Origin of the sequence: Roseicella frigidaeris (assembly GCF_003258945.1) — a bacterium.
Classification (GTDB): Bacteria; Pseudomonadota; Alphaproteobacteria; order Acetobacterales; family Acetobacteraceae; genus Paracraurococcus; species Paracraurococcus frigidaeris.
On record NZ_QLIX01000022.1, the window covers coordinates 1 to 55,338 of the forward strand.

Genomic DNA, 55,338 nt, shown 5'->3' on the forward strand with positions numbered 1-55,338 from the left:
GCAGGGGGTGGCCGACTTCAGATCGGAATGGCCGACTTCATCCCGGAATCACCGGCCGACTTCAAATCGGAATCAGTGGCCGACATGCTCCGGAATCCGCACCACAGCAGGACGGTGCCTCAGCTGTTAACCCGTCACAGGTGTCGGCTCTTGAACGTGTTGTCAAAGCACTAACATCGGAGGATGTGCTCCGGAGCCACGGCCTAGTCTACGACGGCAGGCGCTTGCACCGGGCCAAGCCTCCATACACCCCTCTGCTCGAATCGGGTCTCCTGTCAGGCCTGATCGCCCTGCACGAAGGCCTGATGGCAGCTTCTGGGAAACCCGCACTGCCGTCGCCCGGTGCGGCGCCGAGACTGCAGGAATGATGCCTCCGGCTGGAGCGGCCTGCAGTGGCCCGGCGAAAACCCAGGGTTTCGCCGCCACGGCGTGTCGTGAGGCCCAGCACCGACGCGACCTCCCGTCCAACGTGCTCGGAAGGACTCCACCCAGGAGGAGTTCCAATGCCTAAACGCGACGTTGAGGCCGATATTGCCGGCCGGCTGGAAGCCTTCCTCCACGACGGGAGGCGGCTTCCAGCTACAAAGGACGGCAAGGTCAACGTGCTCGCTTTATGTCATACACTTGGCCTCCCCGTCGCCGATGCGCAGCACTTCTACAAGAAGGATTCGCTCAAGGCTGCTGTGAATGCCATCGCGCGAGAACACCGGTTGCTTCCCATCGGTGCTCGCGTCGAGGCCGCTGTAGCTGACAAGATCGTTGAGGATCGGATCGCGGCCACGGCCCGCAGGGCTGCCGAAGACGGTCGAGCGGCAACCGAAGCAACGGTAGCCAACGAAGCGCTCATGGAGAACCTGCGGGAGGCCCGTGCAGAAATTGCCCGGCTCCGGCTGGAGAATACTGCCCTTCAGGAGCGCCTGCGGCTGCTTGCGGAGCAAGGATCGACGTGGGATCTGACGTGATCGAGGTCGCCGTCGAGCGCGTGCTGTCACGGCGCGACTTCGGTGCGCTGTTCTCAGGCCCCGCCGCTGATGGCCACCGCGTGATTGTCTCTACGGGGGAGCCGATCTTTCCGGTTGTAGGTGAAGTCTACGCGGTCGAGGGCGAGGTGCATCGCTGGCGTGATGAGCGAGGGTTTGACCACCGCCGCATTGCAGCCACCCGCTTGTCACGGGTTCGTCCCTCGGGCCGTCTCCTGATGCCTTGGCTCAAGAGCCTGCCTGGTGTGGGCGAGCAGCGCGCCAGACGTCTCCTCGATCGCTGGGGCTTCGACCTCATCGAGGCCCTGAGCGACCCGTCACAGCAGGACGAGATCTCACGTGTGCTGGATCCGTCACGACCGCTCTTGGCGATGAAGCTCGCCGCGCTCGTACAGGCCTCCCACATTGAGAGGCAGGCTGAGGAGGGTGTTGGCATTGCGGAAGCCGAGTTTCTAGCGCAGCTCGAACAGCATGGCATTGAGAACGCCGCTGCTGCCCGACGTCTCTGGCGACTGATCGGCAATATTGATGCATGGGTCCGGCTTTGCGAGCGTCCTTATGCTGTCGCCGCCGTCCTTCCCTGGAAGTTCGCCGATCACCTGGGGCAACGCCTCCTGGCTCCTACCGTAGGAGCTCACACGAGCTTGCACCATCCCGACCGGCTGGTCGGAGCCTGCGACAGCGTCATCCGAGATCTCCTGGCGGAAGGTCACACGGCTGCCACGCCTGAGGAGGTCAAGCGGCGTTTGACAAGGAAGGGTGTCGCGTCGGCACAAGCACTTGCGGCTGGGATAGCACGAGGCAAGCTGCTGCCCCTTGGTAGCCTTCTGCGCGCACCGGGCGCAGCCCGTATTGAAACCGCGCTCCAGCAGCATTTGCAACGGCTGCGGACGGCTAACGGACCCTACGATGTCATGGCCGATCTGCGTGCCCTCGATCTGGTGCACCAAGCCGAAGCTGCCACCAGACTCACGCTCACGGACGAGCAGCGCCTCGCCGTCAGTGTCCTGCTGCGTGAACATGTCGCTCTGCTCCAGGGCGGTGCAGGTGTTGGGAAGACCACGGCCGTAAAGGTTTTGGTCACCGCATGGCGCGGTGCCGGCGGGAGGGTCGAGATGGCGGCCCTGAGCGGTAAGGCGGCACTGCGTCTCTCAATGGCGGTCGGTGAAGGAGCGATGACGATAGCGCGCCTCGTTGCCGGGCTTGACCGTCGCACTGAGCTGGTCGCAGCGGGCAAGTTGGTTGAAACCTCCGAAGGCGACCGCTGGGCCAAGGATCTGACGCACACATCTGCCAGGGGGCCGAGCGAGGATGAAATCGGGTGCGGAGATTTCCCTCCGAAGCTCGACGCGAGTACCATGCTCATCCTTGACGAGGCCAGCATGATCGACCTGGGGTCACTGTATGACCTTGTGCGACGCATGCCGGACGGTTCGCGCCTAGTGCAAATAGGCGACCGATTCCAGCTTCCGCCGATCGGACTTGGGCAATGCTTCCACGATTTGGTTGAGGCTGGGAAAGGTGTGGCTGAGCTGACACGTGTCCTGCGCCAAGCGGATGATAATCCGCTTCTCAATGTTGCTTCGGCAATCCGGGAGGGACGCGAGCCGGAACTGCCGCCCTTCGCCGGACCCGCGACAGGGGCGCACCTAGCGGAATGCGCCCTACCGGCCGTAGAAGAGCGCGTGAGGGCGATACGTGACAGGCTGCTTCAGGAAAGGCCGGGCGATGAGGTTTTGGTCGTGGCCGGCTTGCGCGCGACGGTGGCGGGCATCAATCGAGCAGAGATGGCGCGGCGTCAGAGTCAGGGAGCTGAGGGCATCAGGCTCGGCCCGCTATGTCCTTGGATCTCCGTGGGAGATCCGGTGATCATGTGCCGCAACCATTATAAGTTTGGCCTTATGAACGGTGAAACGGGCATCGTAGCCAGTCTCGAACCTGTCGAGATTGCGTGGGGCTCAGGAGGGCGTAGCACACCGGTCAAGGACGAGTACCGAGCTGACATTCAGCCGGCATGGGCGATCACTGCGCACCGGAGCCAAGGTTCCGAGGCGGCGAGGGTCGTGGTCGCGCTCGACAGTAAGGCCATGTTGACGCGCCAGTGGCTCTACACCGCTATTACGAGGGCCACGGAGCAATCCATCCTCGTCGGTCCTCGCGCTCTCCTCAGAACCGCAGTAAGCAGAGCCTCGCAGCGAGTCACCGGATTCTCGCTGATGACCGGTCGTACGTCGTGGGACAAGTGAGTCGGAACTTCCTCTCCGATCTCGCTATGAGGCGTGACGGGAGCATTGGAGGCGCGCCATGCCCCGAGGTCCCGCAGCTGTTGCAGCTACTGTGCCAGTGCAGGGTGGGCCAGGCGCTCGCGCAACGTATCCGGGTTGTGCTGGCCTGTCGAACCTGGCGCGACCTATCTCGGGGTCGCGGAGGCGCTGTGTGTTGGTCGGGCGGCGTGGGTGATTAGGCGCGGGCGCTTCGCCGAACCTCGGCTAGGTCTATGTCCGCCAATCGACCATGTCGCATGTGTTAGGCAACACGGAGAGCAAGCGCAGGCAGTATGCGCTAGCGGACCAGGCGCGTGCCGCCGGCTTTGCGTCCGTCATCGTAATCGATGAGGATCTCGGCCGCTCGGGATCGGGTGCTGCTGAGCGCCCGGGATTCCAGCGGCTCGTGACGGCGGTCTGCGCAGGGGAGGTCGACGCAGTGTTCTGCATCGAGGCCTCGCGCCTCGCCCGCAACGGGCGGGACTGGCACCACTTGGTTGATCTCTGCGCCCTTGCCGCGACGCTGGTGATCGACCCTGACGGAGTTTACGATCCTCGCCTCGTCAACGATCGGCTCCTGCTGGGGCTGAAAGGCACGATGAGCGCGTACGAACTCAGCCTGCTGCGGCAGCGTGGCATTGAGGCACGCGACGGCAAGGCCCGGCGCGGTGCGCTGCAGTTCACCCTGCCCCCTGGCTACTGCTGGAGCGAGGATGGGCGCATCGAGCTCGCCCCGGACGAGCGGGTCGCCGGCGCAATCCGGATGGTGTTTGCGAAGTACCGAGAGCTCGGCAGCGCGCGGCAGTTGTTCCTCTGGGCCCGCAACGCGGGCATCACGCTCCCCGTGGTGCAGCGCAATGTCGCGGTATGCTGGATCACCTGGCGGGCGCCGGCCTACCACACGGTCGTGCAGATCCTGCACAACCCTATTTACGCCGGTGCCTATGCCTTCGCGCGGCGCGGCAACCGCATCCGCGTGGAGAACGGTCGTGCCCGCAAGACCAGCGGCCACGATCGCCCGATGGCGGAATGGGGCGCCCTGATCCGCGACAACCATGAAGGCTACATCAGCTGGGCAGAGTTCGAGGAGAACCTGCGCATGTTCGGGGAGAACGCCCACATGCAGAAGCGTGCCTCACGCAAGGCCGCTCGCGGCGGGCGGGCGCTGCTGACCGGTCTCGTTCGCTGTGGCCGTTGCGGTCGGATGATGCGGGTATTCTACGGGGTTCAGTCCGGCCACGCGCATCGCTACCAGTGCCGTGGCGATGATGCGCATGTCGGGGCTGGCCTCTGCATCGGGATCGGTGGCGTACGGGTCGACCAGGCGCTCACGGTCCTCATGCTCGAAGCGGTGTCAGGACATGCCGTCGAGGCCGCGTTGCTGGCGGCGGAGAAGGCCTCGGCCACAGACGATGCGCTGGCCAAGGCGCTCGAGCGCGACCTGGAGGCGGCGCGCTACGAAGCCTCGCTCGCCGCCCGCAGGTACGAACTCGTGGATCCAGCCAAGCGGCACGTCGCGCGGGAGTTGGAGGCGCGGTGGAATACGGCGCTGGAGAAGGTGAGCGCGCTCGAACGGCGGATTGCCGCCGCACGTGCCGCGGCAGCATCACGGCCGCAGGTCGACCGTGATGCCCTGCTGCAGCTCGCTGAGGACCTTCCCGCGGCGTGGAACGCGCCAACGGCTGACAACCGCACCCGCCAGCGCCTCACCCACATCCTGGTCCGCGAAGTGGTCATCGACCTCGACGACGCGACGCATGAGGCCGTGCTGATCGTCCACTGGATGGGTGGACGGCACACCGAGGCCCGCATAGCGCGCGTCAGATGCAAGCCGCGTCAGGCCGAGCCGGCCCGCTCCCCGACCGAGGTGGTGCGCCGCCTAGCACAGGAATGGCCTGACCGCGAGATCGCCGTAACGCTAAACAGGATGCGCTGCAGGACCGCCGCCGGCGAGAACTGGACGTCGGTCAGCGTACGCGAGGTCAGGGAGCGCCTCGGGATCCCAGCGTTCGTGGCACAGGATACCGCCCCGCCGACGGTCGGCGTTCAGGAGGCAGCTCGGCGGTTCGGGATCTGCATCCCCTCGGTCCTGAGGCTTATCCGGGAAGGCACCCTGCCGGCCGAGCAGGCGATGCCGTACGCACCATGGAAAATCCTCACCGCGGCGCTGGCATCCGAACCCGTCATCGCCGGCCTACAGCGCGTGAAGGAGCGTCGGCCGAAGAATCTTCAGGGATATCAAAGAGATGTCGCCATGCGACTACCAAGTCTCTGAAGGAAAGGATGCAGAATGTCGCGCGATCGGCACGCCTGCCTCTGGAAAGGAACAGGTGGCCGGAGAACGGGTCGACCTTCAGCACCGTCTGCACCTGCGCCGCCAAGCCGTCAAACCCCTTGCGCATGTCCGTCGCGCCGAGCGCCAGATGGACGCGCATCCCGGCATGCAGCGCCAGCATCAGGCGTCCAGCGCCGCCGCCAGCCGCCCCAGCACCTCCGGCCGGATCGCCTCGGAAGCCCGCAACACCCGGCCGTTCGACAGCACCACCTCCACCATCGCCGCCGACTTGACCGATCGCTCGCCAGACCCGCGCGACGACGGTGGCGGGCGCGGTGCCTCCTTCGGCGGCGCGTCCTCCACGATGCGGACCGGCACCAGCGCCGGGGCCGTCTCGGTGCGCACCACGCCCGGCATCGTCCCCTCGCGCACCTGCCGCCGCCACTCGAACAGCAGGCTCCGGCTCAGGCCATGCCGGTCGGCCACCGCCGCAGCCGACGCGCCAGGCCGCGACACCTCCTCCACCAACGCCAGCTTCTGATCGAGCGTCCAGCGGCGACGACGCGCCACCACGCTGATCACCTCGCCCAACCGACCGTCCGGCACCGCCCTTACCCCTAGGCTTACAGGCGGCAACGGACCCCCGCACCACCCAGCAGCCAGGCAGGTCAGCCGATCAGCGCACCGCGTCGCAAGGCAGCCGAAGGAGGACGCTTACATATGGACTGAGGCCTCCAGAGTGAAGCACAACGATTCAGAACAGAAATTTCCGAGCCACTATACTCGAAAGCTAAACTTACATGCCCAGGGCACGCTTGTAGAGCTCAAGAAGAGTCTCTTGCTCTTCCACTTCGGAGGGCTCTTTCTTACGGAGTCGGATCAGTTGCTTGATAATACCCGGCTCGAAACCTGCCGATTTACTTTCAACGTAGATGTCTTTTATGTCATTGGCCAGAGCCTTCCGCTCTTCCTCCAGCCTTTCAATGCGTTCAATGATCGACCGAAGCCGATCCGCGGCAATACCGCCTACCTCGGGGTCCGGGTTGGCGGCCTGCCTAGCACGGCTAGCAGCAGCGTCGTCGACGGTGTCGAAGGGCACGTCAGACATGGGTCTCTCAATCTCGATGTGGGTGACGTTCAGCAGGGCGAAAGCGAGTGCATGCTTTGGCTCACAGGCCTGCTGCACCCGCCATTCTTGCAGTTGACCAGCGGTGGCGACCTCCAAGTCCCCGGTTCTCCAACGCGACGGATATGGCACACGTCGGCCGCGTACTTTGCCAGACGTCCTCCGACGGAAAGTACGCATTCCTAGGACATGTACTCGCCCTAACCCATTGGGTTTACATACACAGTACGAGCTTCAGGGGCGTTTAGAAGCCGGCACTCTTCGCCTCGGCGAAAATGTCCTTGATGTCGCCGGCGAGCGCCTTGCGCTCTTCCTCCAGCCGCTCGATGCGCTCGATGATGCTACGCAGCCGATCGGCCGCGATGCCGCCGACCTCGGGATCCGGATCGGCCGCCTGGCGGGCCCGGCTCTCGCGGGCTGCCTCTTCCACGTCACTCATGCCATGGCCCCCCAAAGCCAAGGGCCGCGGGTTTACCGGTCGGGGGACGGGTCAGCAAGGCAAACCGACCGCCCCCCTGGGCCGCCTGGCGCGGCGGCAGGCGCCGCCCTGCGCGGCCGGGCGCGACTCGGCGGCGGTGCCGCCGCCGTCATGGCCCGCTGGTCCGCGCGGCCCGCGGGCGACCCACGCACCTCGCGGGCCGGATGCTCAATGCCCGGGATTCGCCGCGGCGAAGCGCGCCTTCTGCTCGGCCGAGGCCTCCGTCTGGTGCTTCGCCTGCCACTCCTTGTAGGGCATGCCGTAGACGATCTCCCGCGCCTCCGGGTCGGCCAGCGGGATGCCGCGCGCCTCCGCCCCCTCGCGGTACCAGCGCGAGAGGCAGTTCCGGCAGAAGCCGGCGAGGTTCATCAGGTCGATGTTCTGCACGTCGGTGCGGGCGCGCAGATGCTCGACCAGCTTGCGGAAGGCGGCGGCCTCGAGCTCGGTGCGGGTCGCCTCGTCCATCGCGGGTACGGCCATGATCGGTCCTCCGGTGTCTCGTCCCATGTCAGCATCCCATCTGGGGTCGCCGGGCCGCACCCGACAAGCCTCCGCCGCGGCCCCATGGCACCGGGCCAGCCATGCCCATAGAAGTCTTGGGCCGGGGGCGCCTGGCGGGCCACGGTCCGCGGGGCGGAGCGGCAGCAGGCAGGGAGGGCGCCATGGCGGAGCGGAACGAGGGCTGGGACGACAACCGGGCGCGGGCCGCGCTGCGCCGGCTCTTCGAGGCCGGGGTGCGCGCCGCCGATCCGCTCGCCGGCCTCGCCGCGCATCTGCCCGAGCCGCCGCGGCAGGGCCGCGTCGTCGTGGTCGGCGTCGGCAAGGCGGCGGCGAAGATGGCGCTCGCGGTCGAGCGGGCCTGGCCGGAGGTGCCGCTCACCGGCCTCGTCATCACCACCCATGGCGCCGACCTGCCCGAGCCGCCGCCCGCCCGCCGCATCCCGGTGCGCTTCGCCAGCCATCCGGTGCCGGACGCGCAGGGCGCCGCCGCGGCGGCGGAGATCCTGGCGGCGGTGCGGGGCCTCGCCGCCGAGGATCTCGTGCTGTTCCTGGTCTCGGGCGGCGGCTCCTCGCTCTCCACCCTGCCCGCCCCCGGCCTCTCGCTCGAGGCGCTGGTCGCGGTGAACCGCGAGCTGCTGCGCTGCGGCGCGCCGATCGACGCCATGAACTGCATCCGCAAGCATCTCTCGGCCTTCTCCGGCGGCCGGGTGGCGGCGGCGGCGCATCCCGCCCGGGTGCTGACCCTCGCCATCTCCGACGTGCCGGGGGACGACCCGGCGGTCATCGCCTCCGGCCCGACCGTCGCCGACCCCACCACCTTCGCCGAGGCCCGGGCGCTGGCCGCGCAGTACCGCATGCGCCTGCCCGAGGCGGCGATGCGGCATCTGGAGGCGGCGCGGGAGGAGACGCCGAAGCCCGGCGATCCGCGCCTCGCCGGGACCGAGCTGCGGATGATCGCCACGCCGCTGATGGCGCTGCGGGCCATGGCCGAGGAGGCGCGGGCGCTCGGCCTCGCGCCGCTCATCCTCGGCGATGCGCTGGAGGGGGAGGCGCGCGCGGTCGGCCAGGTGCTGGGCGGCATCGCCCTCTCGGCCGCGACGCATGGCGAGCCGGTCGGGCGCGGCGCGGTGCTGCTCTCGGGCGGCGAGACCACGGTGACGATCGACGGCCCCGCCGGCGAGGGCGGGCGCGGCACCGAGACCCTGCTCGGCCTGGCCCTGGCGCTCGACGGCGCGCCCGGGGTCTGGGCGCTCTGCTGCGACACCGACGGGATCGACGGCAAGTCCGATGCCGCCGGGGCCATCGCCACGCCGGATACGCTCGCACGGGCGCGGGCGCTGGGGCGCGACCCGCGCGCGGCGCTCGCCGGGCATGACAGCACCGGCCTGTTCCGGGCGCTGGGCGACCTGGTGGTGACCGGGCCGACCCTGACCAATGTGAACGATGTGCGGATCGTGCTGATCGCCTGAACACGGCTGTGCGATAACTTAATATTAAGTCAAAACGTCTGAACTTAAGCCTGGAAGCTGGAGCTTAAGCTGCCTAGACTCGCCTGCATGAGAGACGCCATCCTCGACGACCTGCTGAACCGCCGCGGCACCGGCGCGAAGATCGCCACCGCCCTCGGCATCACCCCCGCCGCCGTGTCGCAATGGCAGCGGGTCCCGGCCGACCGGGTGCTGGAGCTGTCGCGGCTGCTCGACCTGCCGCCCTACCAGCTTCGCCCGGACCTCCATCCGCCGCCCGAAGGGAAGCTCCGCATGGCCCCGCGCATCCCGCTCCGCCGCCGCCGGCGGACCAAGATCGTCGCCACGCTGGGCCCGGCCAGCTCCTCCGCCGAGGTGATCGAGCGGCTCTACCGCGCCGGCGCCGATGTCTTCCGGCTGAACTTCTCCCACGGCACCCATGCCGACCATGCCGAGCGCATCGCCATCATCCGCGCCATCGAGGCCAAGGTCGGCCGCCCCATCGGCATCCTCGCCGATGTCCAGGGCCCGAAGCTGCGCGTCGGCCGCTTCCAGGGCGGGCGGGTGCAGCTGCAGACCGGCCAGCCCTTCCGCCTCGACCTGAACCCGACGCCCGGCAATGTCAGCCGCGTCGAGCTGCCGCATCCGGAGATCATCAAGGCGGCGCAGATCGGCACCACCCTGCTGCTCGACGACGGCAAGCTGCGCCTGCGCGTCACCCATGTGCGCGGCGACCACCTGGAGACCGAGGTGGTGGTGGGCGGCCCGCTCTCCGACCGCAAGGGCGTCAACGTCCCCGATGTCGCCCTGCCCATCCCGGCGCTGACCGCGAAGGACCGCGAGGACCTCGCCTTCATCCTCTCGCACGGCATCGAGTATATCGGCCTCTCCTTCGTGCAGCGGCCGGAGGACGTGGCCGAGGCCAGGCGCATCGCCGATGGCCGGGCGCTGATCATGGTGAAGATGGAGAAGCCGCAGGCGGTCGAGAATCTCGACGCCATCATGGCGCTGACCGATTGCGTCATGGTGGCGCGGGGCGATCTCGGCGTCGAATGCCCACCCGAGGAGGTGCCGCTGATCCAGAAGCGCATCGTCCGCGCCGCCAAGGCCGCCGGCAAGCCGGTGGTGGTGGCGACCCAGATGCTCGAGAGCATGATCGCCGCCCCCGCCCCGACCCGCGCCGAGGCCTCCGACGTGGCCACCGCGGTCTTCGACGGCGCCGATGCGGTGATGCTCTCGGCCGAGACCGCCGCCGGCCAGTACCCCTTCGAGGCGGTCAACATGATGGACCGCATCCTCGCCCGGGTGGAGCAGGATGCCGACTGGCGGCGGATGACGGATGCCGCGCGGCCCGAGCCCGAGCCGACCAGCGCCGGCGCCATCGCCGCCGCCGCCCGGCAGGTGGCGCACACCATCAAGGCGCAGGTGATCGCCACCTTCACCAGCACCGGCAGCACCACCTTCCGCGTGGCCCGGGAGCGGCCGGACTGCCCGATCCTCGGCCTCACCGCCAGCCTGGAGATCGCCCGCCGCCTCGCCGTGGTCTGGGGCGTGCATCCGGTGGTGACGCAGGAGCCGCATGCGATGAGCGACATGGTCGCCAAGGCGACCCGGGCGGCCCTGCAGGAGGGCTTCGCCGCCGCCGGCGAGGAGGTGGTGGTCACCGCCGGCGTGCCCTTCGGCACCGCCGGCACCACCAACGCGCTGCGGGTGGCGACCATCCGCTAGCGCCCTGCCCCAGCCGGCCCCCGGGACCGAAAGGCCGGAGCCATGCGCCCGGCGGGGCGGCGAAGGCCCCGGCATGATTTCGGCATTACAGAAGGGAAAGAAGTCCCTGCCCGCACGTTGTCGGGTTGCGCTGCCGCTGGCGCATCGCCAGTCCGGCCGGCACCAAACAGGGAATGGAACGATGACCAAGATTCCTCTGGCAGGACCCGCCGCGCTCGCCATGGGCCTGCTGGCGCTCACGGCCTGCCAGGACCGCCCGCCGCGGCCCGCCGCGATGGCGCCGCAGCCGGGGGCCAGCGCCGCCGCGCCGATCGTGCCCGGCACCGGCCGCATCATGGGCGGCATCAGCAACGCCGAGGTGCAACGCTTGCCGCAGGGCAGCGGCGCGCAGGCGCCGATCGTGCCCGGCACCGGCCGCATCATGGGCGGCATCAGCAATGCCGAGGTGCAGCGCGTGCCGGAAGGCACCGGCGTGCAGGCGCCGATCAAGCCCGGCACCGGCCGCATCATGGGCGGCATCAGCAATGCCGAGGTGCAGCGCTCCGGCGGCGGCGCCCCGCCTCCCTGACCCGTGGCGGCGCCGGGTGTGGGGCGCCGGGCGGCAAACAGGATCGTGATGGCCCCGGCCCCGCGCCGGCCCGCCTGGGTGATTGACCCATGGACCGCCAGCGGGCGCCATGCCGCCTCTGGGGGACAGGGGGAGAGCATCATGCAGTGGTCGTCGCGCCGGCCGGGACCGGCCCTGGTGGCCCTGGGGGCCGCCCTGCCCATGCTGGCCGGCTGCGGCCTGACGCTGGAGCGCTCGGCCCGGGTCGAGGGCCTGCAGCACGACCTCACCGCCTCGCAATCCGAGGGCGGCGCGCTGCGCCAGCGCCTGGCCGAGCTCGAGACGACGCTGGCGCAGGAGCGGCAGGCCGCCGGCGACCTCGCCGCCTTGCAGGCCAGGCTGCGTCAGGCCCAAGCCTCGCTCGTCGCGGCGCAGCGCGGCCGCAGCAGCGCCGAGGCGGATCTCCGGCGGCAACGCACCCAGCTCGATGCCGAGGAGCAGCGCCTCGCCGGGGTGCAGGCCGAGACCGGCCAGCTCGAGCAGACCCATACCGCGCGCAGCGGCGCGCTGGCCGAGACCGAGCGCCGCCTCGGGCTGCTGCAGGACCAGGCCGGCAGCGAGGATCGCCGCCTCGCCGGGCTGCGCGACCAGTCCGGCAGCACCGAGCGGCGCCTGGCCGAGCTGCGCGACCAGGTGGCGGCGCAGGATGCCCGCCTCGGCGCGCTCACCGAGCGGACCGGCGCCGAGGATCGTCGCCTGGCGGCCCTCCGCAGCGAGGCGGCCGCGACCGAGCAGCGGCTCGCCGGGCTGCGCGCGCAATCGGTGACCGAGGACCGCAACCTCGCCGGGCAGCGCGAGCGGGTCGCGCAGGAGGAGCAGCGGCTGCAGGCGCTGCGCAGCAGCGTCACCGAGGCCGAGCGCTCGCTCGCCGAGCGCCGCCAGGCGGGCGGCGAGGCCGAGACCCGCCTCGCCGCGCTGCGCGATCAGGTGGCCGGCACCGAGCGGGCGCTGGCCGAGGCGAATGCCCGGCTGGGCCGCAGCACCCAGGCGGCCGAGGAGGCCGATCGGCGGGTGAAGGGGCTGGAAGGCCGCACTGCTGAGCTCAGCCGCGGCACCGCCGAGACCGAGGCCCGCCTCGCCACGCTGCGCCAGGGGGTCACGGCGGCCGAGGCGACGCTCGCCGAGCGCCGCGGCGCCGTCACCCAGGCGGAAGCGGAGCTCGCCCGGCTCGGCACGGCGCGCGACCAGGCCGCCGCGGCGCTGCGCGGGCTCGAGCAGCGCAGCGCCGAGCTGCGGACCGAGATCGGCACGGCGGAGCGGCGGCTGGCGGAGCTGCGGACCGGCACGGCCGCCGAGGAGCGGCGGCTGCAGAGCGCCCGCGCCGAGGCCGCCGATGCCGAGAAGGCCCTGGCCGAGCGGCGCAACGCCCTCGCCGCCCTCGACCGCAACGCCCGTACCGAGGAGGAGCAGGCGCAGCTCCGCCGCGAGGTGGAGTCGCTGCGGACCGAGGTGGCCTCGCTGGAGCGGCGGCGCGATGGGCTGCAGGGCGAGATCGCCGCCGCGCAGCAGCGGCTGGAGGCGCAGCGGCGCGATCTGGCCGACATCATCGCCCGGGCCCGGCGGGAGGGTGGCCCGGCCATCCCCGCCTCGGCGCCCGAGGGCAGCGGCCCCGGCGAGAGCCGGTGACGCGGGAGCAGGTCCCATCCGGGCGGGCGACGTTCCCCTGACCTGACCATCGCTCGAGGCGCAGGACGGTGAAACCGTCCTGCGCTCGGGTATCAGCCCTTCGCCGCCCGTTCCTTCGCCAGCAGGGCGCGCTTGCGCGGCACGCCCCAGCGATAGCCGGTGAGGTCGCCATCCTTGCCGACCACCCGGTGGCAGGGCACGGCGAGGGAGACATGGTTCTGGGCACAGGCCCGGGCGACGGCGCGCACCGCCCGCGGCGCGCCGATGGCCACCGCCATCTCGCCATAGCTGCGGGTCTCGCCGAAGGGGATGGCCTGCAGCGCCTCCCAGACCCGCCGCTGGAAGGCGGTGCCGCGCAGGTCGAGCGGCAGGGCGAGCGCCGCCTTCGGCTCCTCGAGGAAGGCGACCACCTGCCGGATCGTCCCGGCCAGCGCCGCCGGCGCCGGCTCGATCCGCGCCTGCGGGAAGCGATGCCGCAGATCCCCCTCCAGCGCCGCGACATCCTCGGCGAAGCCGATGAAGCAGACGCCGCTCGCCGTCGCGCCCACCATCAGCGGGCCGAGCGGGCTCTCGGCCGTCGCGGTGCGGATGGTCTCGCCCGCGCCGCCCCGCCGCGCCGCGCCGGGGGTCATGCCGAGCACCCGGCCCGGCGCCTCGTAGACCCGGCTCTCGCTGCCATAGCCGGCGCCGGCCACCGCCTCGGCCACCCGGTCGCCGGCCTGGAGCGCCGCCTGCAGCCGGCGGGCCCGCACGGACTCCGCGAAGGATCGCGGGGTCACGCCGGTGATCTCCTTGAACAGCCGCAGGAAATGGTGCCGGGCATAGCCCGCGCGGTCGGCCAGCGCGGCGAGGCTCGGGATGGTCTCGCTCCGCTCGATCAGGTCGCAGGCGGCCTGGATCGCCGCGGCATGCAGCCCGGCGCGCTCTCCCTTCGGGTCGCAGCGCTTGCAGGCGCGGAAGCCGGCCGCCTCGGCGGCGGCGGCATCGGCGTAGAAGCGGGCATTGCGCCGCAGCGGCGGCCGGGCGGGACAGCCGGGCCGGCAAAAGACGCCCTGCGTCGTCACCGCATAGAGGAAGGGACCGCAGGCGGGCTGCGGGTCCCGCGCCAGCACCGCCTCCCAGCGCGCCGCATCCAGCGCGTCCAGGAGGACCGGGTGGTGGAGGTCGGGGATGGGGGCCATGTGCGTCATGCCGCCACTCTGCCGCCGCCCCCGCGGCGCCGCCATCCGCGCATTGCGCCGGCGTGGCGGCGATGCGGGCGGGGCCCGGATGCGCTGCCGCGCTAGGGCGCTTCCCCTGAACACCGGTTCAGGAGAAGCACCCCAGGCTTTTGTTTTCAGAGCATCGTCACCCGATCAGGTGAGTCCACCTGATCGGGATCTGCTCTAGGGCCCGCCTTGGGGCCCCGCCCCGACGTCCGGGCCGGCGCTCGGCCGGCCCGTCGGCGTCACTTGGCGGCCTGCACCGCGGCGGCGGCGGCCACCAGGCCGAACACCCAGGGAAGAACGGTCAGAAGGTCGGTCACGGACATCGTCCTGTCGCGGCGGCGCCCCATGGCGCCGCCTTCTCGTCGGGGAAGGTGGTCCCGTGCCGGGTCCGCCGCCAATCATCGCTGCGGATCACCGCCATGCGGCCGACGAATGACGTGCATCGGAGCTGCGAGCCAGCCGAATGGCCGGTGCCGGCCGCCTCCGCGCCTATGGGCGCACCACGGTCCGGCCCGCGGTCCGCAGGGCCGAGCGCCCGAACGGGCGCCGCGCCCAGTGGCGCGAAGGCCGGGGGCGCGAAGCCCAGGCGCGCGAAGCCCAGGGGCGCGAAGCCCAGGCAAACCGGAAGGCTGCCCCCGGCATCAGGTGGCGTCGCCCTCGGCCTTGCGGCGCTGCTCCTTCAGCCGTTCCTCGCCGCCGGCCATGCGGGGGTTGATGGCCAGCGCCGCTTCCAGCGACCGCAGCGCGCCCACCGGGTTCCCGCCGCCATCCTGCAGGGTCGAGAGGCTGAGCAGCGCCGGCCAGTGCCGCGGCTCGCAGCGCAGCGCCTCCTGCAGGTCGCGCGCCGCGGCGGCGTTGTCGCCGGCCTGCGCATAGGCCTGGGCGCGCAGGTACCAGGCCTCGGCGAAATCCGGCTGCAGGGTGATCGCGGCGTCGAAATCCTCGAGCGCCTCCTCGGGCAGCCGGGCCTCCAGGTTGCGGGCGCCGCGGCGCAGCAGCAGCGTCACCGAGGCGCTGGCCGATTGCGCCCAGAGGGTGCGGATCCGCGCCTCGACCAGGGCGGCGCCGGCCGCGTCGGGCGCGCTGCGCAGCGCCTCGAAGGCGCGGTCCAGCTCGGCCTTGCGGGCCTCCGCCGCCCGCGCCGCCGGCCGCTGCGGCGGGCCGGGCGCCTGGGCGAGGCCCGGCGCGGGCAGCAGGCCGAGCCCGGGGAGGAGGAGCAGCAGGGCGAGAGGCCGGCGCATGCCTGGGAAGGTCGGCGGTCGTCCTCCCGCTGACAAGGGCCGAAGCCCGGCGCCGCCCGCATCCGGCCCGGCCTGCCGGCCGCGCGCCGCGGGCGACCGAACCCGGCTCAGCGGCGGCCGAGCTCGAGGCCGGACTGCGCGACGATGCCGCGGAACTTGGCGAGCTCGGTGACCAGGAAGGCGCGCGCCTCGGCCGGCGAGCCGGGCGGCGCCGGGTCGACCCCGGCCTGGGCGAGGCGCTGCGCCGTGGCCTCCTCCGCCAGCACCTTGCGCACCCCGGCCGCCAGGATCGCGACGATCCCGGGCGGCAGCCCGGCCGGCGCCACCAGCATGTTCCAGGTCGTCACCTCGAAGCCCGGCAGGCCGGATTCGGCGAGCGTCGGGATGGCGGGGAAGAGCGGATGCCGTTGCAGGGCGCTGACGGCCAGGCCGCGCGAGAGCCCGTCGCGGATATGCGGCGCGGTCGAGGCCAGCACCTCCAGCGAGTAGTCGACCTCGCCCTTGGCCAGCGCCTCCATCACCGCCGAGCCGCCGCGATAGGGCACGTGCTCGGCCTTCAGGCCGCCGGCCTGGAGCTTCAGGTATTCCCCGGTCAGATGGCCGATGCCCCCTGCCCCGCTGGTCGCCCAGGTGTAGCGCCCGGGGGCGGCGCGGATGGCGGCCAGCAATTCCGGCACGCCGCCGAAGGGCGAGGCGGCCGGCACCACCAACACGATGGGCCCGCCGCCGATGAGCGCGATCTGGGTGAAGTCCCCGATCGGGTCGTAGGGCGTCTGCTGCGGCAGGGCCGCCGGGTTGGTGGCGAGCGCCGAGGCCGAGGCGAGCATCAGCGTCGCGCCGTCGGCGGGCCGGTGCCGCACCCACTCCGCGCCGACCGAGCCGCCGGCGCCCGAGCGGTTCTCGACCACGATCCGCGCCGGCCCGGCCTCGCCGCCGAGCACCGCGCCCAGCCGCTCGGCCAGGATCCGCGCCGCGATATCGGTGGAGCCGCCGGCGAGGAAGGGCACGACCAGGGTGACCACCCGGTCCGGCCAGGCCTCCGCCCGGGCGGTGCGCAGGGCCGGCGCGGCAAGGGCGGCGGCCAGCAGGAGGCGGCGCGGCAGGGGCATGGCAGGGCTTCCCGGACTGGCTCCGCCCCAGATGCCGCGAAATCCGCTCGCCGGCAAATCGTACCGCGGTGCCGGGCACCATTGCGGCTGGCGCGCGTTCGCTTGGCCGTTGCCCCTTGCGTTGCGGAGACGCCCCATGCCGGCCGAGCGCGCCCCGAGCCCCCTTCTCGCCACCCTCGTCGCCGCCGGTGGGCTGGTGCTGCTGCTGGCCGGCCGTGGCGGCCGGCTGGAGGACCCGGCCGGGCCGCAGGGCCTCGCCGCGCCGCCGGAGTCCCCGCCCCGGCCGGGCCGGGAGCCGGATGCCGCGCGCCGCGGCCGGCACGCCACGACGCCAAGCCAGATCCCGGCGCCGGGCTGGTGGGCCATCCTGAAGCGCACGGCCTCGGAGATCATGGAGGACCGGGTGATGACCGAGGCGGCCGGCATCACCTTCTACGTGCTGCTGGCGCTCTTTCCCGCCATCGCGGCGCTGATCTCGATCTATGGCCTCTTCGCCGAGCCGGCGACGATCAACGACCACCTCGCCTCGCTCGCCGGCGTCGTCCCGGGCGGCGGCATGGACATCATCACCGAGCAGGTGAAGCGCATCACCGAGAAGGGCCGCGGCACGCTCGGCCTCAGCGCGCTGATCGGCCTCGCCACCTCGCTCTGGTCGGCCAACCAGGCGATGAAGGCCTTCGTCGATTCGCTGAACATCGTCTATGGCGAGACGGAGAAGCGCGGCTACTTCGCGCGCCTCGCCCTTACCCTCGGCTTTACCCTGGGCGGCATCCTGCTCATCATCCTCGCCATGGTGGCGGTGGTGGCGATCCCGGTGGCGCTGCATTTCATCGGCCTCGACCAACAGCTCGAGATGCTGCTGCGGCTGGCGCGCTGGCCGATCATGCTGCTGGTGATCGGCCTCTTCCTCGCCTTCCTCTACCGTTACGGGCCGAGCCGGCGGCGCGCGCGCTGGCGCTGGGTGAGCTGGGGGAGCGCCTTCGCCGCGCTCTGCTGGCTCGGCGTCTCGCTCGGCTTCTCCTGGTACGTGACCAATTTCGGCAATTACAACGAGACCTATGGCTCGCTCGGCGCGGTGATCGGCTTCATGACCTGGATCTGGATCTCCTCGACGGTGGTGCTGGCCGGGGCGGAGCTGGATGCCGAGATGGAGCACCAGACGGCGCGCGACACCACCTCCGGGCCGGAACGCCCGCTCGGCGCCCGCGGCGCCCGCATGGCGGATACGGTGGCGGGGTAGAACGCCCCGCAAACCCGCTTCGCGGCCTTACGGGGGCCACAGGCCCCCCCTTCCGACCAGGACCCGTCACGGCCTGTCGCGGCGACGCCGCGTCAGGAGAGCGGACAGCGACCGGTTTGATGGTCGCCTCTTCGGTGGGGCGGGCGGCCGCTCAGGCCGCCGCCTTCCGCTGCCGCGCCGCGCCGACCGCCGGCGGCTCCGGCCCGCCGGCCATCCAGTCCAGCAGCTCGACGGTGTGCACCACCGGCAGGGCATCGCCGCCGAGCTGGGTGAGGCAGCCGATATTGCCGGCGGCGATCAGGTCGGCGCCGGTGCGGTTGATGTTGTGCAGCTTGCGCTCCCGCAGCCGCGTGGCGATCTCGGGCTGCAGCAGGTTGTAGGTGCCGGCGCTGCCGCAGCAGAGATGCGGCTCCGCCGGGTCCCGCACCGCGAAGCCGGCGCGGGCGAGGAGCTGCTTCGGCAGGGTGGTGATCTTCTGCCCGTGCTGCAGGCTGCAGGCGGAGTGGTAGGCGATGGTCAGGCCGGGCCTCTCCCGGCTCGGCGCATAGGCGAATTTCTGCAGCGCCTCGGAGACGTCCATGGCCAGGGCCGAGACCGCCGCCGCCTGTTCCGCCTCGGGCTCCTCGCGGAACATGAAGCCGTAATCCTTCACCGTGGTGCCGCAGCCCGAGGTGTTGACGACGATGCCGTCCAGCCCCTCGCCCGCGATCTCCCGGGTCCAGGCGCGGATATTGGCGCGGGCGAGGCGCATCGCCGGGTCGTGGTCGCCCATGTGGTGGTTCAGCGCGCCACAGCAGCCCTGCTCGCGGGTGATCACCACCTCGATCCCCATGCGGGTCAGCAGGCGGATCGTCGCCTCGTTGATCGAGGGGGCGAGGACCTGCTGGGCGCAGCCGGTCAGCAGCGCCACCCGGCCGCGGCGCGCGCCCTCGGCGCGATGCACCTGCGGCGCCTGCATCGGGCTCGGCGGCGGCAGGGCGGCGGGGGCGAGGCTCAGCATCGCCCGCAGCCGCTTGCCGAGCATGGCGCCGTCCGGGATCAAGCCCGCGAAGGGGCGGCCGAGCCGGGCGCCGGCCACCGCCGCGCGGAACCGCGCCGGATAGGGCAGGATGGCGGCGAGCAGGCGGCGCAGCGCCTTCTCGTGCCAGGGCCGGTCATAGGTCTCCTCGATGTATTTCCGGGCATGGTCGACCAGGTGCATGTAGTGCACGCCCGAGGGGCAGGTCGTCATGCAGGAGAGGCAGGAGAGGCAGCGATCGACATGCCGGACGACCTCCTGCGTCGCCGGGCGGCCGCTCTCCAGCATGTCCTTGATGAGGTAGATGCGCCCGCGCGGGCTGTCGAGCTCGTCGCCGAGCAGCACGAAGGTCGGGCAGGTCGCCGTGCAGAAGCCGCAATGGACGCAGGTGCGGAGGATCTGGTTGCTCGCCTGCGTGTCCGGATCCCGAAGCTGCTCGGGCGCGAAATTGGTCTGCATGCCGGCATGGTAGGCGCTCGCCCGGCGCCGCGATACTGACCGATCGGCAAGGCGCGGCATGGCGGACCGGCCGGCCCCGGGAGCGGAGCCCCCGCCGCCCGGCGCCTGCCCCGGAGCAGATCCCGATCGGGTGGAGACGCTCTAATTCGCGGCGCCCTCGCGCGCCTCCGCCAGCCCGTCGCGCAGCAGCGCGGCCATGGCCGCGGCGAGGCAGGCGTTCAGCCGGTCGGTCGCGGCGACCCGCTGCGGCTTCGGCGCCCGCTCGACATCCACCTGCTCGGTCTCGACCCAGTGGCGCATCAGCTCCCAGCGCTGCAGCAGCGGCACCTGATGCGCCGCGGCGACCAGGCGCAGCGCCTCCAGATAGGGGTCGATATTGGCGTTGGCGCGCAGGAAGCGGGAGAATTGCGGATCGATCAGCACGGCATCGGTATCCGCCGCCTTCAGCGCCTCGAGCCGCTCGTTCAGCGTCTCGACCATGTCGTTGACCTCGGCGCCGCGGACCGCGCTGAAGGTGCCGGTCGCCCAGAGCACGAGCTGGGTCGGCGTCCGCGCCAGTTCCGTCGCCAGCAGGGCGCTCGCCTCGGTGGTGTTGATCCCGCGCTCGCCGCGGACCGCGACCTCGATCGCCGCCTTCGGCCAGCGCTCCCGCAGCAGCGCCTGCAGCCGTGCCGGCCAGGGCGCCTCCGGGCCGCTGGTGCCGGCCCCGAGCACCGAGACGCCGCCGATGACGAGGATGCGCAACGTGCCGGCCCGCAGCGCCCGCAGCGTCGCCGGCAGGGGCGCCCCGGCCTCCAGCAGCTCCGCCGGCTCGGTGCAGGCGGGGGGGGCCGCGCCGGCTGCCAGGCTCGGTGGCAGGGCGACCAGCAGCGCCATGGAGAGCAGCCGCGCGCATATCATTCCGCAGGAGTCGTAGAAGAGGGCGCCGCGCTGGGCAAGCCCGATGCGCGCGGCGCGGCCGCGCGCGCCGGCTCCGCCTGGTCACGCTGGCGATACCAGGCGGCGACCGCCCCCACCGCGACCAGGGCCAGCAACCCGCCGCCATTGACCAGCGCCTGCATCGGGACCCGGTCTGACTGCTCCAGCGCCAGCCGGCCGAGGAAGGAGAGGAAGATGCCGGTGCAGAAGACCGGCAGCCCGTGCTGGCCCATCAGCAGGAAGGGCGCGGCCGGGCCGCTGCGCAGCCAGGCCGCCTCGCGCGGCACCGCATGGCCGAGCAGATAGGCCAGCGCCAGGATGGAGACCAGCCGCGCCGGGTGCAGCGCGCTCTTGTCGATGGTGGTGAGCGTGAGGCCCACGTTCTCCGGCAGCAGGGCCAGCCATTCCGGCGCGGCATGGACGAGCAGCATGGCGCCGGCGCCGATCAGCAGGATGGCGGCGGAGGCGGCGACGAGGTCGCGCCGGAAGGGGATGGCCGGCGCCGGGCCGCGCTGGCCGTTCGGCAGCCGCGGCGCATGGCCGATGGCGGCGCCGGTGACGAAGAGGAGCTGCCAGGCGAAGGGGTTGAAGAACCAGCCGCCGTCGATCCAGTTCGGCAGGTTGAGGTCGAGCAGCCGCGCCGCGGCATAGAGCAGGGTCGAGAGGCCGAGCAGCAGCGCCGGCCGCCGCAGCAGCGGCAGGGCGGGGGCCAGCAACGCCAGCAGCGCGATGTAGAGCGGCAGGATGTCGAGGAAGGCGGGCTGGTAGCGCAGCAGCAGGGCCTGCAGCAGGGCGAGGTAGGGCTGCTCGCGGAACGGGTCGAGATGCAGCTCGTCCAGATAGGCGGGGCTGTCGAGCAGGGACGCGGAGTAGCCGACCTGGGCGGCGAAGACGACGAAGAGGAAGATGTGCGCGACGTAGAGCGTGCCGGCGCGCCGCAGCAGCGCCGCCGCGCCGTAGAGCCAGCCGCGCCGGTCGAGGGCGGCGCCGTAGGCGAGCCCCGCCGCATAGCCCGCGAGCAGCACGAAGGCCTCGGTCGCATCGCAGAAGGCGATGTTGCGGAGGGTGAGCTCGCCCAACAGGTTCCCGGGAATGTGGTCGATGAAGATGAACCACAGGGCCAGGCCGCGGAAGACATCCACCCGCAGGTCCCGGCCGGCCCCGGCGGTCCCGCCTCCCCGGATCAGGCCGCGCATCGACACCTCCGCCACCGCCGCGAAAGTTGCGGCCGGGGCGGTGCTTTGCAAGTCACGTTGCAGGCCGATACGCGACTCGGCCGCTGGCGCTGACTGCTCAATTTTGGCACATTGGGGGGATGCGCCGTTTCCTTGCCCTGCTGCCCCTCCTGTGCCTGCCCGGGCTCGCCCCGGCGCAGCCGGCGCCGGCCGAGTCCTGCCCCCCGAGCCCGACCCAGGTGGTCAGCCTGCCGGCCACGCGGGCCGCCCTGGCCCGCGGTGCCCCCGTCACCATCCTCGCCTTCGGCTCCTCCTCGACCGAGGGCTCGGGCGCCAGCGGGCCGGAGCAGACCTATCCCGCCCAGCTCGAGCGGCGGCTGCGCGCCGCCCTCCCCGGCGCCGCGATCAGCGTGCTGAACCGCGGCAAGGGCGGGCAGGAGGTGCACGAGATGCTGGCGCGGCTGGAGAGCGACGTGCTCGCGGCGCGGCCGACGCTGGTCATCTGGCAGGCCGGGGCGAATGCGGTGCTGCAGGGCATGCCGGCCGAGGAATTCCACAACAGCCTCTCCGAGGGCATCGCCCGGGTGCAGGCGACCGGCGCCGACGTGCTGCTGATGGATGTGCAGCGGGCGCCGCGCATCCTGCACACGACCGGCTTCGAGCGCCTCGATGCCGCGATCGTCGCGCTGGCGGCCGAGACGCATGCGCCGCTCTTCTCCCGCGCCGCCCTGATGCGGAGCTGGGAGGCCGAGGGCACGCCCTATGACGCGATGATCTCGCCCGACGGCCTGCATCACAACGATCGCGGCTATACCTGCGTGGCCGAGGCGCTGGCCCGCAGCCTTCTCGGCGCGGCCGGCCCGGCGGTGGTGGCGCGGCGCTGAGCGGCGCGACCGCCGCGATGGCGCCGCCGGGTCGGGGTGCCGCCTGGCAAGCGGCCGCCCTATTCGGCCGCCAGCGTGTCGGGCGGGATGACCAGGGCATGGTTCGGCCGCGGCAGCAGCGCCAGCCGTGAATCGAGGCGGCCCTGCACCATGTCGCGGAACAGGCCGCGGTTGAGCGGCCCGGTCTCCGGCACCCGGTCGAGGAAGCGCCGGAACACCGCGCGGTAATGCGCCGCCTGGCGGACGAAGCGCTCGTCCACATCCAGCCGCGCCATCTCGGCCGCGCTGGCTGGCAGCAGCCGCAGGATCGCCAGGGCGAGTTCCGGCCCCGCCGGCAAGGCCAGCTCCGTCCCCGCCTCGCCGGCGCCCCCGAGGGCGCCCGCCCCCTCCCCCTCGGCGCGGCGCCAGCCGAAGGCGAGGCGCCACATCGCGGCCATGACGGCGGCGAGCTCGCGGGCCGTCATGTCCCATTCGGCGACCAGGCGCTCTAGACGGGTCTCGGCCATGAGCGCCTGCAGCGTCTCCGCCTGGCCCCGGCCGGTGGCGAGCTGGCCGAGCAGCAGCCGGGTCTGCTCCTGCAGGATGGCGGTCTGCTCCCGCGCCTCGGCGAGCAGCGCCTGCAACGCCAGGGCGCGGCTGTCCCCGGCCTCGCCCTGGCGTTGCAGGGCGTCGCGCATCACCGCCAGCTCGGCCCGCTGGGTGAGCCAGATGAGCGCCAGCAGGCCGAGGCCGCCCGGCAGCACGAGGCCGATGGCGAGCGCCACCCAGCCCGCCGGACCGAGCGCGATCAGCCCCTCCGGCCCGGCCTCCGCCCAGAGCAGCAGGGCCCCGGCGAGCGGCACCAGGAGGGCGAGGAGGAGGAGGAAGAGGCCGATGGCGCGTGCGAGCAGGCGCAAGGCAGTCAGCCTCCTTCGATATCACGCTGGAATGGTGCGGATGACCATCAGACTATCGGATCGAAGGTAGATACGCACCACTCGAATGCGCGCAGGAGGCGATGATCGGGGCAGTGTGGCCGCCGGGCCGCGGTGTGTCGCCTGCCCCGGCCCCAGCCCCGGCCCCTGCCCCGGTCCCGGCGGTCAGGCCCCGGCGCGCATCCGGCCCGGGTTGAGGATGCCCTTCGGGTCCAGCACCGCCTTCACCCGCCGCCCGATCGCGGCCAGCGCCGGCGGCTCCTCCGGCAGCACCGCGACGGCCGCGCGCAGCGGCTCGGGCGCCCGGAACAGGGTGAAGGTGCCGCCCGCCGCCGCGGCCGCGGCGACCACCCGGGCATGCTGGTCCGGCGTCGCCGGCCCGGCCAGCCAGACCAGCCCGCCGCCCCAGTCGAGCAGCGCCTTGTCGAGGCCGGCCGCCGCCGCCACCCCGGGCCCGGCGGAGGGCTTCACCGAGACCCGCCAGACCGCCTCCCCGGGCGCGGCGCCGAGCGGCTCCGCCTCCCGCACCGCCCGCCAGGCCGCCAGGCTCGCCTCCTCGGCCAGCAGCGCCACCGTGCCGAAGCCGGCCAGATCCTCGCGCAGCCGGCCCAGCCGGTAGGCGACGGACTCGGCGAAATCCTCGATCCGCAGCAGGGCCAGCGGCCCGGGCAGGCCGGCGAGCCCGCCCGCTGGCCCGGCCTGCGGCAGCAGCGCCGCGCCGGAGACGCCGAAGGGGCTGCCGAGCCCGGCCGAGAGGGCCCGCACCCCGGTGGCGAGGTCGGCCACCTGCACCGCCAGCGAGCCGGAGGAGGCCGGCGCCGGCAGCACCTTCAGCGTCACCTCGGTGAGGACGCCGAGCGTGCCATGCGCGCCGGTCAGCAGCTTGCAGAGATCGAGGCCGGTGACGTTCTTCAGCACCCGCCCGCCGCTGCGGAACACCGCGCCGGTGCCGGTGACGGCGCGGATGCCCATGACATGGTCGCGCATGGCGCCGCCGGCGATGCGGCGCGGGCCGGAGAGGTTGGTCGCCACCAGCCCGCCGATCGTCGGGGCGCGGTCGGTGCCGAAGAAGGCCGAGAGCGTCGGCGGCTCGGCGATCAGGTGCTGCCCCTTCTCCGCCAGCGCCGCCTCGATCTCGGCGAGCGGCGTGCCGGCGAGGGCCGAGACGATCAGCTCCTGCGGCCGGTAGAGGGTGATGCCGGAGAGGCCGCGGGTGCTGAGCGTGCGCGCCGCCTGCACCGGCCGCAGCAGGTCGCGCTTGCTGCCGTTCCCCTCGATGGCCAGCGGCTCGGCGGCGGCATGCGCCGCGGCGATGGCCGCGGCCAGCGCCGCCTCGTCCCGCGGCGCGAGAGACGCCTCGCTCATGCCGCGTGTTGCAGGGCGGGGTTGTCCTCCAGCGGGAAGACCTTGGCCGGGTTGAGCAGCCAGCCGGGATCGAAGGCACCCTTGACGGCGCGCTGCAGGGCGAGCTCGGCCGGGGTGAACTGCACCCCCATCAGGTCGCGCTTCTCGACGCCGACGCCATGCTCGCCGGTCAGGCAGCCGCCGACCTCGACGCAGAGCTTCAGGATGTCGGCGCCGAAGGCCTCGGCCTTGTGGAAGCTCGCCGGGTCGTTGGCGTCGAACATGATGAGCGGATGCAGGTTGCCGTCGCCGGCATGGAAGACGTTCGCCACCTGCAGCCCGTATGCCGCGCTCATCTCGCCGATGCGCTTCAGCACATGCGGCAGCTCGCCGGTCGGGATGGTGCCGTCCATGCAGAGATAGTCGGGGCTGATGCGGCCGACCGCGCCGAAGGCGCCCTTGCGGCCCTTCCAGATCGCCAGGCTCTCCTCGGCGCTCTGCGCCACCTTCAGGCTGATCGGGTCGAAGCGGCCGCAGATCTCCTTCAGTTGGCCGAGCAGCCTGTCCTGCTCCTCGGTGCTGCCCTCGACCTCGATGATCAGCATCGCCTCGGCCTCCAGCGGGTAGCCGGCATGCGCGAAGGCCTCGCAGGCATGGATGCAGGGCTTGTCCATGAACTCGAGCGCCACCGGGATGATGCCCGAGGCGATGATGGCATCGACCGCGGCGCCGGCGATCTCGGTGCCCTTGAAGGCGGCGAGCATGGCGCGCTGGCCCTCGGCGGCGCGCAGGATGCGCACCGTCACCTCGGTGACGATGGCGAGCTGCCCCTCGGAGCCGGTGAGCAGGCCGAGCCAGTCATAGCCGGCGGCATCGAGATGCTGGCCGCCGACCTCGAGGATCTCGCCCTCGATGGTGACGAGCCTGAGGCCGAGCAGGTTGTTGGCGGTGACGCCATATTTCAGGCAATGCGCGCCGCCCGAGTTCATGTTGACGTTGCCGCCGATCATGCAGGCGAGCTGGGAGGAGGGGTCGGGGGCGTAGAAGAAGCCGTCGCCGGCGACATGGTTGGTGATGCCGAGATTGGTGACGCCGGCCTCCACCACCGCCAGGCGGTTCTCGTAATCCACCTCCAGGATGCGGTTCATGCGCATCAGCCCGATCACCACCGCATCGGCGAGCGGCAGCGCCCCGCCGGAGAGGCTGGTGCCGGCGCCGCGCGGGACCACCCGGATGCCGTTCGCATGGCAGTAGCGCAGCACGGCGGCGACCTGCTCGGTGGTCTCCGGCAGCACCACCGCGAGCGGCGGCTGGCGATAGGCCGAGAGCCCGTCGGTCTCATAGGGCTTGAGGCGCAGCGCCTCGCCGATCACCCCCTCGCCGAGCGGGCCGCCCGGGACGAGGGCGCGGAGGGCGGCAACGATCTCGTCACGGCGGGCCAGCACCGCCGGCTTCGGGTCGGGCAGCCTGATCACGTCCGGCTCTCCTGCTCACGCATCCTGAGCCGCGGAAAATGGGCCCGGCGGCCGCGCCGGGCAAGCGGCACGCTTGCCGCTGCCGGGCGGCGCGGGCAGTTTCCCGGCCCAACGATCCTCTGGAGATGCGCGTGCCCCGTTTTCCCTCCTGGCTTCTCGTCGCCGCCCTGGCGCTCGGCCTCGGCCTCGCCGCGCCGGCCTCCGCCCAGATCCGCGAGGGCACCTATGCGGTCGAGGGCACCAACCCGGACGGCAGCACCTATGACGGGCAGCTCCTGCTGCGCGCCGGCCCGGCCGGGAGCTGGCTGGCCAATTGGCGGGTGGGGCGCGAGCAGATCATCGGCCTCGGCCTGATCAATGGCGGGGTGCTCGCCATCTCCTTCGTCATCGACGGGCGGCCGGGCGTCTCGGTCTTCGAGGTCGATGCGGATGGCAAGCTGCGCGGGCACTGGACCACGGGCGGCGGCCTCGGGACCGAGTTGCTGACGCCGCAATGATGCCGGGCGCGGGACGGCGCCCCCGTCCCGCCCCTCGCAGATCGGGCGCGTGGCCTCCCCTGCGGGCGCCACACGGCAGAAAACCCGCCGCGGCCGGGCCGCAGGCGGGTTGTTCAGGCAGCACCGCGAAGCGGCCCCATGCCGCCGGCCCTGCGGCCGGCCAGGACGGGGCGGCCCCTCAGCCCTGGCGGGCCTTGAGGCGCGGGTTCTTCTTGTTGAGCACGTAGAGGCGGCCACGGCGGCGCACCACCACGCAGTTCTTGTCGCGCGTCTTCGCGGATTTGAGGCTGTTGCGGATCTTCATCTCGGCGGACCTTTTCGAGCGGGCGCGTTTAGGGAAAGGGGGCCGGCCTGTCAACCGGGAGCGGCGGCCGGCGCCTGGGCAGGCCCCTGGGCAGGTCCCTGGGCATGCCCCTGGGCAGGCCCGGTCTCGCGGGCCTGCGGCAGCTTGCGGCCGAGGATGCCCTCCGCCACCTGGGTGCGCAGCACCTGCGCCGTGCCGCCGGCGATGGCGAACATGCGGGCGTCGCGGACATGCCGCTCCAGCGGGTTGTCGCGGCTATAGCCCTCGGCGCCCCAGATCTGCAGCGCCTGGTTGGTGACGGCGATGGCGGTGTCGGCGGCCAGCACCTTGGCCTGGGCGGCCGCCAGCCGGTCCGGGAAGCCCGGCACGCCGTCGCCAGGCCCGGCGCTGCGGGCGGCGCGCCAGACCAGGGCGCGCGCCGCCTCGAGCTGGATGGACATGTCGGCCAGCATCCAGCCGATGCCCTGGAACTCGCCGATCGCCCGGCCGAATTGCCGCCGCGTCCCGGCCCGGGCGAGCGCCGTCTCATAGGCCCCGGCGGCGATGCCGAGGGCGACCGCCGCGGCGCCGACGCGCTGGCCGTTATAGGCCTGCATCAGCCGGCCGAAGCCGCGGGCCAGGCCGCCCGGCGGGCGCAGCACCATGGCGTCCGGCACCTCGAGGCCGCGCAGGTGGATCTCCGCCTCCGGCATGCCGCGCAGCCCCATCGAGGGGATGCGGCGATGGATGACGAGGCCGGGCGGGTCCCCCTCCCCGTTCCGCACCGCGAGGAAGCCGGCGATGCCGCGCTCCTCCCCGGCCTCGAAGGCGCGGGCGAAGATCAGGTGCAGGCGGGAGACGCCGCCGCCGGTGATCCAGTGCTTGACGCCGTCGATCACCCAGACGTCGCCCTGCCGCACCGCCCGCGTCGTCATCTCGGTGGCGGCCGAGCCGGCCTCGGGCTCGGTGATGCAGATCGCCGGCTTGTCGCCGGCCAGCACCAGCCCGGCGGCGAGGCGCTTCTGCGCCTCGGTGCCATAGGCCATGACGGCGCCGATCGCGCCCATATTGGCCTCGACCGCGATGCGGCCGCAGACGGCGCAGGCCTTGGCGAATTCCTCGATGACCAGGACGGCCTCGAAGCAGGAGAGGCCCGGCCCGCCATGGGCGCGCGGGATGGTCATGCCGAGGAAGCCGGCCTCGGTCATGCGGCGCACCATCGGCCAGGGATAGGCCTCGGTCCGGTCGGTCGCCGCCGCCTGCGCCGCGGCCTCGCGCGCCAGCGCCCGCGCCCGGTCGCGCAGCGCCGCCTCAGCCGGTGTCAGACCGTCCATGGCCGCTCCCCCTTTCGCCCCGGGTTACCCGCCATGCACCGCCGCGGCAATGGCCTGGGCGAGATCGCGGAATTCGCCGGCCCGCGGGCTGCGCGGCCGCCAGGCGAGCGCCAGGCTGCGGCCGGGCGCCGGCGAGGCCGGGTCCTGGCCCAGCACCGGCCGCACCTCCACCGCCGCGCCGGCCAGCACCCCGCCCGCCACCGCCAGCCGCGGCACCAGCGTCACCCCGAGGCCGCTCGCCACCATCTGCACCAGCGTGTGCAGCGAGGTGGCGGCGAAGCCTTCCTCGGCGGGGATGGCGGCGCGCGGCAGGCCGCAGGCATCGAGCGCATGCTCGCGCAGGCAATGCCCATCCTCCAGCAGCAGCAGCCGCTCCGCCGCCAGCGCCGCGATCGGCACCGCGTCCAGCGCCGCCAGCCGGTGGCCGGCGGGCAGCGCCGCCAGGAAAGGATCGGGCGCGAAGGCCAGGGTCTCCGCCTCGCCGCAGGTGCAGGGCAATGCCAGCAGCAGCAGGTCGAGCCGCCCCACGGCGAGCTGCGCCAGCAACCGCTCGGTCTGGTCCTCGCGCAGCCAGAGCCGGAGCCGCGGAAAGGCCTGGCGCAGCGTCGGCATCAGCCGCGGCAGCAGGAAGGGGCCGATGGTCGGGATGACGCCGAGGCGAAGCGAGCCGGAGAGCGGGTCGCGCGCCGCGGTCGCGGTTTCCGCCACGGCCTCCAGCGCCGCCATGGCCTGGCGCGCCCGCTCGACCACCTCGAGGCCGAGCGGGGTGAAGATCGGCCGCTTGGTGGCGCCGCGCTCGAGCAGCGTCGCGTCGAGCTGCCGCTCGAGCGCGATGATGCCGGCGGACAGGGTGGACTGGGTCACCGCGCAGGCGGCGGCGGCACGGCCGAAATGACCATGGTCGGCGAGCGCCAGCAGGTAGCGGAGCTGCTGTGGTGTCGGCAGCGATATCATCGGCTCGCCCGATCGCGACCGCAGCCGGGAGGCGGGCAGGAATGGCCGGACGGCGCGGCCGGGGGGCAGCCGCCTCGCCGGTCGTGCCGCAGGCGAATCCATGGAGCGGGATGGCCATCGCGCGCCGCCACGCCGCGGGCGGCCGATGGAGTCGCGGCCCGGCCGGGCCCTGCCCGGCGCGGGCGGGGCGGCGAGGCGGCAGGCCCGGCGGGCGGGCGACATGGCGGGCGAATGGGCAAGGCATCCATGGTTCAAAGGCGTCCAGCCAGGCGGCGCGGGGCGGAGGGGCCGCTGCGCATCATCGATCCAGTCGATCGGTTTTCGCAAAACTATTCATTGGCCTGAAACGGCACCGGCGCCAATATTTGGTGCAGCGCAGCATGGCAGCAACCATGCAGGGCGCCGAATTCAACCGCTAGGGATGTCCGCATGCTGACCGTTGGCGACAAGTTCCCCTCCTTCGCCCTCGACGCCGTGAAGGGAGGCCCCGAGGGGCTGGGCGGCCCCGGCAAGTCCTTCACCCGCGTCACCTCCGAGACCGATGCCGGCAAGTGGAAGGTCGTCTTCTTCTGGCCGAAGGACTTCACCTTCATCTGCCCGACCGAGATCGCCGCCTTCGGCAAGCTCGCCGGCGAGTTCGCCGACCGTGACGCGGTGGTCTACGGCGTCTCGACCGACAGCGAGTTCGTGCACCTGAACTGGCGCGTCCACAACGACGACATCCGCGACCTGCCGATCCCGATGCTGGCCGACATCAAGCGCGAGCTGTCCGCGGCGCTGGGCATCCTCGACAAGGAGGCCGGCGTCGCGCTGCGCGCCACCTTCATCGTCGATCCGGACGGCACCATCCAGTGGGCGGCGGTGAACGGCCTCAATGTCGGCCGCAACCCGCAGGAGGTGCTGCGGGTGCTCGACGCGCTGCAGACCGACGAGCTCTGCCCCTGCAACTGGGAGAAGGGCAAGGAGGTCCTCAAGCCGCAGGACCTGTTCGAGAAGGCGGCCTGACGCCGCCCATCGCGTGACGGGGGGACGGAGGCGTCCCCCCGCCCTCTCCTCCCGGCCCCGGGCCGGGAGGAGGGTGGGCCGAGCGGATGGGCCGCCCCCCGGGGCGCCGCGTCCGCTCCGCCCACCCACAATCAGAGCCCGTCGAGGAGCCCGCCATGTCGCTGGAAGCCCTGCGCAACGCCCTGCCCGACTATGCCAAGGACCAGAAGCTGAATCTCGGCAGCCTGGCCACCGAGCCGGTGCTGACCGAGCAGCAGCGCGCCGGCACCTTCATCGCCTCCGCCCTTGCCTCCCGCAACCCGACCGTGATCAGGGAGATCGTGGACGAGTTCGGCCCGAAGCTCAGCCCGGAGGCGCTGACCGCCGCCAAGGCCGCGGCCAGCATCATGGGCATGAACAACGTCTATTACCGTTTCACCCATCTGGTGCAGGGCGACTACGCCCAGATGCCGGCCAAGCTGCGGATGAACGTCATGGCCCGCCCCGGCGTCGACAAGACGGATTTCGAGCTCTGGTCGCTCGCCGTCTCGGCCATCAACGGCTGCGGCATGTGCATGGAGAGCCATGAGAAGGTCGTGCTGCAGCATGGGCTGAGCAAGGAGCAGGTGCAGGCCGCGGTGCGCATCGCCTCGGTGGTGCATGCGACGGCCGCGACCCTCGACGGCGAGGCGGCGCTCGCCGCCTGAGCGGGCCGCCGCCGGCCTGTCTTCATCGCTCCTTCACCCGGCCCCGCCATGATCGCCGTCCATCGGGTCGATCAGGCAGTGGGCGAATGGATCAGCAACCGAAATCGCGGCAGGTGACGGACCGCGACCGCTTCCTGACCTTCGCCCTGGCCGCGGCCGAGATCCTGGTGGAGACGACGCCGGACGGCCGCATCCTCTTCGCGGCCGGCGCCCTCAACAGCCGCCTCGGCCGGCCGGCCGAGGACTGGCTGGGCCGCCAAGCGCGGGACCTGCTCGCCCTGCCGGACCGGCCGGGCTTCGACCTCGCCTTCGCCCGCCTCCTCGCCCGCGACCGCCTGCCGCCCACCCGCTTCCGCCTGGCCAACGGCGCGGGCACGCCGGTCTCCTGCGCCGGGCTGCGGCTGCTCGGCCGGGATGCCAGCCGGCTCTGCCTCACCCTCGGCGCCATGCCGGCCGAGCGCCCCGCCGACCTCCCCGCCCCCGCGGGCCCCGCCGGCCTCTGGCAGGCCGCCGAGCAGACCGCGCGGGACGGCGGCGACGGGTGCATGCTCGGCCTGATCGAGCTGCGCGAGGCCGACCGGCCGCTCATCCCCTCGCCCGACGCCGCCGCCCGCATCCGCGAGACCATCGCCGGCACGCTCGGCTCCGAGGATCTGGCGAGCGAGCTCACGCCCGGGCGCTACGGCCTGATCGCCCGGGGCGGCTCGGATATCGGGGCGCTCGGCGAGGCCATCGCCGCCGCCGCCGGCAACGGCGCCACCGCCGCCACCCGCGGCCTGGCGCTGGAGGCGGAGGGGCTGACGCCGCTGCAGCGCTCCCGCGCCCTCCGCCACGCCCTCGCCTGCTTCTCCCGCGAGGGGCTGGAGCGGCTGGATGGGGAGGGCTTCGCGGAGGGGCTGTCCGGCTTCGTGGCGCAGGTCTATGCGCGGGCGGCCCGGCTGCGCCAGGCCATCGCCGATCGTCGCTTCCAGCTCGCCTTCCAGCCGATCGTCGCCCTGGCCGATCGCCAGCCGCATCACTGGGAGGCGCTGCTGCGGCCGGACCCGGAAACCCGCGCCGCCATCGGCGGGGTGCAGGATTTCGTCACCTTCGCCGAGACGGCGGGCCTGTCGGAGGAGCTGGACTGGGCCGTGCTCGCCGCGGTCTGCGCCGCCGCCCGCCGCGTCCGCGGTGCCCGCATCGCCGCCAACCTCTCCGGCCTGACCTTGCAGAGCCCGGGCTTCCGCGACCGGCTGCTGACCCTGCTCGATGCCGAGCCGCTGCTGTCGCACCGCCTGCTCATCGAGATCACCGAAACCGCCGAGATCGAGAACGAGGCCGAGGCGGTGCGCACGGTCGAGGCGCTGCGGCAGCGCGGCCTGCTGCTCTGCATCGACGATCTCGGCGCCGGCGCCGCCGCCTTCCGCTACCTGCGCGCCTTCCGGGTCGATTACGTGAAGATCGACGGGCTCTACGTCACCGCCGCCACGCATAGCGAGCAGGACCGCAGCGTCATCGCCGGCATGGCGGAGCTGGCCCGGTCGCTCGGGGCGCGGGTGGTGGCGGAGCGGATCGAGACTGAGGAGGAGGCCTCGCTCATGCGCGCGCTCGGCGTGGAGTATGGCCAGGGCTGGCTGTTCGGGCGGCCCGGCCCCCTGCCTGGCCCCCTGCCCGGCGGCGGCCAGGCTGCCGCCCCCGTCGGGCCGAACGCCCTGGCGTCGTAGCGCCGGCCCCCAGCTGGGATTTGGCGCCCTGGCCGGGATTTGACGCCCTGGCCGGGCGCAACGATCATGCTCGGCGCGCGGCGCCGCCGCCAGGGAGGACCGGCATGCGCGAGCGGAGTTGCCAGCCCCCGGACCCCGCGCCGCGCCGGCCGCGCTTCCGCCCGCCGCCCGGCGCCTGCGACGCGCATTGCCACGTCTTCGGCCCGGCCGACCGCTACCCCTATGCGCCGGACCGCGCCTATACCCCGCCCGATGCGCCGGTCGAGGCGCTGCGCCGGCTGCACGCCATCCTCGGCCTCGAGCGCGCGGTGATCGTGCAGGCGAGCTGCCACGGCACCGACAACACGGCGATGCTGGAGGCGATCGCCGGCTCCGGCGGCGCCTATCGCGGCGTCGCCATCCTCGATGCCGGCGTCACCGAGGCCGAGCTCGACCGGCTGCAGGCCGGGGGCATCCGCGGCGTGCGCTTCAACTTCGTGCGCCATCTCGGCGGCGCCCCCGACCTCGCCGTCTTCGACGCGGTGCTGGAGCGGATCGAGCGCCTCGGCTGGCATGTGGTGCTGCATCTCGATGCCGAGGACATCCTGGACCATGCCGGCCGCATCGCCCGGCTGCGCGTGCCCTTCGTCATCGACCATATGGGCCGGGTGAAGGCGCGCGGCGGGCTCGGCCAGGCGCCCTTCCGCGCCCTGCTCGAGCTGCTGCGCAACCCGCTCGCCTGGGTGAAGGTCTGCGGCGCCGAGCGCGTCTCCTCCGCCGGCCGGCCCTTCGCCGATGCCGTGCCCTTCGCCGCGGCGCTGATCGAGGCGGCGCCCGAGCGGGTGCTCTGGGGCACCGATTGGCCGCATCCGAACATCGCCGGCGACATGCCGAACGACGGCGACCTCGTCGATCTCTTCGCGCAATTCACCGCCGATGCCGGGCTGCGGCGGCAGGTGCTGGTGGAGAACCCGGCCCGGCTCTACTGGCGCTGAGGTGCCGCCTCAGCTCCATTCCGCGCGCAGGAAGCGGTAGCCCTCGCCCGCCCGCGCGACATGGCCGGTCGCCGGGAAGGGGAAATGGTAGCCGATGACGCGGATGCGGTCGGTCGCCGCCATGTCGAGCACCCGCCGGCGCGTCGCCTCCGCCGCCGCGGCGTCGAATTCGAAGGTCGAATGCAGGCCGGGGCGGCGCAGGAACAGCTCCGGCCGGTGGCTGGTATCGGCCAGCAGCAGCAGTTGCTCGCCGCCATCGGCGATGCGGAAGATGCAATGCCCGGGCGTGTGGCCGAAGGCGGCGATGGACTCGATGCCCGGCGCCACCGCCTCGCCGGGGGCGAATTGCCGCAGCCGCGCCCGGTAGGGCGCGAAGCGGCGGGCGACATTGGCGAAGTTCACCCGCTGCCCCTCCGGGCTGCGGGTCTCGTTCGCCGGGTCGCTCCACCAGGCCCATTCCGGCTCGGCGACCGCCACCTCGGCATTGGGGAAGGTGGCGGTGCCGTCGCGCGCGGTCAGGCCATGGATGTGGTCCTGGTGGCAATGGGTGACGACGACGAGCCCGACCTTCTCCGGCTCGAGCCCCGCCGCCGCCATGTTGCGCGCCAGCAGCCCGGCGGTCGGCGCCATCTGGCCGCCGGTGCCGGCATCGAAGGCGACCAGCATCCGGCCGGTCTCGACGAAGGTGACGGTATAGGGGCCGTCATAGGTCGCGGTCGGCAGGAAGCTCTCGGCCAGCACCGCCTGCACCTCGGGCAGCGGGGCGTTGCGCACCAGCCCCTCCGTGCTGCGGCGGGCGAAGCCATCGAACACCGTGGTCACGGTGAAGCCGCCGAGCCGGAAGCGGTACCAGCCCGGCGCCTGGGCCAGCGCGGCGGGCGTCGCCGCAGCCGCCCGCCTTGCCAGGGGCGGCAGGGCGAGGCCCGGCGCCGCCAGCGGAATGAAGGACAGGGAGCGGCGTCCGGTCGGCAAGGCGGCCTCCGTGGATCGGTCTGCCGGGGAAGATGCGCCGCCGCCGCGGGTCACGCCACCCGGTGCGGCGGGGCGGCTCCCTTCAGCAGCACGGCATCGAGATTCTCCAACGCGCGATTCCCCATCGCGTCGCGCGTCTCGATCGTCGCGCTGCCGAGATGCGGCAGCAGCACAACGTTCTGCAAGGGCAGGTAGCCCGGGTTCACCTTCGGCTCGCCATCGTACACGTCGAGGCCGGCGGCGCGGATATGGCCGGACTTCAGGGCCGCGATCAGCGCCGCGTCGTCGAGCGAGCCGCCGCGGCCGGTGTTGATGACGATCGCCCCTTTCTTCATCTTCGCCAGCCGCTCGGCATTCAGCCAGTGCCGCGTCCCCGCGCCGCCTGGGACGTGCATCGAGATCATGTCGATGGTCGAGAGGAAGCTGTCCTCGTTGTCGTGGTAGATGGCGCCCTGCTCGAGCTCCGGCGGCAGGCGCTGCATGTCGCGGTAGTGGATCTCCATGCGGAAGCCGCGCGCCATGTTGGCCAGCTCCCGCCCGATCCGGCCGAAGCCGAGGATGCCGAGCTTCTTGTGCTCGAGCGTCACGCCCATGAGCTGCGTCGGCGCCCAGCCCTGCCACTGGCCGCTGCGCACCAGCGCCTCGCCCTCCACCGCGCGGCGGGCGGCCATCAGCAGCAGGGTGAAGGCGCATTCGGCGGTGGCGAAGGAGAGCACCTCGGGCGTGTTCACCACCACGATGCCGCGCGCCTTGGCCGCCTCGATATCGATATGGTCGAAGCCGACGCTGAAGGTGGCGATGACCTTCACGCTGTCCGGCAGCGCCTTGATGCAGGCGGCGTTGAACTGGTCGCCGGCGGCGCCGAGGATGCCGTCGGCCTTCGCCGCGGTCGCGCGCCGGGCGATCTCGGCGCCGTCGGTGGACCAGGGCTCGTCCTGCGGGTTGAGGCGGGCGTCGTAGTCGCGCGAGGCGCGCGCCTCGATGGCGTCCGGCAGCTTGCGGGTGACGAGCAGGATCGGCTTGGGCATGGCGGGCATCTCCTCGGGTCTCGCGGTTTACCAGCGGCGGCGCGTCTTGCCATCCCGGCGCGGCCGGCCCGGCGGGCGGCCCGCTTGCCAGGGGCCGGCCCCGGGGGCACCGTCCCGGCCGGAATCGAAGGGGAGCGAGGCGCATGGATCTCGGGTTGCAGGGCCGGCGCGCCCTGGTCATGGGCGGCACCAAGGGTCTTGGTCGGTCGATCGCCGATGCGCTGGCCGGCGAGGGCGCGGCGCTCGTCATCAGCGGCCGCGACCAGGGGCGGCTGGACCAGGCGGCGGCCGAGCTGAAGGCGGCCGGCGCCGCCTCCGCCGCTGGCGTCGTCGCCGATGTCGCGCGCAGCGCCGACATGGACAAGCTGGCCGATGCGGCGCTGGCCGCCCTGGGCGGGGTCGATATCCTGGTGCTGAACCATGGCGGGCCGCCGCCCTGCACCGCCTCGCAGATCACCGAGGAGGCGCTGCTGGAGTGGTTCCAGCACATCGTCGTCTCGCCCATCCGCATCGCCAACCGCCTCATCCCGGCGATGCGCGAGCGCGGCTGGGGCCGGGTGATCGTGGTCGGCAGCACCGGCATGCAGCACCCGATCCCGACGCTGGCGCTTTCCAACACGCTGCGCGCCTCGATCTGGGGCTGGCTGAAGACCCTCTCGGGCGAGGTGGCGAAGGACGGGGTGACGATGAACATCCTCGCCCCCGGCACCATCCAGACCGACCGGGTGACCCAGACGACGACGGTGCGCGCCAAGCAGAAGGGCGTCTCCTTCGAGGCGGCGCTGGCCGAGGCGGCGGCCGAGATCCCGGCCGGGCGGCTCGGCACCCCGGCGGATTACGGGCCGATGGGCGCCTTCCTCGCCAGCGAGAAGGGCGCCTACATCACCGGCAGCATGATCCGCGTCGATGGCGGCCGCGTCCGCGGCATGGTGTGATTGTTCCCCACGAAGCCGCTGCGCGGCTTCGTGGGTCCCCCAGGGAGCCACCTGCCGGCCAAGGGGCGCCACAGCCTGCCGTGGCGAAGCCATGGCGGGGCACCGGGCGGAGGCGCCGCCGGCGCCTCGGGGCCTCGATGTGCCAACGTCAATGCATGCCGGTATAGGGACGGCGCGGCACAGCATGTGCTAGTCGGGCTGCCGACGGGGGCTTGATGCGCTCCCGCAAGGAGTTCTGGATGCTGCCCAACCTCACCCCCGATGTCGCGCTCGCCGAACGGCTCTTTGCCACCCTGCGCGAGCGGAGCTTCGACGGCACCGGCATCACCCGCGAGGCCTTCGGGCCGGGCGAGCGCATGGCGCATGCGCTGATGGCCGAGACCGGCGCGGCGCTCGGCCTCGAGCAACGGGTCGATCCGGTGGGCAATCTCTACCTCACCCTGCCCGGCGCCGACCGCGCGGCGAAGCGGGTGCTGCTCGGCAGCCATCTCGACAGTGTCGTATCCGGCGGCAATTACGACGGCGCGGCCGGCGTGCTGGCCGGGCTTGCGGCGCTCGCCGGCATGCGCCGCGCCGGCTATGTCCCGGCCCGCGACATCACGGTGATGGCGATCCGCGCCGAGGAGGCGGGCGCCTGGTTCCCCACCTCCTATCCCGGCAGCCGCGGCGCCCTGGGCGCCATGACGCCCGAGGAGTTGCAGGTGCGACGGCTGGATACCGGCCGGACGCTGGCCGAGCACATGCGCGAGGAGGGGTTCGACCCGGATTTCGTCGCCCGCGGCGAGCGGGGAATCGACCCGGCGGGCATCGCCGCCTTCCTCGAGGTGCATATCGAGCAGGGGCCGGTGCTGGAGGCCGAGGGCGTCCCGGTCGGCATCGTCACCGGCATCCCCGGCAGCCGCCGCCTGCGCGCGGCGCGGGTGATCGGCGAATGGAACCACTCCGGCGCCACGCCGCGGAAATACCGCAAGGACGCCGCCATCGCCCTCGCCGACCTCGCCGTCGCGCTGGACGAGGCCTGGTGCCGACTGGATGCGCTCGGCCAGGCCATGGTCTGCACCTTCTGCGTGCTGGCGACGCCGCCCGAGGCGGGCTTCACCAAGATCCCCGGCGAGGCCGTGTTCCAGCTCGACGTGCGCAGCGTCAACCTGCACGCCTGCGACGCGCTCTTCGAGGTGCTGTACGACAAGGTGGCGGAGATCGAGGCGCGCCGCGGCGTACGCTTCGAGCTCGGCGCCGAGACCGGCAGCCGCGCCAGCCCGATGGATGCGGGCGTGCAGGCGGCGCTGCGGCAGGCCGCCGCGGCGCTCGGCATCTCCTGCCACGTCATGGCTTCGGGCGGCGGGCACGACGCCGCGGCCTTCGCCCAGGCCGGCATCCCGACCGGGATGCTCTTCGTGCGCAACCAGAATGGCAGCCACAATCCGAAGGAAGGGATGCGGATGGAGGATTTCGCGCAGGCCTCGGCCATCGCGCAGCGTTTCGCCGCGGAGTACGCGGCGTGACGGGGAGCCTGGCGGAGCCGGCCAAGGGGGCGCGGCTCGCCGTCGATATCGGCGGCACCTTCACCGACCTCGCCGTGGAATGCGGCGCCGAGCGCTGGACCGCCAAGGTGCTGACCACGCCCGCCGCCCCCGAGCAGGGCGTGCTGGAGGGCGTGCGGGTGGTGCTGGAGCGGGCCGGGCTGGCGCCCTCCGACATCGCCCTCGTCATCCATGGCACGACGCTCGCCACCAATGCCGTCATCGAGCGCAAGGGCGCGCGCACGGCGCTGCTGACGACCGAGGGGTTCCGCGACGTCCTCGCCCTCGGCAACGAGAGCCGCTACGACCAGTACGACCTGAACATCGAGCTGCCGCAGCCCCTGGTGCCGCGCCGCTGGCGCCTGCCGGTGCCGGAGCGGCTGGACAACACCGGCCGCGTGCTGCTGCCGCTCGACGAGGCGGCGGTGGCGCAGCAGGTCGCCTTCATGCGCGCCGAGGGGATCGAGGCGGTCGCCATCGGCTTCTTGCATGCCTTCGTCAACCCGGCGCATGAGCGCCAGGCCGCCGCCATCATCCGCGACCTCTGGCCGGAGGCGCCGCTCTCCCTCTCCTCCGAGGTCTCGCCGGAGATGCGGGAATGGGAGCGCTTCTCCACCACCGTCGCCAATGCCTATGTGCAGCCGCTGATGGCGCGCTACCTGAAGCGGCTGGAGGCCGGGCTGCGCGAGGGCGGGCTCGCCTGCCCGATCTTCATGATGCTCTCGGGCGGCGGCCTCACCACCCTCGACACCGCGGCGCGCTTCCCGATCCGCCTCGTCGAGAGCGGGCCGGCGGGCGGCGCCATCTTCTCGGCGCATGTGGCGCGCGAGCGCGGGCTCGACCGCGTGCTCTCCTTCGACATGGGCGGCACCACGGCCAAGGTCTGCCTGATCGACGACTTCCAGCCGCAGGCCAGCCGGACCTTCGAGGTGGCCCGCGTCGGCCGCTTCAAGAAGGGCTCCGGCCTGCCGCTGCGCATCCCGGTGATCGAGATGGTGGAGATCGGCGCCGGCGGCGGCTCCATCGCCGCGGTCGACAGCATGGGCCGCATCACCGTCGGGCCGGAGAGCGCGGGCGCCGATCCCGGCCCGGCCTGCTACGGCCGTGGCGGCGCCAGGCCGGCGGTGACGGATGCCAACCTGGCGCTCGGCCGCTACGACCCGGAGGCCTTCGCCGGCGGCTCGCTGCGGCTGCATCCGGGGCCGGCGCTCGATGCGCTCGCCGCCGAGGTGGGCGGACGGCTCGGCCTGGCGCCGGAGATGGCGGCGCTCGGCGTGGTCGAGATGGTGGACGAGAACATGGCGAACGCCGCCCGCGTCCACGCCATCGAGAGCGGCAAGGGCTTCGAGGGCCGCGCCATCATCGCCTTCGGCGGCGGCGGCCCGGTGCATGGCTATCGCGTCGCCGAGAAGATCGGCGTGAAGCGGCTGCTGGTGCCGAGCGGCGCCGGCGTCGGCTCGGCCATCGGCTTCCTGCGCGCGCCGGTCGCCTATGAGGTGGTGCGCAGCCTCTACCAGCGCTTCGCCAGCTTCGACCGGGAGGCGGTGAACGCGCTGCTCGCCGGCATGGCGGCGGAGGCCGAGGCGGTGGTCGCGCAGGGCGCCTTCGGGGCGCCGACCGTCGAGGGCCGCATCGCCTATATGCGCTATGTCGGCCAGGGGCATGAGATTGCCGTGCCGCTGCCGGCGCGGGACCTGGAGGCAGCGGATGTCGAGGCGATCCGCGCCCTCTACGACAAGGAATATGCCCGCTTCTACGACCGGCCGGTGCCGGGCAGCGATGTCGAGATCCTGAGCTTCGCGGTGACGGTGGCGACCCGGGTCGCGGCGGTCGAGCCGGCGGCGCCGGCGGCCGAATCCCCTGCCCCGCCGCCGATCCGCCACCAGGCGGTGCGCGACACGGTGAGCGGCGAGGTCGCCGCCTGGCCGGTCTATGACCGCGCCGCCATGGCGCCGGGCGCCACGCTGGCGGGTCCCTGCATCATCGCCGAGGCGGAGACCAGCACGCTGGTCGGGCCGGGCTGGGTCTGCCGCATGGACAGCCTGTTCTATCTCGACCTCGAGGACCGGCGCGGGAGGGCGGCATGACCCGCCCCCTGCCGCGCCGGAGCGGCCCCGCGACCACAGGAGGCATCGCATGAGCGAGGCACTCGCCAAGATCCAGCGCCAGATCCAGTGGAACCGCCTGATCGCGGTGGTCGAGGAACAGGCGCAGACCATGATCCGCACCGCCTTCAGCACCACGGTGCGCGAGGCGGGCGACCTCTCGGCCGGCATCTTCGACCTGCAGGGCCGGATGCTGGCCCAGGCCGTCACCGGCACGCCGGGCCATGTCAACTCCATGATGGAGAGCGTGGGCCACTTCCTGGCGAAATTCCCGGCGGAGACGATGCAGCCGGGCGACCACTACATCACCAACGATCCCTGGCTCGGCACCGGGCACCTGCACGACCTCACCGTCGTCACCCCCGCCTTCCGCAAGGGCAGGATCGTCGGCCTCTTCGCCAACACCGCGCATATCATCGATATCGGCGGCCTCGGCATGGGGCCGGAGGGGCGGAGCGTCTTCGAGGAAGGGCTCTACATCCCGATCGTCAAATGCTTCGACCGCGGCGCGCCGAACGAGACCTTCTTCGACTTCCTCCGCGCCGGCAGCCGCACCCCGGTCGAGCTGGAGGGCGACGTCTACAGCCTCTGCGCCTGCAACGATGCCGGGGCGCGGCGGCTGGTCGAGATGCTCGACGAGTTCGACATGGACAGCCTCGACCCGCTGGCGGAGTTCATCTTCGACAGCTCGCTGGCCGCGACGCTCGAGGAGATCCGCAAGCTGCCGCAGGGCACCTACCGCGCCGAGATCCGCTCCGACGGCTATGAGGCGCCGGTGACGCTGCAGGCGGCGATGACGGTCGAGGAGGCGCGGATCGTGGTCGATTATGCCGGCACCTCCGGCCTCTCGACCCGCGGCATCAACGTCCCCCCCGCCTATTGCCGCGCCTATGCCTGCTTCGGCATCAAATGCGTGGTCGCGCCCGAGATCCCGAACAATTGGGCGAGCCTCAGCCCCTTCCAGATGCAGATCCCGGAGGGCTGCATCCTGAACGCGCCGCGGCCCTATCCGGTCTCGGTGCGGCATGTCGTCGGCCAGCTCCTGCCCGACCTGATGATGGGCTGCCTGCACCAGGCGGTGCCGGGGCGGGTGAATGCCGAGGGGTCCTCGGCGCTGTGGAACCCGCCGCTGCGCGGCGGCGCCCAGGTCTCCGGCCAGGCGGCGGAGGTCGAGGATTTCGAGATCATCACCTTCAACTCCGGCGGCACCGGCGCCCGCCCGGGCAAGGATGGGCTGGACGGCATCGCCTTCCCCTCCGGCGTGCGCACCATGCCGGTGGAGGCGACGGAGAATGTCGCGCCGGTGATCTTCTGGCGGAAGGAGCTGCGGCCGGATTCCGCCGGCGCCGGCCGCACCCGCGGCGGCTTCGGCCAGGTGATGGAGATCGGCGCCAAGGGCGATGCCGAGTTCGCCGTGAACGCCATCTTCGACCGCGTCGCCAACCCGCCGAAGGGGCGCGAGGGCGGCGGCGAGGGGGCCGCGGGCTGGGTCGGGCTGAACGACGACAACGGCACGCCGCTGCGCACCAAGGGCTTCCAGGTGATCCCGAAGGGGCGGCGGCTGCTGCTGAAGTTGCCGGGCGGCGGCGGCATGGGCGATCCGGCATCGCGCGACCCGGCGCTGGTGAAGCGCGACGTGGCGGATGGGCTGATCTCGAAGCAGGCGGCGCGCGAGCTCTACGGCGTCGAGGTCTGATATCGAGCGCGCCCGCCGCATCATCGAGGAGGGCAAGCTGCGCCAGGCGGAGTAGCGCCGCGCCCTGGACGGCACGGGGTGGCAGGGGCAAGGTGCGGGCCTCGCCACTGCACTCTCCCTGACCGGAGCCGACCATGGCCCTGCGCTGCGACCTCATCATCCGCGACGCCACCCTCCTCGACGGCACCGGCGGCCCGCGCCGGGTCGGCGATCTCGGCGTCACCGGCGACCGCATCGTAGGCGTCGGCGATCTCGGCGGCGCCAGCGCCGACCGCGAGGTGATCGCCACCGGCAAGGCCCTCGCCCCGGGCTTCATCGACGCCCATACCCATGACGACCGCGCCGTGCTCTCCGGCTGCGAATGCCTGCGCTGCAAATCCTCGCAGGGCGTCACCACCGTCGTCGTCGGCAATTGCGGCGTCAGCCTGGCGCCGCTGGAGAGCCGCAAGGGCAAGCGGCCGCCGCCGCCGCTCGACCTCGTCGGCGACAGCGGCGTCTCCTTCGCCAGCTTCGGCGACTATGCCGAGGCGGTGCGGAAGACGCCGGCGGCGGTGAACACCTACGCCATCATCGGCCACCAGACCCTGCGCTACCGCGTCATGGGCGACGACCTCTACCGCCCGGCGACGGACCGCGAGATCGCCGAGATGCGCCGCCTCGTCGCCGAGGCGCTGGCCGAGGGCGCCTCGGGCTTCTCCACCGGCCTCTGGTACAAGCCGAACATGCATGCGCCGACCGAGGAGGTGATCGCGGTCGCCGAGCCGCTGCGCGCCGCGGGGGGGATGTACTTCACCCATATGCGGGACGAGGCGGACCGCGTCTGCGCCTCCATCGAGGAGACGCTGAAGATCGGCAAGCGCGTCGGCGTGCCGGTCTGGATCAGCCACCACAAATGCTCGATGCCGGAGAATTACGGCCGCAGCGTTCAGACCCTGGCGCTGATCGAGGCCGCCGCCTCCATGCAGGAGGTGGCCTTCGACATGTACCCCTATCCGGCCGGCTCCACCGTGCTGATGCCGGACCGGCTGCGCGAGGATGTGCGGGTCATCGTCACCTGGTCGGTGCCCTTCCCGGAGATGGCGGGCAAAGACCTGGCCGAGGTGGCGCGCGGCTGGAACACCGACATCCGCAGCGCCGCCGAGCGGCTGCTGCCGGCCGGCGCCATCACCTTCCAGATGGACGAGGAGGATGTGCGGCGGATCATGCGGCATCCGCTCTCGGTCATCGGCTCGGACGGCATCCCGCACGACGCGCATCCGCATCCGCGGCTCTGGGGCACCTTCCCGCGCGTGCTCGGCCTCTATTCCCGCCAGCTCGGCCTGCTGAGCCTGGAGGAGGCGGTGCACAAGATGACCGGCCGCACCGCCCAGCTCTTCGGCATGGTGGATCGTGGCGTGCTGCGCCCGGGCGCCTATGCCGACCTGGTGCTGTTCGATCCGCACAAGGTGCTCGACCGCGCCACCTTCGAGGCGCCGAAGCAGGAGAGCGACGGCATCGAGGAGGTCTGGACCAACGGCGTGCCGGTCTTCCGCGCCGGCCAGGGCCTGACCGGCGAGGCGCCGGGCCGCCTCATCCGGCGCAACCGCGATCATTGATCCTCACGATTTTTCCCCACGATGTCGCTGCGCGCCATCGCGGGGGCCCCGTGATTCGCCTCGGGCCCAAGGCGCGTCACAGCCTGCCGCGGCGAAGCCGCGGCAGGGCAACGGGAGGCGGCAGGTGGCAAGGGGCGCCCCCGGCGGCGCCGGGTGGGTGCGGGTAGGCAAGCTGGCGAGGGCGCGGTAGTCCGGGGCATCGAAGAGCAGGCCGACGCACCGCTCCCCGGTGCAGCCCGGCCGCAGGGAAACGACCGGAACGCCGCATGCCGACCGCCGCCGAATGCCTCGTGGAATTCCTCGCCCGCCAGGGCATCGACCGCGCCTTCTGCGTGCCGGGCGAGAGCTACATCGCGCTCCTCGATGCGCTGCACGCGCATGACCGGATCGACCTCGTCACCTGCCGCTGCGAGGGCGGGGCGGGCTTCATGGCGGTCGCCGATGCCAAGCTCACCGGCCGGCCCGGCGTGGTGCTGGTCTCGCGCGGCCCGGGCGCCTGCAATGCCAGCATCGCCGTCCACACCGCCGAGCAGGATGCGGTGCCGCTGATCCTGCTGATCGGCCAGGTCGAGAAGCGCGACCTCCGCCGCAACGCCTTCCAGGAGATCGACTACGCCAGCATGTTCCGCGGCATCGCCAAATGGGTCGGCGAGGCAACGGAGCCCGACCAGGTGCCGGAGCTGATCGCCCGCGCCCATGCCATGGCGATGGGCAGCGTGCCGGGGCCGGTGGTGCTCTCGCTCCCCGAGGATGTGCTGGCCATGGCCTGCGCCGCGCCGCTGCCGCCGGCGACCCTGCCCTCCCCGCTGCCGCCCTCGCCCGCCGATGCCGCCCGCCTCGCCGCGCTGCTGCGCGCGGCGGAGCGGCCGATCCTGCTCGCCGGCCATGGGCTCGACACGCCGGGCAACCCGGCGGATGACGGCCGGGCGGCGCTGCGCCGCTTCGCCGAGGCCTGGGAGCTGCCCGTCGCCCTTTCCTTCCGCCGCCAGGACCTCTTCCCCAACGACCACCCGCTCTATGCTGGCGATCTCGGCCTGCGGAACCCCGAGGCGCAGCGCGCCGCCTTCGCCGAGGCGGATCTCGTCCTCGCCCTCGGCACCCGGCTGACCGACATCACCACCCAGGGCTGGAGCTGGCCCGTGCCCCGGACGGGCGAGACCGGCCAGCGCCTGGTGCATGTCTGCGCCGATCCGCGCTTCCTCGGCTGGCTCTTCCCGGCCGAGCTGGCGCTCGCCGCCGATGCCCGCGCCACCATCGCGGCGCTGGCCAACGAGGCGCCGGGGGCGCCGCCGGGCCGGGCCGCCTGGAATGCCCGGCTGCGGGCGTTGCAGGTCGCCGACATGCAGGTCGCGCCGCGGTCCTGGCCGGATGGCCTCGCCTTCGCCCAGGTGGCCAAGCGGATCGAGCGCCTGGCGCCGCCGGATGCGATCGTGACGCTCGATGCCGGCACCTTCGGCGCCCCCTTCTACCGCAAGGTGGCCTGGGTGCCGCCGCAGCGCCTGTTGGCGCCGATCTCGGGCGCCATGGGCTTCGGCGTGCCGGCCGGCGTCGCCGCGGCGCTGCGCTGCCCGGGGCGGACCGTCATCGCGCTGGTCGGGGATGGCGGGGTGCTGATGACGGGCGGCGAATATGCCGTCGCCATCGCCCGCGGCGCGGCGCTGAAGCTCGTCCTCTCCGACAACGGCACCTATGCCAGCATCCGCATCCATCAGGAGCGGGCGCATCCCGGCCGGGTCTCCGGCACCACCCTGGTCAACCCGGATTTCGCGCAATGGTGCGCCGCCTTCCGGGTGCCGGTGACGGTGGTGGAGAGCGAGGCGGATCTCCCGGCGCTGGAGGCGGCGCTGACCGCCCCTGGCGCGGCCGCGATCCTGGTGCGCACCTCGCTGGAGGCGGTGCTGCCGCGGCCGCTGGCCGCGGAATAGCGCGCGATCGCCCGAGCTGGGCTCGACCGAAGGCGTGAATCATGGGACCGAACAACGCGCCGGGCCATGCTCCGCGCACCGGCCGCCGGCTCAACCCTCGGCCGGTGCCCGCCCCGCGGCGCCGAGCCAGCGCCAATCCCCCGCCGCCGCCCGGGCCGCCACCGCCCGCTGCAGCAGCGCCAGCACCGTCATGGTGGCGCGGGAGGCCGGCCGGTCCGGCGGCAGGGCGAGCACCACCTGGCGCCGCGGCACCGGCCGCACCAGCGGCGCGCTGCGGAGCCGCCCCACCGCCTCCTCGGCCCGGATCGCCGAGCGCGGCAGCACCGAATGGCCGAGCCCCGCCTCCACCAGATCCTTCAGCACGCCGAAGCTGTCCGCCTCGAACCCCACCTCCAGCGTGATGCGGGCGCGGCCGGCCGCCGTCTCGACGATGCGGCGCAGCCCATGCGCCCGGCTCGGCAGCACCAGCCGGCGCCCGGCCAGCGCGGCGAAGGGCACCGACGCCGGGCCGATGCCGCTGCCGGCATCGCCGACCAGCACCATCTCCTCCAGCAGCAGCTCGGAGACGCGCAGGTGCAGCGCCTGGGCCGGGCCGTAGAGCAGGGTCGCATCCGTCACCCCGCGCTGCACCCATTCCACCAGATGCCCGGTATAGCCCTCGACGATGCGGAGCGAGAGGTTGGGATGCTCGGCCGCGACGCTGCGGGCGAGCGGCCCGGCCAGCACCCCGGCCAGCGTCGGCATCATGCCGAGCGCCACCTGCCCGGTCACCGCGCCGCCCAGCGCCCGCACCTCCTCCCCCGCCCGTTCGAGCTGCCGGACCGGGCCGAGGATGCGGTCGAGGAAGGCCTGCCCCGCCTCGGTGAGCTGCATGCCGCGGCCATGGCGGGCGAAGAGCGGGGTGCCGATCTCCGCCTCCAGCATCCGGATCTGCCGCGACAGGGCGGGCTGGGCGAGGCGCAGCCGGTCGGCGGCGCGGCTGAGCGAGCCGGCCTCGGCCACCTCGCGGAAGGTGCGGAGCTGCTTGAGGTCCATCGGAGAGGCTTAACCGAATTCGATGGCTTCTATCGCCGCTTTCGAATTCCCTGAAGGCCCGATGGGCGCGATGCTGCGCCCGAGCGATGGACGCCCGACCGGCCGGCCGCCTTGCCAGCCGGTCCCGCCGCGTCCTAATCCCGTCCTCCGGAGGAGTAGCGTCATGGACCAGCCCATTCTCGCCGCAGACCCGCATGCCGAGATCCGGGAGGAGGTGGCGAAGCTCTGCGCCCGCTTCCCCGGCGAATACTGGCGCCAGGTGGACCGCGACCGGGCCTATCCGACCGCCTTCGTCCAGGCGCTGACCGAGGCCGGCTATCTCGGCGCGCTGATCCCCGAGGAATATGGCGGCGCCGGCCTGCCGCTCTCGGCGGCGGCGGCGATCCTCGAGGAGATCCACCGCTCCGGCGGCAATGCCGGCGCCTGCCACGCCCAGATGTACATCATGGGCACGATCCTGAAGCATGGCAGCCCGGAGCAGAAGAAGCGCTACCTGCCGAAGATCGCCTCCGGCGAGCTGCGGCTGCAGGCCTTCGGCGTGACCGAGCCGACCAGCGGCACCGACACCACGGCGCTGCGCACGGTGGCGAAGCGCGAGGGCGACAAGTACATCGTCAACGGCCAGAAGATCTGGACCAGCCGGGCCGAGCATTCCGACCTGATGCTGCTGCTCGCCCGCACCACGCCGCGGAACGAGGTGGCGAAGAAGACCGAGGGGCTCTCGACCTTCATCGTGGACATGAAGGCGGCGCTTGGCCACGGGCTCACCATCCGCCCGATCCGGACGATGATGAACCACAACACCACCGAGGTCTTCTTCGACAACATGGAGGTCCCGGCCGAGAACCTGGTCGGCCAGGAAGGCCGCGGCTTCCGCTACATCCTCGACGGCATGAATGCCGAGCGGCTGCTGATCTCCTCGGAATCCATCGGCGACGCCAAGTGGTTCATCAAGAAGTCGGTCGATTACAGCAAGGAGCGGGTGCTGTTCGGCCGGCCGATCGGCCAGAACCAGGGCGTCCAGTTCCCGATCGCGCGCGCCTATGCCCAGATGCGCGCCGCCGAGGCGCTGCTGCGGCAGGGCCTGGCCAAGTTCGAGGCCGGGCAGCCCTGCGGCGAGGAGGCGAACATGTCGAAGATGCTCGCCGCCGAGGCCGCCTGGGCGGCGGGCGAGGCCTGCATCCAGACGCATGGCGGCTTCGGCTTCGCCGAGGAATACGATGTCGAGCGCAAGTACCGCGAGGCGCGGCTCTACCAGGTGGCGCCGATCAGCACCAACCTGGTGCTGAGCTATGTCGGCGAGCATGTGCTCGGCATGCCGCGGAGCTACTGAGATGGCCTCGCAGCCGCTCCAGGGCCTGCTCGTCGTCTCGATGGAGCAGGCGGTCGCCGCGCCCTATTGCGCCTCCCGCCTCGCCGATGCCGGGGCGCGCGTCATCAAGATCGAGCGGGCGGAGGGCGACTTCGCCCGCGCCTACGACGCGGTGGCCCGCGGCCAGTCCAGCTATTTCGTCTGGCTGAACCGCGGCAAGGAAAGCCTCTGCCTCGACATCAAGGCACCAGCCGACAAGGCGCTGCTGGAGCGGCTGCTGGCCAAGGCCGATGTCTTCATCCAGAACCTTGCCCCGGGCGCCATGGCGCGCGCCGGCTTCGCCTCGGCGGCGCTGCGGGAGAAGCACCCGCGCCTCATCACCGTCGACATCTCCGGCTATGGCGAGGAGGGCGAGTATGCCGGGATGAAGGCCTATGACCTGCTGGTCCAGGCCGAGAGCGGCCTCGCCTCCATCACCGGCCGGGCCGAGGGGCCGGGCCGGGTCGGCGTCTCGGCCTGCGACATCGCCTGCGGCATGCACGCCCATGCGGCGGTGCTGGAGGCGCTGATCGAGCGCGGCATCACCGGCCGCGGCAAGGGCATCGCGGTCAGCCTCTTCGACGGCATGGCGGACTGGATGACGGTGCCGCTGCTGCAATACGAGGGCACCGGGCGGAACCCGCCGCGCATCGGCCTCGCGCATCCCTCCATCTGCCCCTACGGCGCCTTCGACACCAAGGACGGGCAGCTCGTCCTCATCGCCATCCAGAACGAGCGGGAATGGGCGAGCTTCTGCGCGCATTTCCTCGACGAGCCGGAGCTGCCGCAGCGCCAGGGCTTCCGCGTGAACAACGAGCGGGTGGCCAACCGCCCGGTGGTGGATGCGCATATCGCCCGCGTCTTCGCCTCGCTGACGCGCGAGGACTGCGCGGCGAAGCTCGGCCGGGCCAACACCGCCTATGGCTTCGTCAATGACTGCGAGGGGCTGCGCACCCATCCGGCGCTGCGCCGGGTGACGGTGGAGACGCCGGAGGGGCCGGTGCAGATCGGCGCGCCGCCGGCCAAGCTCTCGGACGGCGCCCGCGCCCTCGGGCCGGTGCCGGCCATCGGCCAGCATTCGGCGGCGATCCGGGCCGAGTTCGGCGGCTGAGCGCCCGCTGACCCGCAAGGCCACCGGGCGGCCTTCGGGGGGTCTCACCCGGCGCAGGGCGGTGAAACCGTCCTGCGCGCGGCCTCAGCGCGGCGACTTGGCCGCCGCGGGCAGCTCCGCCACCTCCATCAGCATCACCCGGCGGCCGTTCACCGTGCGGGTGGTCGGGGTCATCGGCGGCTTGCCGGTGCCCGGCCGCAGCACCGGCGTGCCCATCAGCAGCAGCGGCTGGCCGGCGCCGCGCGCCGTGGCGGCACCCTGGCGGTTGGCCATGGCCACCACCTGGAAGCCGTTGTTGCCGATCGGCTTCGCATCGATCACCTTGCCGTTCGACCAGGCGGCGACCAGCGCCTCGCGCCGCCGCTCCTCGGCCAGCTTCGCCGCCATGGCCGGCCAGGCGGCCATGACGAGCTGGCGATAGGCCTCGCCGAGTTCCGGCGTCGCCGAGTGGTAATTCGCCGCTGCCTGCTCCCAGCTCTTGGTCTGGCCATAGAGGCGCTTGAGGAAGAGGCCGGCATAGCGGGCATTGGCCATCGGGTCGAAGGCCGTCTGCAGGTCGGGGAAGGCCTGCGGGTGGTGGTAGAGGTTGACCTGCAGGCAGCCCACATCGATCAGCTTCACGCCGCGCGCCCGCAGCGCCTCCACCGCGGCGACCGCCTCCTCCTTGCTGTCGAAGTACCGCCCCTGCCCCTCGGCATTGATGGTCCAGGGCCAAGCGGCCAGGTCCTTGCCGGCCGGGTCCGGGCGGCCGGCCTCGACCGTGCCGATGGCGTGCAGCAGCCCGCCCGGGAGCTGATGCTCACGCTCGGCGGCCTGGATGGCCTGGCGGCAGAGCTGCGGCGGGCTCGGCGCCGGCTGGGCCGGCCGTTCCGCCCTGGCCGCCGCCCCGGTTACCAGCAGGGCCAAGCCAGCGAGGACGGTACGACGCATACGGTTTCTCCAGACGGGAACAGCATCTCTTGTGGTTAAGCCCCGACGCGCCAGGGCATGGCGTCACGAGCGCGCGAGACGAGCAAAACGCTGCCGGAAGGAGATTTCGCAGTGCAGAATTCCCTTGCCAGGCACCAGCGCAATGCCTAACTTGTGCGTCGCAGCAACACGGTCTGGCCGGGTTGTCTGCCTTTCTTGGACGTTTCCTCCCTAAACTCGGCGGTGCCTCTGGCACCGCCTTTTTTTTGCCCCGGCGCCTTTGCCCCCGGCCTAGCGGGCGGCCGCCTCAGCGCAGCCCGGACCAGTCCGCCGCGGTCAGCGCCTCGATGACCCGGGTGAGATCGGCCTGCAGCCCGGCCATGCGCGGCAGGCGCTCGATTCGCGCCTCGTCCATGTAGAGCGGCCGCGACACCTCGACCTGCAGCGCGTGCACGCCCTCCCGCGGCCGGCCGTAATGGCGGGTGACGTAGCCGCCGGCATAGGGATCGTTGCGCCGGACCCGGTAGCCGAGCCCGGCGAGCACCTCTTCCGCCAGGCGCGTCGCGCGCGGGGCGCAGGAGGTGCCATGCGCATCGCCGAGGACGAAATCCGGCGGGCTGCCGATCTGCGCCGGATGGGTGGGCATGGAGTGGCAATCGACCAGCAGGCAGTAGCCGAAGGCGTCGCGCGTCTCGGCGATCAGCGCCGCGAGCGCCGCGTGATAGGGCTGCCAGAAGCGGCGGATGCGGTCCTCCGCCTCCTCGAAGCGCAGCTTGCGGCGATAGACGGTCTCGCCGCTCGCCACCACCCGGGCGATGGTGCCGAGCCCGGCGCCGACCCGCGGGCTGGCGGTGTTCACCCAGGCCGGCAACGGCCCGTCGAACATGCCGGGGTCGAGTTCCCAGGGCTCGCGGTTCACGTCGCAGAAGACGCGCGGGAAGGTCGCGGCGAGCAGCGGCGCGCCGAGCTCGGGCGCCGCGGCGAAGAGCTCGTCGACGAAGCCGTCCTCCGAGCGGCGCAGCGCCACCGGGTCGAGCCGGGCGGCGGCGACGAAATCCGGCGGGTAGGACCGGCCGGAATGCGGCGAGGCGAAGACGAGCGGCGCCGTCCGGCAGGCCGGGCGCGTCAGCAGATAGGGCGGCGGCTCCGCGGCCAGGGATGCGGCGGGCGGGAATTCCTGAGGCAGGTCCATGGGCAAGAGCCATGAAGCCACAGCCGCGCGCGGCTGTCAGCAACCCGAATCATTCGTCTCGAGGAGGCTTGCCGGCCCGTGCGGCTCGGGCTAAAGACCCGCACCCGGCCGATGGGCGCGTAGCTCAGCGGGAGAGCACTACCTTGACACGGTAGGGGTCACAGGTTCAATCCCTGTCGCGCCCACCATTTCTTGTCCGATCGGCCGCGGGACTTTCCCTTCTTCGACAGGCAGGCCCCTTCTTCGACAGGCAGGCTCGTCCTGGCGCAGCGCCGCCGAGGGCCACTGCGGCGTTTCGCGGCACGGGATGCGCGCGCGCCGCCCCCTCCTCCGCGCCAGGGGACCGGGCCACCTTCGCCGGGACGGCCCGGAGCACGCCTGCGGCATGCTCCGGGCGCGCGCCGCTACGGCCGCTCGTTCGAGAAGACGATGGTGCCCGAGGCGCTGAACATGCCGCCGACGCCATGGCAGACCGAGATCTTCGCCCCCGGCACCTGCGCCGGCGCGGTGCCGCGCATCTGCCGCACGCTCTCCTGCAGGGCGAACATGCCGTACATGCCGGTATGGGTGTAGGACAGCCCGCCGCCATTGGTGTTCAGCGGCAGCTTGCCGCCGGGGCGGGTGTTGCCCTCGCGGATGAAGCCCGCCGCCTCGCCCGGCTTGCAGAAGCCGAGATCCTCGAGCCCATAGAGCGGCAGATGCGCGAAGGCGTCGTAGATCATCATGTGGTCCACCGCCGAGCGGTCGATCCCCGCCGCCTCGATCGCCGTCGGCCCCGCCACCCGGAAGGCGGAGGAGGAGGTGAAGTCCTTCATCTGCGAAACCATGTTGGTCTCGACCGATTCGCCGGTGCCGAGGATGTAGACCGGCTTGGTCGGGAAGTCCTTCGCCCGGTCGGCGCTGGTCAGGATCAGCGCGCCGCCGCCATCCGTCACCAGGCAGCATTCCAGGATGCGGAAGGGATAGGCGATCATCCGGCTGTTCAGCACGTCCTCGACCGTGATCGGGTCGCGGAACATGGCGCGCGGATTCTTCCCCGCCCATTCCCGCTGCACCACGGCGACCGTTGCCAGATCCTCATGCGTGACGCCGCGCTCCTTCATGTAGCGCAGCACCGGGATCGGGAAGAGGGTCGGCGGTCCGAAGGGGCCGTAGGGCATCTCGAACTGCCCGTTCAGGCTCTCCGGCTCGGGCGGGCGCGGCGTCGCGTTGATGCGCGACTTGCCGCTCTCGCCATGCGTGATCAGCACCGTCTTGCAATAGCCGGCATGGATGGCCGCCGCCGCGTGCCGCACATGCAGCATGAAGGAGCAGCCGCCGACGCCGGTGCCGTCCACCCATTTCGGGGTGATGCCAAGGTAATGCGCGATCTGCTGCGGCATCATCGGCCCGACGCAGGCGACGCCGTCGATGTCCGTGGGCTTCAGCCCGGTCTCGGCCATGGCATTCAGCGCCGCATCGGCGTGCAGCATGATCTGCGACATGCCGGGGACGACGCCGATCTGCGTCGATTCCGCCGCGCCGACGATGGCGATCTCGCCGCGCCCGAGCATCAGCGGGCCTCCTTCGCGGGGCGGAAGAGCGGCAGGGTGATCTCCTCGTCCATCGGGGTGAAGGCGACCTCGAGCGGCATGTCGAGCTGCAGCGCCTCGGGCGTCTGCTCGCAATCGACGATGTTGGTCATCAGGCGCGGCCCTTCCTCGAGTTCGACCACCGCGATGGCATAGGGCGGCGTGAAGCCCGGCACCGGCCGGTGGTGGATGACGTAGGAGTACAGCCGCGCCCGGCCCGAGGCCTCGAAGACGCTGACGTTGCGCGTGCCGGTATAGGGGCTGAAGGGGCGCGGCGGGAAATACACCTTCCCGGTGTCGCCGCAGCGCTGCAGCAGCAGCTTGCCCTGCTTGCAGCCATCCCAGAAATGCTTGGTCTCGGGCGTGGGCTTCGGTTTCGCCCGGCCGGGTGCGAGCATGACCCGTCTCCTCCTTCGCTATGGCGGCGCGAGCCTGCCACGACCGGCGCGCCACGGCGAGAGGGGGCGGCCGGGAAGCGCGCCCGCGCCGGTCCGCCTACATCGCGGGGTACCAGCCGTCATTGACCATGGCATAGCCCTCGCCGTGCCGGACGAGGTGCAGGAAGCCCGGGAAATGCATGTGCATCCCGGCGACCGCCTGGCCGTCGCGCGCCACCATGTCGAAGACGCGCCGGCGCGTCGCCGCCGCCTGCGCCGGATCGATATCGAAGGCCATGGTCACCTCGGGGCGCGGGATCTGGATCTCGGGCACGTGGATGATGTCGCCCCAGATCAGCAGGCTCTCCCCGCCGGAGGCGATCATGTAGCCGCTATGCCCCGGCGTGTGCCCCGGGAAGGGCATGGCGGTGACGCCGGGGAAGACCTCGCCGCCGGCATGGGTGCGGGTGCGGCTGCGATAGGGCGCGACCTGGGTGCGGCCGGCCTGGAAATTGCGCTGCCGGCTGGTCTCGTCCGCCCGCGCCATCGCCGCGTCGTCGTGCCAGAAGGCGAGCTCGTCCCGATGCAGCACCAGCTCGGCCTGCGGGAAGAGGGCCTCGCCGGCCGCATCCGCCAGCCCGTTCGAATGATCCGGGTGCATATGCGTCAGCAGCACCGTGTCGATCGCCGCCGGCGCGACGCCGAGCGCGGCGAGGTTCTCGAACAGCTTGCCGCCGGTCGCGGCCATGTGGGTGCCGCAGCCGGTGTCGACCAGCGCCGTCCGCCCGCCGCTCCGGATCAGGAAGCAGTTCACCGCGGTGCGGCGCGGCACCGGGCGGAAGGCGTCGCGCAGCATCTGCGCCGCCGCCGCCTCGGGGATGTTCTGGATCACCGCCATGGAGCCGTCGAGATAGCCGTCGCTGACCGTGCTGACGACGATGTCGCCGATCCGGCGGTGATGCACCGCCGGCACCTGCTTCTCCGGTATGGCCATGGCCGTTCCCCTCCTGCTTGGGGAAAAGCCTAGGCCGGGCCGCATCTGGCGCCTACCCCCGCGGGCCGCGCCCACCGACCCGCCGGTCGCGCCCTGGATGGCGGCGATCTGCGCCGCGATCTCCCCCGGGAGGCCGCAGCGCGGCAACGGGCCGCACGGCATCGACGGGCGCCCGGAGGGATCGCCACGCCGCGGCCCGATCCGCCCTCGACAGCAGCGGCCCGCCGCACCACCCTCCGCCCGGACGACGCCGCAGGAGACCGCCCGCATGCTGTTCGACTTCGACAAGATCGCCGCGCAGGACCGCTACAAGCTGGTCGTGTCCTCGGTGGTGCCGCGGCCGATCGCCTGGGTGGTGAGCCAGGACGCCGCCGGGGTGGTCAACGCCGCGCCCTTCTCCTTCTTCAACGCCTTCTCGGACGACCCGGTGGTGATCGGCTTCGGCGCCGGGCCGCGGCCGGAGGGGTCGCTGAAGGACACGGCGGCCAATATCCGGGCGACCGGGGAGTTCGTGGTGAACCTGGTGCCGGAGAGCGCCATCCACGGCATGAACGTGACGGCCATCGACTTCCCGCCCGGCACGGACGAGCTGGCCGAGGCCGGGCTCACCCGCGCGGCCTCGGCCAAGGTGAAGCCGCCGCGCATCGCCGAAAGCCCGGTCGCGCTCGAATGCGTCACCTTCCAGCTCGTCCCGGCCGGGCGCCACACCATCGTCCTCGGCCGCGTGGTGGCGGTGCACATCCAGGACGATTGCGTGCTCGATCCGGTGAAATGCTATGTCGATACGCCGAAGCTCGGCCTGGTGGGCCGCATGCACGGCCGGGGCTGGTATGCCCGCACCAGCGACCGCTTCGAGGTGCCGCGGCTGACCGTCGCCGAATGGGAGGCGCGGAAGAAGGCCGCCGAGTAGCCGGCGCCGTGGGCCGGGGTCGCGGCGCCGGTTGGCCCGGCCGGACCCCGCAACATCGATACGATCCCACGCCGGGTCCATGCCTCGGCCTCGGCCAGCCGCCAGGCCGCGCCCAGCCTCGTTGCGTCTCCGTCGCGCCTGAAGCCCCGTCCTTCCAGGCTTGCGCGCGCGTTCAGGCTTGCGGTGCCGATTGGGCGCGCCGCATCACACGAAGAATTTATATCATTCTTCATATGTTCAGCTTTCACAGTTTTGTGTGGGAAACCGTCTTTGCCTCGCAAGTGCGAGAACCATGCGGCATTAGACATTCCCGGGGCATCGCTAGTCACGCGGGCCCGGCATTTCCTACTCCTGGGTGAACCTCCCTCGCATGCCGAGCCTCGCCGCGCTGTTCGATACCGAGGCCACGGCACCCTATGGGGCTTGCTTCGGCTGGCGATCCGACCTCGCCTGGCTGCACGCCGCGTCGGACCTGCTGATCGGCCTTGCCTGCCTCGCCCTTCCGGTCGCGCTCCTCCTCGCGGCGCGGCGACGGCCCCTCGCCGCCTGGTCGCTCAACCTCGCCGCCCTTCTCGTCCTGGCAGCCGGCATCGCGCAGGCCCTGGCCGCCTGGACGAGCTGGACCCCGGATCATGGC

General features: G+C 72.4%; 48 protein-coding genes, 1 tRNA gene and 2 pseudogenes (1 of these 51 only partly in view). 26 read left to right on the plus strand and 25 right to left on the minus strand.

Annotated features, from left to right (window positions below):
• Positions 1 to 503: 503 nt before the first annotated feature.
• From DOO78_RS27150 to DOO78_RS28475, 4 genes and pseudogenes are all read left to right on the plus strand, one after another.
• Positions 504 to 962: a hypothetical protein gene (locus tag DOO78_RS27150; RefSeq protein ID WP_128080106.1), complete on the plus strand. Its 459-nt coding sequence runs from the start codon at positions 504 to 506 to the stop codon at positions 960 to 962.
• Positions 959 to 3,226, plus strand: a complete 2,268-nt coding sequence (locus DOO78_RS20935; protein ID WP_111471832.1) for an AAA family ATPase — start codon at positions 959 to 961, stop codon at positions 3,224 to 3,226. The genes DOO78_RS27150 and DOO78_RS20935 overlap by 4 nt, the downstream gene beginning before the upstream one ends.
• Positions 3,227 to 3,485: 259 nt before the next feature.
• A pseudogene (locus tag DOO78_RS28470) lies at positions 3,486 to 4,334 on the plus strand (recombinase family protein); the annotation flags it as partial.
• A 30-nt stretch (positions 4,335 to 4,364) separates the two neighbouring features.
• Positions 4,365 to 5,519, plus strand: a complete 1,155-nt coding sequence (locus DOO78_RS28475) for a zinc ribbon domain-containing protein (protein WP_279387820.1) — start codon at positions 4,365 to 4,367, stop codon at positions 5,517 to 5,519.
• Here the strand turns inward: DOO78_RS28475 and tnpB are convergent.
• The 5 genes and pseudogenes from tnpB to DOO78_RS20965 all read right to left on the minus strand — a co-directional run bounded on the left by tnpB (position 5,428) and on the right by DOO78_RS20965 (position 7,603).
• Positions 5,428 to 5,700, minus strand: a complete 273-nt coding sequence (gene tnpB, locus DOO78_RS28575; protein WP_111471834.1) for an IS66 family insertion sequence element accessory protein TnpB — start codon at positions 5,698 to 5,700, stop codon at positions 5,428 to 5,430. The two genes, DOO78_RS28475 and tnpB, sit on opposite strands and share 92 nt — an antisense overlap.
• On the minus strand, positions 5,700 to 6,101 hold the full coding sequence (gene tnpA, locus DOO78_RS20950) for an IS66-like element accessory protein TnpA (protein WP_243634707.1): 402 nt from the start codon (positions 6,099 to 6,101) through the stop codon (positions 5,700 to 5,702). Before tnpA ends, tnpB begins: the two co-directional genes overlap by 1 nt.
• Before the next feature lie 214 nt (positions 6,102 to 6,315).
• The gene (locus DOO78_RS20955; RefSeq protein ID WP_111471895.1) at positions 6,316 to 6,627 is read right to left on the minus strand and encodes a DUF2312 domain-containing protein; all 312 of its coding nucleotides are present in this window, start codon (positions 6,625 to 6,627) and stop codon (positions 6,316 to 6,318) included.
• A gap of 265 nt (positions 6,628 to 6,892) precedes the next feature.
• Positions 6,893 to 7,084: pseudogene (locus DOO78_RS20960) on the minus strand (GapR family DNA-binding domain-containing protein); the annotation flags it as partial.
• A gap of 207 nt (positions 7,085 to 7,291) precedes the next feature.
• Positions 7,292 to 7,603: a DUF1244 domain-containing protein gene (locus tag DOO78_RS20965; protein WP_243634690.1), complete on the minus strand. Its 312-nt coding sequence runs from the start codon at positions 7,601 to 7,603 to the stop codon at positions 7,292 to 7,294.
• A gap of 182 nt (positions 7,604 to 7,785) precedes the next feature.
• Here DOO78_RS20965 and DOO78_RS20970 point away from each other — a divergent pair, with 182 nt between their 5' ends.
• From DOO78_RS20970 to DOO78_RS20985, 4 genes are all read left to right on the plus strand, one after another.
• Positions 7,786 to 9,093, plus strand: a complete 1,308-nt coding sequence (locus DOO78_RS20970) for a glycerate kinase type-2 family protein (RefSeq protein ID WP_111471837.1) — start codon at positions 7,786 to 7,788, stop codon at positions 9,091 to 9,093.
• Between the two features lie 87 nt (positions 9,094 to 9,180).
• Positions 9,181 to 10,818 (plus strand): pyruvate kinase, encoded by a 1,638-nt coding sequence (gene pyk / locus DOO78_RS20975; protein ID WP_111471838.1) that lies wholly within the window; start codon positions 9,181 to 9,183, stop codon positions 10,816 to 10,818.
• A gap of 181 nt (positions 10,819 to 10,999) precedes the next feature.
• Positions 11,000 to 11,386 (plus strand): hypothetical protein, encoded by a 387-nt coding sequence (locus DOO78_RS20980; RefSeq protein ID WP_128080107.1) that lies wholly within the window; start codon positions 11,000 to 11,002, stop codon positions 11,384 to 11,386.
• Positions 11,387 to 11,563: 177 nt separating this feature from the next.
• A complete protein-coding gene (locus DOO78_RS20985) occupies positions 11,564 to 13,051 on the plus strand; it encodes a coiled-coil domain-containing protein (protein WP_128080108.1) in 1,488 nt (495 codons plus the stop codon).
• Between the two features lie 92 nt (positions 13,052 to 13,143).
• On the opposite strand, the gene ada is transcribed toward DOO78_RS20985, so the two are convergent.
• The 3 genes from ada to DOO78_RS21000 all read right to left on the minus strand — a co-directional run bounded on the left by ada (position 13,144) and on the right by DOO78_RS21000 (position 16,609).
• On the minus strand, positions 13,144 to 14,241 hold the full coding sequence (gene ada / locus DOO78_RS20990) for a bifunctional DNA-binding transcriptional regulator/O6-methylguanine-DNA methyltransferase Ada (protein WP_243634693.1): 1,098 nt from the start codon (positions 14,239 to 14,241) through the stop codon (positions 13,144 to 13,146).
• 659 nt (positions 14,242 to 14,900) lie between these two features.
• The gene (locus tag DOO78_RS20995; RefSeq protein ID WP_111471841.1) at positions 14,901 to 15,500 is read right to left on the minus strand and encodes a tetratricopeptide repeat protein; all 600 of its coding nucleotides are present in this window, start codon (positions 15,498 to 15,500) and stop codon (positions 14,901 to 14,903) included.
• A gap of 107 nt (positions 15,501 to 15,607) precedes the next feature.
• Positions 15,608 to 16,609, minus strand: a complete 1,002-nt coding sequence (locus DOO78_RS21000; protein WP_165839014.1) for a Bug family tripartite tricarboxylate transporter substrate binding protein — start codon at positions 16,607 to 16,609, stop codon at positions 15,608 to 15,610.
• A gap of 136 nt (positions 16,610 to 16,745) precedes the next feature.
• On the opposite strand from DOO78_RS21000, the gene DOO78_RS21005 reads away from it, so the two are divergent.
• A complete protein-coding gene (locus DOO78_RS21005; protein ID WP_207802996.1) occupies positions 16,746 to 17,849 on the plus strand; it encodes a YihY/virulence factor BrkB family protein in 1,104 nt (367 codons plus the stop codon).
• A gap of 151 nt (positions 17,850 to 18,000) precedes the next feature.
• Here DOO78_RS21005 and glcF read toward each other — a convergent pair whose 3' ends face one another.
• The 3 genes from glcF to DOO78_RS21020 all read right to left on the minus strand — a co-directional run bounded on the left by glcF (position 18,001) and on the right by DOO78_RS21020 (position 21,440).
• On the minus strand, positions 18,001 to 19,326 hold the full coding sequence (gene glcF / locus DOO78_RS21010) for a glycolate oxidase subunit GlcF (RefSeq protein ID WP_111471844.1): 1,326 nt from the start codon (positions 19,324 to 19,326) through the stop codon (positions 18,001 to 18,003).
• A 141-nt stretch (positions 19,327 to 19,467) separates the two neighbouring features.
• Positions 19,468 to 20,226 carry an SGNH/GDSL hydrolase family protein gene (locus DOO78_RS21015; RefSeq protein ID WP_128080109.1) on the minus strand — a complete coding sequence of 253 codons (759 nt, stop codon included), beginning with the start codon at positions 20,224 to 20,226 and terminating at the stop codon, positions 19,468 to 19,470.
• Positions 20,223 to 21,440, minus strand: coding sequence for an OpgC family protein (locus DOO78_RS21020; protein WP_111471846.1), 1,218 nt, complete (start codon positions 21,438 to 21,440; stop codon positions 20,223 to 20,225). The genes DOO78_RS21015 and DOO78_RS21020 overlap by 4 nt, the downstream gene beginning before the upstream one ends.
• Before the next feature lie 119 nt (positions 21,441 to 21,559).
• Between DOO78_RS21020 and DOO78_RS21025 the strand changes: the two genes are divergently transcribed.
• Positions 21,560 to 22,303, plus strand: coding sequence for an SGNH/GDSL hydrolase family protein (locus DOO78_RS21025; protein ID WP_111471847.1), 744 nt, complete (start codon positions 21,560 to 21,562; stop codon positions 22,301 to 22,303).
• A gap of 59 nt (positions 22,304 to 22,362) precedes the next feature.
• Here DOO78_RS21025 and DOO78_RS21030 read toward each other — a convergent pair whose 3' ends face one another.
• The 3 genes from DOO78_RS21030 to DOO78_RS21040 all read right to left on the minus strand — a co-directional run bounded on the left by DOO78_RS21030 (position 22,363) and on the right by DOO78_RS21040 (position 26,036).
• Complete coding sequence (locus DOO78_RS21030; RefSeq protein WP_111471848.1) at positions 22,363 to 23,199, minus strand: hypothetical protein; 837 nt, start codon at positions 23,197 to 23,199, stop codon at positions 22,363 to 22,365.
• A gap of 183 nt (positions 23,200 to 23,382) precedes the next feature.
• Positions 23,383 to 24,582, minus strand: coding sequence for an FAD-binding protein (locus tag DOO78_RS21035; protein WP_111471849.1), 1,200 nt, complete (start codon positions 24,580 to 24,582; stop codon positions 23,383 to 23,385).
• Entirely contained in the window at positions 24,579 to 26,036 is a 1,458-nt protein-coding gene (locus DOO78_RS21040) for an FAD-linked oxidase C-terminal domain-containing protein (protein WP_111471850.1), read from the minus strand. Before DOO78_RS21040 ends, DOO78_RS21035 begins: the two co-directional genes overlap by 4 nt.
• A gap of 131 nt (positions 26,037 to 26,167) precedes the next feature.
• Here DOO78_RS21040 and DOO78_RS21045 point away from each other — a divergent pair, with 131 nt between their 5' ends.
• Positions 26,168 to 26,533, plus strand: coding sequence for a hypothetical protein (locus DOO78_RS21045; protein ID WP_128080110.1), 366 nt, complete (start codon positions 26,168 to 26,170; stop codon positions 26,531 to 26,533).
• A 178-nt stretch (positions 26,534 to 26,711) separates the two neighbouring features.
• Here DOO78_RS21045 and ykgO read toward each other — a convergent pair whose 3' ends face one another.
• From ykgO to DOO78_RS21060, 3 genes are read right to left on the minus strand one after another with little or no spacing between them, the layout of a single operon-like run.
• Entirely contained in the window at positions 26,712 to 26,837 is a 126-nt protein-coding gene (ykgO, locus tag DOO78_RS21050; protein ID WP_076960648.1) for a type B 50S ribosomal protein L36, read from the minus strand.
• Positions 26,838 to 26,887: 50 nt separating this feature from the next.
• Positions 26,888 to 28,150, minus strand: a complete 1,263-nt coding sequence (gene acdA / locus DOO78_RS21055) for a 3-sulfinopropanoyl-CoA desulfinase (RefSeq protein WP_111471852.1) — start codon at positions 28,148 to 28,150, stop codon at positions 26,888 to 26,890.
• A gap of 24 nt (positions 28,151 to 28,174) precedes the next feature.
• A complete protein-coding gene (locus tag DOO78_RS21060; protein ID WP_111471853.1) occupies positions 28,175 to 29,104 on the minus strand; it encodes a hydrogen peroxide-inducible genes activator in 930 nt (309 codons plus the stop codon).
• A 429-nt stretch (positions 29,105 to 29,533) separates the two neighbouring features.
• Here DOO78_RS21060 and DOO78_RS21065 point away from each other — a divergent pair, with 429 nt between their 5' ends.
• The 4 genes from DOO78_RS21065 to DOO78_RS21080 all read left to right on the plus strand — a co-directional run bounded on the left by DOO78_RS21065 (position 29,534) and on the right by DOO78_RS21080 (position 33,472).
• Positions 29,534 to 30,109, plus strand: coding sequence for a peroxiredoxin (locus DOO78_RS21065; RefSeq protein ID WP_111471854.1), 576 nt, complete (start codon positions 29,534 to 29,536; stop codon positions 30,107 to 30,109).
• 155 nt (positions 30,110 to 30,264) lie between these two features.
• Positions 30,265 to 30,795 carry a carboxymuconolactone decarboxylase family protein gene (locus DOO78_RS21070; protein WP_111471855.1) on the plus strand — a complete coding sequence of 177 codons (531 nt, stop codon included), beginning with the start codon at positions 30,265 to 30,267 and terminating at the stop codon, positions 30,793 to 30,795.
• Positions 30,796 to 30,881: 86 nt separating this feature from the next.
• Positions 30,882 to 32,498, plus strand: coding sequence for an EAL domain-containing protein (locus DOO78_RS21075; RefSeq protein ID WP_111471856.1), 1,617 nt, complete (start codon positions 30,882 to 30,884; stop codon positions 32,496 to 32,498).
• Between the two features lie 104 nt (positions 32,499 to 32,602).
• Entirely contained in the window at positions 32,603 to 33,472 is an 870-nt protein-coding gene (locus DOO78_RS21080; protein WP_111471857.1) for an amidohydrolase family protein, read from the plus strand.
• A gap of 9 nt (positions 33,473 to 33,481) precedes the next feature.
• On the opposite strand, the gene DOO78_RS21085 is transcribed toward DOO78_RS21080, so the two are convergent.
• Positions 33,482 to 34,444 (minus strand): MBL fold metallo-hydrolase, encoded by a 963-nt coding sequence (locus DOO78_RS21085; RefSeq protein WP_111471858.1) that lies wholly within the window; start codon positions 34,442 to 34,444, stop codon positions 33,482 to 33,484.
• A gap of 50 nt (positions 34,445 to 34,494) precedes the next feature.
• Positions 34,495 to 35,472: a 2-hydroxyacid dehydrogenase gene (locus DOO78_RS21090; RefSeq protein ID WP_111471859.1), complete on the minus strand. Its 978-nt coding sequence runs from the start codon at positions 35,470 to 35,472 to the stop codon at positions 34,495 to 34,497.
• A 143-nt stretch (positions 35,473 to 35,615) separates the two neighbouring features.
• Here DOO78_RS21090 and DOO78_RS21095 point away from each other — a divergent pair, with 143 nt between their 5' ends.
• The 6 genes from DOO78_RS21095 (at position 35,616) to DOO78_RS21120 (ending at position 45,251) form a co-directional block, all read left to right on the plus strand.
• A complete protein-coding gene (locus DOO78_RS21095) occupies positions 35,616 to 36,407 on the plus strand; it encodes an SDR family oxidoreductase (protein WP_111471860.1) in 792 nt (263 codons plus the stop codon).
• A gap of 215 nt (positions 36,408 to 36,622) precedes the next feature.
• A complete protein-coding gene (locus tag DOO78_RS21100) occupies positions 36,623 to 37,912 on the plus strand; it encodes a hydantoinase/carbamoylase family amidase (RefSeq protein ID WP_243634697.1) in 1,290 nt (429 codons plus the stop codon).
• On the plus strand, positions 37,909 to 40,017 hold the full coding sequence (locus DOO78_RS21105) for a hydantoinase/oxoprolinase family protein (protein ID WP_243634699.1): 2,109 nt from the start codon (positions 37,909 to 37,911) through the stop codon (positions 40,015 to 40,017). Before DOO78_RS21100 ends, DOO78_RS21105 begins: the two co-directional genes overlap by 4 nt.
• 49 nt (positions 40,018 to 40,066) lie before the next feature.
• A complete protein-coding gene (locus tag DOO78_RS21110; RefSeq protein ID WP_111471861.1) occupies positions 40,067 to 41,731 on the plus strand; it encodes a hydantoinase B/oxoprolinase family protein in 1,665 nt (554 codons plus the stop codon).
• A 134-nt stretch (positions 41,732 to 41,865) separates the two neighbouring features.
• Positions 41,866 to 43,326 (plus strand): N-acyl-D-amino-acid deacylase family protein, encoded by a 1,461-nt coding sequence (locus DOO78_RS21115; RefSeq protein WP_111471862.1) that lies wholly within the window; start codon positions 41,866 to 41,868, stop codon positions 43,324 to 43,326.
• A gap of 266 nt (positions 43,327 to 43,592) precedes the next feature.
• Positions 43,593 to 45,251 (plus strand): thiamine pyrophosphate-binding protein, encoded by a 1,659-nt coding sequence (locus DOO78_RS21120; protein ID WP_111471863.1) that lies wholly within the window; start codon positions 43,593 to 43,595, stop codon positions 45,249 to 45,251.
• A 90-nt stretch (positions 45,252 to 45,341) separates the two neighbouring features.
• Here DOO78_RS21120 and DOO78_RS21125 read toward each other — a convergent pair whose 3' ends face one another.
• On the minus strand, positions 45,342 to 46,286 hold the full coding sequence (locus DOO78_RS21125; RefSeq protein WP_111471864.1) for a LysR family transcriptional regulator: 945 nt from the start codon (positions 46,284 to 46,286) through the stop codon (positions 45,342 to 45,344).
• Between the two features lie 163 nt (positions 46,287 to 46,449).
• Between DOO78_RS21125 and DOO78_RS21130 the strand changes: the two genes are divergently transcribed.
• Together DOO78_RS21130 and DOO78_RS21135 are read left to right on the plus strand one after the other, a co-directional pair.
• Entirely contained in the window at positions 46,450 to 47,619 is a 1,170-nt protein-coding gene (locus DOO78_RS21130; protein ID WP_111471865.1) for an acyl-CoA dehydrogenase family protein, read from the plus strand.
• Position 47,620: 1 nt separating this feature from the next.
• Entirely contained in the window at positions 47,621 to 48,748 is a 1,128-nt protein-coding gene (locus DOO78_RS21135; RefSeq protein WP_111471866.1) for a CaiB/BaiF CoA transferase family protein, read from the plus strand.
• A gap of 84 nt (positions 48,749 to 48,832) precedes the next feature.
• On the opposite strand, the gene DOO78_RS21140 is transcribed toward DOO78_RS21135, so the two are convergent.
• Positions 48,833 to 49,678, minus strand: coding sequence for a lysozyme family protein (locus DOO78_RS21140; RefSeq protein WP_128080111.1), 846 nt, complete (start codon positions 49,676 to 49,678; stop codon positions 48,833 to 48,835).
• Positions 49,679 to 49,964: 286 nt separating this feature from the next.
• Positions 49,965 to 50,849, minus strand: a complete 885-nt coding sequence (locus tag DOO78_RS21145; protein WP_111471868.1) for an N-formylglutamate amidohydrolase — start codon at positions 50,847 to 50,849, stop codon at positions 49,965 to 49,967.
• Between the two features lie 113 nt (positions 50,850 to 50,962).
• Between DOO78_RS21145 and DOO78_RS21150 the strand changes: the two genes are divergently transcribed.
• Positions 50,963 to 51,037, plus strand: a tRNA-Val gene (locus DOO78_RS21150).
• A gap of 216 nt (positions 51,038 to 51,253) precedes the next feature.
• Here DOO78_RS21150 and DOO78_RS21155 read toward each other — a convergent pair.
• From DOO78_RS21155 to DOO78_RS21165, 3 genes are all read right to left on the minus strand, one after another.
• Positions 51,254 to 52,402 (minus strand): thiolase C-terminal domain-containing protein, encoded by a 1,149-nt coding sequence (locus DOO78_RS21155; RefSeq protein WP_111471869.1) that lies wholly within the window; start codon positions 52,400 to 52,402, stop codon positions 51,254 to 51,256.
• A complete protein-coding gene (locus DOO78_RS21160; RefSeq protein WP_111471870.1) occupies positions 52,402 to 52,818 on the minus strand; it encodes a Zn-ribbon domain-containing OB-fold protein in 417 nt (138 codons plus the stop codon). Before DOO78_RS21160 ends, DOO78_RS21155 begins: the two co-directional genes overlap by 1 nt.
• Positions 52,819 to 52,915: 97 nt before the next feature.
• Complete coding sequence (locus DOO78_RS21165) at positions 52,916 to 53,791, minus strand: MBL fold metallo-hydrolase (protein WP_111471871.1); 876 nt, start codon at positions 53,789 to 53,791, stop codon at positions 52,916 to 52,918.
• 268 nt (positions 53,792 to 54,059) lie between these two features.
• Between DOO78_RS21165 and DOO78_RS21170 the strand changes: the two genes are divergently transcribed.
• Positions 54,060 to 54,701: a flavin reductase family protein gene (locus DOO78_RS21170; RefSeq protein ID WP_111471872.1), complete on the plus strand. Its 642-nt coding sequence runs from the start codon at positions 54,060 to 54,062 to the stop codon at positions 54,699 to 54,701.
• A gap of 370 nt (positions 54,702 to 55,071) precedes the next feature.
• Positions 55,072 to 55,338, plus strand: the beginning of a protein-coding gene (locus DOO78_RS21175) for a PAS domain-containing sensor histidine kinase (protein WP_111471873.1). Its footprint extends 1,302 nt past the window's final position; only the first 267 of its 1,569 coding nucleotides appear in the window; its start codon is at positions 55,072 to 55,074; its stop codon lies beyond the right edge, outside the window.

What these genes read in the sequence shown, in the direction of transcription:
- DOO78_RS21140 (WP_128080111.1), bottom strand. Translation starts at nt 49,678, where the DNA reads ATGCGTCGTACCGTCCTCGCTGGCTTGGCCCTGCTGGTAACCGGGGCG.
- DOO78_RS21110 (WP_111471861.1), top strand. Translation starts at nt 40,067, where the DNA reads ATGAGCGAGGCACTCGCCAAGATCCAGCGCCAGATCCAGTGGAACCGC.
- DOO78_RS21035 (WP_111471849.1), bottom strand. Translation starts at nt 24,582, where the DNA reads ATGAGCGAGGCGTCTCTCGCGCCGCGGGACGAGGCGGCGCTGGCCGCG.
- DOO78_RS20955 (WP_111471895.1), bottom strand. Translation starts at nt 6,627, where the DNA reads ATGTCTGACGTGCCCTTCGACACCGTCGACGACGCTGCTGCTAGCCGT.
- DOO78_RS21070 (WP_111471855.1), top strand. Translation starts at nt 30,265, where the DNA reads ATGTCGCTGGAAGCCCTGCGCAACGCCCTGCCCGACTATGCCAAGGAC.
- DOO78_RS21080 (WP_111471857.1), top strand. Translation starts at nt 32,603, where the DNA reads ATGCGCGAGCGGAGTTGCCAGCCCCCGGACCCCGCGCCGCGCCGGCCG.
- tnpB (WP_111471834.1), bottom strand. Translation starts at nt 5,700, where the DNA reads ATGCTGGCGCTGCATGCCGGGATGCGCGTCCATCTGGCGCTCGGCGCG.
- DOO78_RS21025 (WP_111471847.1), top strand. Translation starts at nt 21,560, where the DNA reads ATGCGCCGTTTCCTTGCCCTGCTGCCCCTCCTGTGCCTGCCCGGGCTC.
- DOO78_RS21005 (WP_207802996.1), top strand. Translation starts at nt 16,746, where the DNA reads ATGCCGGCCGAGCGCGCCCCGAGCCCCCTTCTCGCCACCCTCGTCGCC.
- DOO78_RS21020 (WP_111471846.1), bottom strand. Translation starts at nt 21,440, where the DNA reads ATGCGCGGCCTGATCCGGGGAGGCGGGACCGCCGGGGCCGGCCGGGAC.
- DOO78_RS21000 (WP_165839014.1), bottom strand. Translation starts at nt 16,609, where the DNA reads ATGCCCCTGCCGCGCCGCCTCCTGCTGGCCGCCGCCCTTGCCGCGCCG.
- DOO78_RS21135 (WP_111471866.1), top strand. Translation starts at nt 47,621, where the DNA reads ATGGCCTCGCAGCCGCTCCAGGGCCTGCTCGTCGTCTCGATGGAGCAG.
- DOO78_RS21145 (WP_111471868.1), bottom strand. Translation starts at nt 50,849, where the DNA reads ATGGACCTGCCTCAGGAATTCCCGCCCGCCGCATCCCTGGCCGCGGAG.
- DOO78_RS21155 (WP_111471869.1), bottom strand. Translation starts at nt 52,402, where the DNA reads ATGCTCGGGCGCGGCGAGATCGCCATCGTCGGCGCGGCGGAATCGACG.
- DOO78_RS21160 (WP_111471870.1), bottom strand. Translation starts at nt 52,818, where the DNA reads ATGCTCGCACCCGGCCGGGCGAAACCGAAGCCCACGCCCGAGACCAAG.
- DOO78_RS21120 (WP_111471863.1), top strand. Translation starts at nt 43,593, where the DNA reads ATGCCGACCGCCGCCGAATGCCTCGTGGAATTCCTCGCCCGCCAGGGC.
- ykgO (WP_076960648.1), bottom strand. Translation starts at nt 26,837, where the DNA reads ATGAAGATCCGCAACAGCCTCAAATCCGCGAAGACGCGCGACAAGAAC.
- DOO78_RS21065 (WP_111471854.1), top strand. Translation starts at nt 29,534, where the DNA reads ATGCTGACCGTTGGCGACAAGTTCCCCTCCTTCGCCCTCGACGCCGTG.
- DOO78_RS21100 (WP_243634697.1), top strand. Translation starts at nt 36,623, where the DNA reads ATGCGCTCCCGCAAGGAGTTCTGGATGCTGCCCAACCTCACCCCCGAT.
- acdA (WP_111471852.1), bottom strand. Translation starts at nt 28,150, where the DNA reads ATGGACGGTCTGACACCGGCTGAGGCGGCGCTGCGCGACCGGGCGCGG.
- DOO78_RS21090 (WP_111471859.1), bottom strand. Translation starts at nt 35,472, where the DNA reads ATGCCCAAGCCGATCCTGCTCGTCACCCGCAAGCTGCCGGACGCCATC.
- DOO78_RS21115 (WP_111471862.1), top strand. Translation starts at nt 41,866, where the DNA reads ATGGCCCTGCGCTGCGACCTCATCATCCGCGACGCCACCCTCCTCGAC.
- glcF (WP_111471844.1), bottom strand. Translation starts at nt 19,326, where the DNA reads ATGCAGACCAATTTCGCGCCCGAGCAGCTTCGGGATCCGGACACGCAG.
- DOO78_RS21015 (WP_128080109.1), bottom strand. Translation starts at nt 20,226, where the DNA reads ATGATATGCGCGCGGCTGCTCTCCATGGCGCTGCTGGTCGCCCTGCCA.
- DOO78_RS21075 (WP_111471856.1), top strand. Translation starts at nt 30,882, where the DNA reads ATGGATCAGCAACCGAAATCGCGGCAGGTGACGGACCGCGACCGCTTC.
- DOO78_RS20980 (WP_128080107.1), top strand. Translation starts at nt 11,000, where the DNA reads ATGACCAAGATTCCTCTGGCAGGACCCGCCGCGCTCGCCATGGGCCTG.
- DOO78_RS27150 (WP_128080106.1), top strand. Translation starts at nt 504, where the DNA reads ATGCCTAAACGCGACGTTGAGGCCGATATTGCCGGCCGGCTGGAAGCC.
- pyk (WP_111471838.1), top strand. Translation starts at nt 9,181, where the DNA reads ATGAGAGACGCCATCCTCGACGACCTGCTGAACCGCCGCGGCACCGGC.
- DOO78_RS21130 (WP_111471865.1), top strand. Translation starts at nt 46,450, where the DNA reads ATGGACCAGCCCATTCTCGCCGCAGACCCGCATGCCGAGATCCGGGAG.
- DOO78_RS20995 (WP_111471841.1), bottom strand. Translation starts at nt 15,500, where the DNA reads ATGCGCCGGCCTCTCGCCCTGCTGCTCCTCCTCCCCGGGCTCGGCCTG.
- DOO78_RS21165 (WP_111471871.1), bottom strand. Translation starts at nt 53,791, where the DNA reads ATGGCCATACCGGAGAAGCAGGTGCCGGCGGTGCATCACCGCCGGATC.
- ada (WP_243634693.1), bottom strand. Translation starts at nt 14,241, where the DNA reads ATGACGCACATGGCCCCCATCCCCGACCTCCACCACCCGGTCCTCCTG.
- DOO78_RS20970 (WP_111471837.1), top strand. Translation starts at nt 7,786, where the DNA reads ATGGCGGAGCGGAACGAGGGCTGGGACGACAACCGGGCGCGGGCCGCG.
- DOO78_RS21170 (WP_111471872.1), top strand. Translation starts at nt 54,060, where the DNA reads ATGCTGTTCGACTTCGACAAGATCGCCGCGCAGGACCGCTACAAGCTG.
- DOO78_RS21095 (WP_111471860.1), top strand. Translation starts at nt 35,616, where the DNA reads ATGGATCTCGGGTTGCAGGGCCGGCGCGCCCTGGTCATGGGCGGCACC.
- DOO78_RS28475 (WP_279387820.1), top strand. Translation starts at nt 4,365, where the DNA reads ATGCAGAAGCGTGCCTCACGCAAGGCCGCTCGCGGCGGGCGGGCGCTG.
- DOO78_RS20965 (WP_243634690.1), bottom strand. Translation starts at nt 7,603, where the DNA reads ATGGCCGTACCCGCGATGGACGAGGCGACCCGCACCGAGCTCGAGGCC.
- DOO78_RS21125 (WP_111471864.1), bottom strand. Translation starts at nt 46,286, where the DNA reads ATGGACCTCAAGCAGCTCCGCACCTTCCGCGAGGTGGCCGAGGCCGGC.
- DOO78_RS21060 (WP_111471853.1), bottom strand. Translation starts at nt 29,104, where the DNA reads ATGATATCGCTGCCGACACCACAGCAGCTCCGCTACCTGCTGGCGCTC.